This window comes from Streptomyces sp. XD-27, from assembly GCF_030553055.1.
In the GTDB taxonomy this organism is placed as follows: domain Bacteria; phylum Actinomycetota; class Actinomycetes; order Streptomycetales; family Streptomycetaceae; genus Streptomyces.
Genome location: NZ_CP130713.1, coordinates 976,651 through 1,034,321, shown reverse-complemented (window position 1 = coordinate 1,034,321; position 57,671 = coordinate 976,651). Strand labels below are relative to the sequence as shown.

The 57,671-nt window shown below is 70.5% G+C and carries 33 protein-coding genes and 6 pseudogenes (2 of these 39 only partly in view); 15 read left to right on the top strand and 24 right to left on the bottom strand.

Annotation, left to right across the window (positions count from 1 at the left end):
• Nucleotides 1-310 carry the start of an AMP-binding protein gene (locus Q3Y56_RS04360; protein ID WP_304460656.1) on the bottom strand. It extends 1,250 nt beyond the left edge of the window, so 310 of the gene's 1,560 nt are visible here — the first part of the coding sequence; the start codon lies at nt 308-310; its stop codon lies off the left edge, out of view.
• Nucleotides 311-932: 622 nt separating this feature from the next.
• On the opposite strand from Q3Y56_RS04360, the gene Q3Y56_RS04355 reads away from it, so the two are divergent.
• Entirely contained in the window at nt 933-1,994 is a 1,062-nt protein-coding gene (locus tag Q3Y56_RS04355) for a LuxR C-terminal-related transcriptional regulator (RefSeq protein WP_304460655.1), read from the top strand.
• Here the strand turns inward: Q3Y56_RS04355 and Q3Y56_RS04350 are convergent.
• A complete protein-coding gene (locus tag Q3Y56_RS04350; protein WP_304460654.1) occupies nt 1,884-2,519 on the bottom strand; it encodes a LysE family translocator in 636 nt (211 codons plus the stop codon). The genes Q3Y56_RS04355 and Q3Y56_RS04350 overlap by 111 nt on opposite strands.
• Before the next feature lie 149 nt (nt 2,520-2,668).
• Here Q3Y56_RS04350 and Q3Y56_RS04345 point away from each other — a divergent pair.
• Nucleotides 2,669-4,069, top strand: a pseudogene (locus Q3Y56_RS04345) (PLP-dependent aminotransferase family protein); the annotation flags it as partial.
• 37 nt (nt 4,070-4,106) lie between these two features.
• Here the strand turns inward: Q3Y56_RS04345 and Q3Y56_RS04340 are convergent.
• The 4 genes from Q3Y56_RS04340 to Q3Y56_RS04325 form a co-directional block, all read right to left on the bottom strand.
• On the bottom strand, nt 4,107-4,943 hold the full coding sequence (locus Q3Y56_RS04340) for a RimK family alpha-L-glutamate ligase (protein WP_304460653.1): 837 nt from the start codon (nt 4,941-4,943) through the stop codon (nt 4,107-4,109).
• Nucleotides 4,940-5,878 (bottom strand): RimK family alpha-L-glutamate ligase, encoded by a 939-nt coding sequence (locus tag Q3Y56_RS04335; protein WP_304460652.1) that lies wholly within the window; start codon nt 5,876-5,878, stop codon nt 4,940-4,942. The genes Q3Y56_RS04340 and Q3Y56_RS04335 overlap by 4 nt, the downstream gene beginning before the upstream one ends.
• A 189-nt stretch (nt 5,879-6,067) precedes the next feature.
• A complete protein-coding gene (locus Q3Y56_RS04330; RefSeq protein WP_304460651.1) occupies nt 6,068-6,934 on the bottom strand; it encodes an RNA polymerase sigma-70 factor in 867 nt (288 codons plus the stop codon).
• A complete protein-coding gene (locus tag Q3Y56_RS04325; protein ID WP_304460650.1) occupies nt 6,931-7,509 on the bottom strand; it encodes a carboxymuconolactone decarboxylase family protein in 579 nt (192 codons plus the stop codon). The genes Q3Y56_RS04330 and Q3Y56_RS04325 overlap by 4 nt, the downstream gene beginning before the upstream one ends.
• A 168-nt stretch (nt 7,510-7,677) precedes the next feature.
• Between Q3Y56_RS04325 and Q3Y56_RS04320 the strand changes: the two genes are divergently transcribed.
• Nucleotides 7,678-8,106, top strand: a complete 429-nt coding sequence (locus Q3Y56_RS04320; RefSeq protein ID WP_304460649.1) for a luciferase family protein — start codon at nt 7,678-7,680, stop codon at nt 8,104-8,106.
• A gap of 79 nt (nt 8,107-8,185) precedes the next feature.
• On the opposite strand, the gene Q3Y56_RS04315 is transcribed toward Q3Y56_RS04320, so the two are convergent.
• Entirely contained in the window at nt 8,186-9,331 is a 1,146-nt protein-coding gene (locus Q3Y56_RS04315) for an ABC transporter substrate-binding protein (RefSeq protein WP_304460648.1), read from the bottom strand.
• A gap of 149 nt (nt 9,332-9,480) precedes the next feature.
• Nucleotides 9,481-12,245 (bottom strand): annotated as a pseudogene (locus Q3Y56_RS04310) (SpoIIE family protein phosphatase).
• A 250-nt stretch (nt 12,246-12,495) separates the two neighbouring features.
• Here Q3Y56_RS04310 and Q3Y56_RS04305 point away from each other — a divergent pair.
• Complete coding sequence (locus Q3Y56_RS04305; RefSeq protein WP_304460647.1) at nt 12,496-13,554, top strand: PP2C family protein-serine/threonine phosphatase; 1,059 nt, start codon at nt 12,496-12,498, stop codon at nt 13,552-13,554.
• 65 nt (nt 13,555-13,619) lie between these two features.
• Here Q3Y56_RS04305 and Q3Y56_RS04300 read toward each other — a convergent pair whose 3' ends face one another.
• Both Q3Y56_RS04300 and brxD read right to left on the bottom strand, forming a co-directional pair.
• Nucleotides 13,620-15,836, bottom strand: coding sequence for a DEAD/DEAH box helicase (locus Q3Y56_RS04300; RefSeq protein WP_304460646.1), 2,217 nt, complete (start codon nt 15,834-15,836; stop codon nt 13,620-13,622).
• A complete protein-coding gene (gene brxD, locus Q3Y56_RS04295; RefSeq protein ID WP_304460645.1) occupies nt 15,836-17,167 on the bottom strand; it encodes a BREX system ATP-binding protein BrxD in 1,332 nt (443 codons plus the stop codon). Before brxD ends, Q3Y56_RS04300 begins: the two co-directional genes overlap by 1 nt.
• A 109-nt stretch (nt 17,168-17,276) precedes the next feature.
• On the opposite strand from brxD, the gene Q3Y56_RS04290 reads away from it, so the two are divergent.
• Nucleotides 17,277-18,014 (top strand): DUF3800 domain-containing protein, encoded by a 738-nt coding sequence (locus Q3Y56_RS04290; RefSeq protein ID WP_304460644.1) that lies wholly within the window; start codon nt 17,277-17,279, stop codon nt 18,012-18,014.
• A 120-nt stretch (nt 18,015-18,134) separates the two neighbouring features.
• Here Q3Y56_RS04290 and pglZ read toward each other — a convergent pair whose 3' ends face one another.
• The 5 genes and pseudogenes from pglZ to Q3Y56_RS04265 all read right to left on the bottom strand — a co-directional run bounded on the left by pglZ (nt 18,135) and on the right by Q3Y56_RS04265 (nt 34,234).
• Nucleotides 18,135-21,035 (bottom strand): BREX-2 system phosphatase PglZ, encoded by a 2,901-nt coding sequence (gene pglZ / locus Q3Y56_RS04285; RefSeq protein ID WP_304460643.1) that lies wholly within the window; start codon nt 21,033-21,035, stop codon nt 18,135-18,137.
• Nucleotides 21,032-24,934, bottom strand: coding sequence for a phage resistance protein (locus Q3Y56_RS04280; RefSeq protein ID WP_304460642.1), 3,903 nt, complete (start codon nt 24,932-24,934; stop codon nt 21,032-21,034). Before Q3Y56_RS04280 ends, pglZ begins: the two co-directional genes overlap by 4 nt.
• A 268-nt stretch (nt 24,935-25,202) precedes the next feature.
• Nucleotides 25,203-28,842, bottom strand: a pseudogene (gene pglX / locus Q3Y56_RS04275) (BREX-2 system adenine-specific DNA-methyltransferase PglX).
• A 65-nt stretch (nt 28,843-28,907) separates the two neighbouring features.
• Nucleotides 28,908-33,565 (bottom strand): annotated as a pseudogene (gene pglW / locus Q3Y56_RS04270) (BREX system serine/threonine kinase PglW).
• 222 nt (nt 33,566-33,787) lie between these two features.
• The gene (locus tag Q3Y56_RS04265) at nt 33,788-34,234 is read right to left on the bottom strand and encodes a hypothetical protein (protein WP_304460641.1); all 447 of its coding nucleotides are present in this window, start codon (nt 34,232-34,234) and stop codon (nt 33,788-33,790) included.
• Nucleotides 34,235-34,486: 252 nt separating this feature from the next.
• Here Q3Y56_RS04265 and Q3Y56_RS04260 point away from each other — a divergent pair, with 252 nt between their 5' ends.
• Nucleotides 34,487-35,671, top strand: a complete 1,185-nt coding sequence (locus Q3Y56_RS04260; protein WP_304460640.1) for a sensor histidine kinase — start codon at nt 34,487-34,489, stop codon at nt 35,669-35,671.
• On the top strand, nt 35,668-36,420 hold the full coding sequence (locus Q3Y56_RS04255) for a response regulator transcription factor (RefSeq protein WP_304460639.1): 753 nt from the start codon (nt 35,668-35,670) through the stop codon (nt 36,418-36,420). The genes Q3Y56_RS04260 and Q3Y56_RS04255 overlap by 4 nt, the downstream gene beginning before the upstream one ends.
• A gap of 71 nt (nt 36,421-36,491) precedes the next feature.
• On the opposite strand, the gene Q3Y56_RS04250 is transcribed toward Q3Y56_RS04255, so the two are convergent.
• Nucleotides 36,492-37,388: a hypothetical protein gene (locus tag Q3Y56_RS04250; RefSeq protein WP_304460638.1), complete on the bottom strand. Its 897-nt coding sequence runs from the start codon at nt 37,386-37,388 to the stop codon at nt 36,492-36,494.
• 83 nt (nt 37,389-37,471) lie between these two features.
• On the opposite strand from Q3Y56_RS04250, the gene Q3Y56_RS04245 reads away from it, so the two are divergent.
• The gene (locus tag Q3Y56_RS04245) at nt 37,472-39,151 is read left to right on the top strand and encodes a bifunctional 3'-5' exonuclease/DNA polymerase (protein ID WP_304460637.1); all 1,680 of its coding nucleotides are present in this window, start codon (nt 37,472-37,474) and stop codon (nt 39,149-39,151) included.
• Nucleotides 39,152-39,199: 48 nt separating this feature from the next.
• On the opposite strand, the gene Q3Y56_RS04240 is transcribed toward Q3Y56_RS04245, so the two are convergent.
• The gene (locus Q3Y56_RS04240; RefSeq protein WP_304460636.1) at nt 39,200-39,952 is read right to left on the bottom strand and encodes a type 1 glutamine amidotransferase; all 753 of its coding nucleotides are present in this window, start codon (nt 39,950-39,952) and stop codon (nt 39,200-39,202) included.
• 244 nt (nt 39,953-40,196) lie between these two features.
• Between Q3Y56_RS04240 and Q3Y56_RS04235 the strand changes: the two genes are divergently transcribed.
• The 4 genes from Q3Y56_RS04235 (at nt 40,197) to Q3Y56_RS04220 (ending at nt 44,614) form a co-directional block, all read left to right on the top strand.
• Entirely contained in the window at nt 40,197-41,741 is a 1,545-nt protein-coding gene (locus Q3Y56_RS04235; RefSeq protein ID WP_304460635.1) for an ABC transporter substrate-binding protein, read from the top strand.
• A 384-nt stretch (nt 41,742-42,125) separates the two neighbouring features.
• Complete coding sequence (locus Q3Y56_RS04230) at nt 42,126-42,719, top strand: carbonic anhydrase (RefSeq protein WP_304460634.1); 594 nt, start codon at nt 42,126-42,128, stop codon at nt 42,717-42,719.
• Between the two features lie 67 nt (nt 42,720-42,786).
• A complete protein-coding gene (locus Q3Y56_RS04225; RefSeq protein ID WP_304460633.1) occupies nt 42,787-44,244 on the top strand; it encodes a SulP family inorganic anion transporter in 1,458 nt (485 codons plus the stop codon).
• Nucleotides 44,245-44,407: 163 nt separating this feature from the next.
• The gene (locus Q3Y56_RS04220; protein ID WP_304460632.1) at nt 44,408-44,614 is read left to right on the top strand and encodes a hypothetical protein; all 207 of its coding nucleotides are present in this window, start codon (nt 44,408-44,410) and stop codon (nt 44,612-44,614) included.
• A gap of 11 nt (nt 44,615-44,625) precedes the next feature.
• Here the strand turns inward: Q3Y56_RS04220 and Q3Y56_RS04215 are convergent, their stop codons facing one another.
• Complete coding sequence (locus tag Q3Y56_RS04215; RefSeq protein WP_304460631.1) at nt 44,626-45,036, bottom strand: Fur family transcriptional regulator; 411 nt, start codon at nt 45,034-45,036, stop codon at nt 44,626-44,628.
• 309 nt (nt 45,037-45,345) lie between these two features.
• On the opposite strand from Q3Y56_RS04215, the pseudogene katG reads away from it, so the two are divergent.
• A pseudogene (gene katG / locus Q3Y56_RS04210) lies at nt 45,346-47,576 on the top strand (catalase/peroxidase HPI).
• 123 nt (nt 47,577-47,699) lie between these two features.
• Here the strand turns inward: katG and Q3Y56_RS04205 are convergent.
• From Q3Y56_RS04205 to Q3Y56_RS04180, 6 genes are all read right to left on the bottom strand, one after another.
• On the bottom strand, nt 47,700-48,206 hold the full coding sequence (locus Q3Y56_RS04205; RefSeq protein ID WP_304460630.1) for an EF-hand domain-containing protein: 507 nt from the start codon (nt 48,204-48,206) through the stop codon (nt 47,700-47,702).
• A 157-nt stretch (nt 48,207-48,363) separates the two neighbouring features.
• Nucleotides 48,364-48,735 carry a 5-carboxymethyl-2-hydroxymuconate Delta-isomerase gene (locus tag Q3Y56_RS04200; protein WP_304460629.1) on the bottom strand — a complete coding sequence of 124 codons (372 nt, stop codon included), beginning with the start codon at nt 48,733-48,735 and terminating at the stop codon, nt 48,364-48,366.
• A 167-nt stretch (nt 48,736-48,902) separates the two neighbouring features.
• Nucleotides 48,903-50,117: a DUF2786 domain-containing protein gene (locus tag Q3Y56_RS04195; protein WP_304460628.1), complete on the bottom strand. Its 1,215-nt coding sequence runs from the start codon at nt 50,115-50,117 to the stop codon at nt 48,903-48,905.
• A gap of 124 nt (nt 50,118-50,241) precedes the next feature.
• On the bottom strand, nt 50,242-51,270 hold the full coding sequence (locus Q3Y56_RS04190; protein ID WP_304460627.1) for a hypothetical protein: 1,029 nt from the start codon (nt 51,268-51,270) through the stop codon (nt 50,242-50,244).
• 406 nt (nt 51,271-51,676) lie between these two features.
• The gene (locus tag Q3Y56_RS04185) at nt 51,677-52,738 is read right to left on the bottom strand and encodes a hypothetical protein (RefSeq protein ID WP_304460626.1); all 1,062 of its coding nucleotides are present in this window, start codon (nt 52,736-52,738) and stop codon (nt 51,677-51,679) included.
• Nucleotides 52,739-52,851: 113 nt separating this feature from the next.
• Nucleotides 52,852-54,744 carry a polysaccharide deacetylase family protein gene (locus Q3Y56_RS04180; protein WP_304460625.1) on the bottom strand — a complete coding sequence of 631 codons (1,893 nt, stop codon included), beginning with the start codon at nt 54,742-54,744 and terminating at the stop codon, nt 52,852-52,854.
• 566 nt (nt 54,745-55,310) lie between these two features.
• On the opposite strand from Q3Y56_RS04180, the gene Q3Y56_RS04175 reads away from it, so the two are divergent.
• Both Q3Y56_RS04175 and wecB read left to right on the top strand, forming a co-directional pair.
• On the top strand, nt 55,311-56,552 hold the full coding sequence (locus tag Q3Y56_RS04175) for a glycosyltransferase family 2 protein (protein WP_304460624.1): 1,242 nt from the start codon (nt 55,311-55,313) through the stop codon (nt 56,550-56,552).
• A gap of 50 nt (nt 56,553-56,602) precedes the next feature.
• Nucleotides 56,603-57,671, top strand: a pseudogene (wecB, locus tag Q3Y56_RS04170) (non-hydrolyzing UDP-N-acetylglucosamine 2-epimerase); its annotated part runs 52 nt beyond the window's last position; the annotation flags it as partial.

Genomic DNA, 57,671 nt, shown 5'->3' with positions numbered 1-57,671 from the left:
CCGGCAGCCGTTCGGCGCCGGCGGCGGCCAGCAGGACCGGCAACGCCTCCTCGCCCAGGTCGACCGGGGCGATGAGCACGGGCCGGCGCACCAGGAGGCAGGCGAGTACCACGGCCACGGATTCCGGTGACTTCTTGGCGACGAGGGCGACCGGGGAGCGAACGCCGTCCGTACGCAGCCTCTCGGCCGCCCGGCCGGCCATGGCGATGAGCCGCCCGTAGCCGATCTCACGGCCGTGCCAGAGCAGCGCCGGGGCGTCGGGGCGCCGTACTGCGTGCCGGATGATACGCGCCGGCAGATGACTCGACATCGGGCAGTCCTTCCTCGGCACAGAGCCGCACAAAAGGAAACGACGAAAGGCGACGGAGTGAAAAGGGAACGGCGCATCGGCGCGAGGTATGAAGGAATACCAAGATGTTGATGACCGAACCTTTATGGACGTGCGGGGTGGGGAAATCCGGCCCTGCACGGGAATGGCCGAGCAGTGCGTCACCGACTCAGCGGAGCGGTGCCCTCAGCCCCACTCGAAGTCGCCTTCGTCGTCCGCGCGCCCGCGGCAGGTGGTCCGCCGGCTCCCCAGCGCCACGGCGGTCGACAGTGATTTCTTGCCTCTTGCCGACGGCGCCGCCGAACCCACGACCGTCCCCCGAGCCGTGCGCCCCGCCGTACCGGCGGGCCCGCACGCAGTCCGTCCTGCCATGGTGTCGTGCACTCCCTCCAACTGACCGCCCGCCGAAGGAGTTCCCTCCTCGGAAGGCGCTGATGGAAGTAACTCTGCCGATGGAAAAAACGCCAGTAAAGTGACGAAGGCTGGCAGCCAAGGGACATGACGCCCACCGGCCAGCAAAATGATCCATTCCGTTTTCGCGCCGTGGGGGGTCTCGGTGGATATCGAAGAGGACCGGAAAGTGCTCGCGGATCTGTACAGAAGCATGCTGAAGGAACCCACGCTGGAAATCCGCGAGTTACGGGAGCGCACCCGACTTGACCAGCAGACCTTCAGTGAGGCGACCCGGCTGCTGCGGGAGGTCGGCCTGCTCGCCGACGCCGGGCCCGACCGGCTGGCCACCGTCTCCACCGAGAAGGCGCTGGCCCGGCTGGCGTGCATGGCCGAGGAGTCGGCCGACATGTGGCTGGCCGACTCGGTGCGCCTGCGCAAGGCGATCCGGCTGCTGTGCACGGAGCTGGCCGACCAGTACCACGACCAGACGAGCCTGGCACCGGCGGAGCTGATCGTCGGGATGGACAGGATCTCCGAATGCCTGGAGGACTCCGCCGAGATCGCGGTCAACGAGGTGCTGAGCATGCACCCCGGGCCCGTGATCGAGAGCCGGACCCCGGACCGCATCGCCCGGAACCAGCGCGTCCTCAAGCGCGGCGTCGCCATGCGCACCATCCATCTGGCCTCCACCAGCCGGGTCCCCAACGGCCTGCGCTATCTGCGGGAACTCCAGGGCATGGGCGCCGCGATCCGGCTGGCGCCCACCATCCCCTTCCGTCTCATCGTGATCGACGACGTCATGGCCTTCACCCCGGCCCCCGGAAACGAGGCGCAGGCCGCCGCGCTGGTCACGCGCGGCCCGATCATCACCCATCTGCTCCGCCGGGTCTTCGAGCACTGCTGGCACTCGGCGACGGCGCTGGACAGCGCGGCGCCCGACGGGCCCGGTGAGCACGCCCCGCCGCTGGACACCCAGCAGTTCACCGTGCTGCAGATGCTCAACGCCGGTCTCAAGGACGAGGCGATCGCCCGGGAACTGGGCGTCTCCATCCGGACCCTGCGCCGGATCACCGCGGACCTGATGGACAAGCTGGGTGCCACCAGCCGCTTCCAGGCGGGCGTGCGCGCCCAGGAACTCGGCTGGCTCGCTTCGGACGGCGGCTCAGGCAGCGGGTACCGCCGCGAACATCCCGAGGCAGATGTAGACGGCCCCGACCACGAGCGGTTGCCGGCGCAGGAACCGGGGGCTGCCGCGGAGCCAGGCGCCCAGTAGGCCGCCTGCCAGGGCGTACGCGACGTCGAGCGTCAGCGCGATGGCGAAGAACACCGCGCCCAGCACGAGCATGTGTCCCCGAGCCGCCGCCGTGCCCGCGTCGGCGCTGACGAACTGCGGCAGGAAGGCGAGGAAGAACAGTGCGACCTTCGGATTGAGCACGTTCACCAGGACGCCGGCCCGGAACACCCGCACCAGGGGCGTCGGGGCCGCCGTCCCGGACAGGTCGAGTGCGGACGGGCGCCTGATGGCCCGTACGCCGAGATGGACGAGATAGACGGCTCCGGCGTATTTCAGGACGGTGTAGGCGACGTCGGAGCGCGCGATCAGGGCGGAGAGGCCGAACGCGGCGGCCGCGATGTGGACCAGGGTGCCGGCCTCCACGCCGAGGGCCGAGCAGAGCCCGGCGCGGCGGCCCTGGCTGACGCTCCGGGTGAGGACGTAGACGAGGTTCGGTCCGGGGACCAGGATCAGCACGAGGGAGGCGGCGACGAAGGCGAGCAGCCGCGAGGTCTCCGGGATCACGCGCGCTCCGCCGCGATGCGGTGCCTGCGGCGGGGCAGGGGAGGGGACCCGGTTTCGCGGCGGAGCGGGGCAGCAGAAGGACTCATGTCCCCTAGCCTGACGGCGCGAGAAGAACTCCACCCGGGCCAACGAAGGGGAAAGTGGACCGGATGACGGATCCTTCGGAGCTGCTGCTCCTGCTCGGCGACTGGATGGCCGGCCCCGGCCCGCTGTACGGCAAGCTCGCGCACGCGCTCCACCGCGCCGTACTGGCCGGGGATCTCGGCTCCGGCGCACGGCTTCCCTCCGAGCGCGGCCTCGCGAAGGCCCTCGGCGTCAGCCGGGCCACCGTCGTCGCGGCCTACGACGAACTGCGGGCGCTCGGGGCGGTGGAGAGCCGGCGGGGGAGCGGCACCCGGGTCGCCGCGCGGCCGGTGCCCCGGTCGGCGGGCCGCGACGGCCGGGTCTCCGGCGGGCGCGCGACCGCGCTGCTGCAACGGCTGGTCGACCGGCGCGACGAGACCATCTCGCTGGCCATGGCGGCGGAGCCGGCGGCGGCCGAAGTCCGGGAAGCGCTCCACGAGGTGCTGAGCACGGACCTGACCGGGCTCATGGCCGACACCGGGTACCACCCGAGCGGCCTCCCCGGCCTGCGGCGCGCCGCCGCGGACCACTTCACCGCCGCCGGACTGCCCACGACACCCGAGCAGGTGCTGGTCACCACGGGGGCGACCCAGGCCCTGGGGCTCGTGGCGCAGCTGTATCTGCGCAGGGGCTCGGGCGTCGTGGTGGAGTGCCCGAGCTGGCCCGGCTGCCTGGACGTGTTCCGCGCCGCCGGAGCCCGGCCGTACGCCGTGCCCCTGGACCAGGACGGGATCCGCGTCGACGGACTCGCGGAAGCGCTCACCCGGCACCGTCCCGAACTGCTGTACGTCACGCCGACCTATCACAACCCGACCGGCGTGCTGATGTCGGAGGGGCGCCGGCGTCGGGTCGCCGAACTCTGCCGCCGCCATGCCGTACCCGTTCTGGAGGACATCGCCTACGACATCGGCGTCGGGGAGGCGGCGGGGGAGCCCGCGCCCATCGCGGCCTTCGCCGAACCGGGCGCCGGGCCGGGAACGGACACGCGTACCGGTACGCGTACGGACACGCACACGGCTGCCGAAGTGCTCACGGTGGGCTCGCTGGCCAAGGCCGTATGGGGAGGGCTGCGCATCGGCTGGGTCCGCGGACCGGCCGACGTGGTCGGGCGGCTCGCCCGGCTGAAGGCCCTGGCCGACCTCGGCAGCCCGGTTCTCGACCAGGCCCTCGCCGCGCGGCTGCTGCCCCGGCTCGACGAGCTGAAGGCCCGCCGGGCCGTGACGCTGCGCCGGCGCCTGGACCATCTCGAAGGACTGCTCGCGGCCCGGCTGCCCGCCTGGCGGTGGAGCAGGCCGGCCGGCGGGTCCGCGCTGTGGGTACGGCTGCCCGGCGACACCGACGCCCAGGTGTACGCCCAGGTGGCGCTCCGGCACCGGGTCGAGGTCGTCCCGGGAGCCGTGACCGACGCGAGCGGCGCGCACGACAGCCACATCAGGATCCCGTTCAGCCTCCCCGAGGACCGGCTCACCGACCTCGCGGACCGCCTCGCCGCGGCCTGGGCGGAGCTGGGGGCCGGTCGGCCCTGTCCAGAGCCAGTGCCGCCAGGGCCTCCGGAGCGCCGGACTGACCCCGGACTCCGGGGAAGGCGTTGATGTCCACGATCAGCGGGGTGCCGCCGCCCGTGTCGATGATGTCCACGCCGTAGACGTCCAGCTCGAAGACCTCGCCGACCCGGCGCACCAGGGCGGGCCAGCCGGGTGGCAGGTGGTCGGGGTCGAGAGGCAGAGTGGGACCCCGCCCCTCAGGGGAGAGTTCGGAGCGGCGCAGGGCGGCGAAGAGCCGCTCCCCGACGGCCCACAGTTTGTGGTCCCAGCCGCTGTTCGGCGCGAACTCCTGGACCACGACCGGCTCCCGCGGCCATGCGGCGGCGAGCTCCCGCAGGTCCAGGTCGTCATCGAGGCGGGCAACCAGGTCGTGCCGTCGGCTGTGGCGGCTCTTGACCACCACCGGGCCGGGCAGCGGGGGGCCGGACGCCAGGTGGGCGAGTGTGGTGGCGCTGCGGGTGGCTGCGAACGGGAGGCCGGCCCGCCCGGCCTGTTCCGCCATCGCCGTGCGGTCCTGGCACAGCGCGGTCGCCGCGGCCGAGTTCACCACGGGGGCGCCGCGCCGCTCGAGGTCGCGGGCGAGGGCCAGCGCCGGTGGCGTACGCGACTTCAGCAGGTACACGTCGGCGAGCGGTCCGGGGACTTCATCCACTGCTGCCGGATCCAGTCTCTCCACCCGGTGTTCGGGGGTGAGAAGGGCGGCAGTGGCGGCCAGCAGCGGATGTCCGGGGTCTGCCGTGATCAGGCCGATCCTCATACGCTCTCCCGCGCTGCCGCGGCGACCTGCACCGGGCGTGCCCCGGGCGTCATCGGCATCCCGCCGACCGCGCCGCGCTGGTCCGGCCGACAGGCGGAGGACAGCGCGGTCGCGCCGGACACACCGCCTGTGCGTGCCAGCCCGAGTACCGCTCGGGCCACCCGCGCCGCCGCGTCCGGGACCTGACGGAAGCTCGGGAAGTCGTTCACGTCGACGACCACCGGCCCCTCCGGACCCAGCAGCACGTCCACTCCGTACAGGTCGAGGCCGTAGACCGCCCCGACCTCGGAGACGATCGCGGCCACCTCGGTCGACAGCGGTACGCGGCGTTCTGGGACCGAACGGTCCGGGTGGAGCGGGGAGCGGCGCTCGGTCGCGTACAGCTCGCCGCCCACGCAGTACACCTTGACGTCGATGCCCGAGTTGGCCACGTAGGGCTGGGCGATGAGCATGCCCTCCCCGGCCAGTTCGGGGGCCATCTCGGCGAGTCGATCCGGCGACGGCACCAGATGGACGGCCCGCCCCGAGCTGCCGTCAGCGGGCTTGACCACCAGGGGGAATTCCGACGCCGGTATCTCCGCCAGCAACTCGGGCCGTGCCGCGGCGTAGGTCGGCGGCAGCGGAAGCCCGCGGCTGCGACCGATGGCCGCGGCCAGTGCCTTGTCGCGTACATTTCGTATCGACCGGGCGTCGTTGACCGTCGTCATTCCGGCCGACGCGGCGGCTTCGAGCAGGGTGAGCCCTGGGCCGCCTGAGACCGTCTTGAGCACCCACGCGTCATGGGCACCCGCCCGCACCGCCTCGGTCATGCGCAGGAGGGAACCGCCCGGCCGCACCACGTCCACCTGATGCCCCCAGGCGGTCAGCTGACGGATCACCTCGATCGGCATGCCGTCGTGACGGTAGTGCTCCTCCACCAGGAAGCAGAGCCTCATCGACCTTCCTCGTAACCGCCGGATGTCCGCCGACCCTCATCCGGCGAGCTGTGCCGTCACAGGATGTCATGCGCTGCCCTGCGGTGATCTTCCCGGTCAGCCGGTCGCGACCGCAGGCGTGGGTGCTCCGGGCGGTCGTCACCGTCCGGAGCACCCACGCACGGCGGAGTCACTCCTGGCCTACCCGGCCTACCTGGCGAGTTCGGCCGGTTCGTCCAGCCGCCTCAGCTTCTGCGGATTTCGCACCACGTAGATCCGGGTGACCCGCCCGTCCTCCACCACGAGGCTCACCGCGGACGGCTCGCCGTCGATCTCGATCCGGCCCGCCGGCGCACCGTTGAGCCACACGGCCGTCGTCTCGAGCGCCGCCACCACCCGGTGCGCTCGCGCGAGCAACGGCGCCACCAGTCCGGCGCCGTGGATCGGAGCCAGAGCGGCGGCCACCAGTCCGCCGCCATCGGCGACCATGACCACGTCCGGCGCCAGGACCTCCATCAGCTCCTGCAACTGCCCGGTTCGCAGCGCGGCCAGGAACCGCTCCACCACGGCCCGCTGCTCCGACCGGCTCACCCGCGCCCGAGGCCGCCGGGCCGCCACATGCTCGCGTGCCCGCCGCGCGATCTGGCGCACCGCGGCCGCGGACTTCCCGATGGCCTCGGCGATCTCGCCGTAGGGCAGCTCGAAGACCTCGCGCAGCACGAACACGGCCCGCTCGGTCGGCCCGAGCGTTTCCAGGACCGTCAGCATCGCGATCGAGACGCTCTCCGCGAGTTCGACGTCCTCGGCTACGTCAGGGCTGGTCAGCAGCGGTTCCGGCAGCCACTCGCCGACGTAGTCCTCGCGGCTGCGCGACAACGTCCGCAGGCGGTTGAGCGCCTGCCGCGTGACGACCCGGACGAGGTACGCCCGCGGATCGTACACCTGCGCGTGGTCGACGTCGGCCCACCGCAGCCAGGACTCCTGCAGCACGTCCTCCGCGTCGGCCGCCGAGCCGAGCATCTCGTAGGCGACCGTGAACAGCAGGCTGCGATGGGCGACGAACGGGTCGTGGGTCATGCCGTCGATGCCACGCCGGACGTCTCCGGGCGCTCTGCCAGCGGAATCTCGCAGGCGTCGGAGTAGCCCTGCGACGTGACCCCGTTCGCGTTGTTGTTCCTGGTCGCCATGTTGACGAACGCGACGTATGCGGTGAGCTCGACCATCGCCGCCGGGCCGAGCCGGTCCAGCAGACCCGCGTACAGCTCGTCGGTGACGGTCGGCGGCGTGTTCGTCATGGCCTCGGCGTACTCGAGGACGTCCCGCTCCAGCGGGGTGAACACCTCCGACTCCCGCCAGCGCGGCACCTGGCTTGCCTTGGTCAGGTCCAGGTTCTCGTTCTGCGCCTGGAAGTAGCCGATGTCGAGGCACCAGCTGCAGCCGACCTGTGCCGCGACGGCCATGTGCGCGAACGACTTGAGGCTCGCGTCGGCCGCATCCCACTCGCTCAGCTTGGCCGAGAACTCCAGGTTGGAGGTGGCGACCTTGGGGCTGTGCCACACCACCTCGACGGGCTCGGGCACGGCACCGAGCTGCTTGATCATGGCCTCGCTCATCTCGGTGGGAAGCTCCGCCTTGGGAATGCGCAGTGTCATGGTGGTCCTTGTCAGTTGGGCCTGTTTGACATGAAGACACCGCCACCCCCTCGAATGTGACAACGGGTTGGGCGATGGCCCGGTCCCCACGCAGTCGGCCCCTGCCGGCTCCGTGATCCTTGCGTCCTGGCCCTATCCCCTCGGGGCAAGGTCGGGCAGGCTGACCATATGAACTTGGCCGAATATGCGAACGCGCATCTCGCCGGCTGGCCCGCGCTCTCGCGGGGGAGTGCGGGGTGTGGAGCACGGCATTGCCTGTGTGCCGGCGGCCGGGAGATCGTGCACTTCCATGACGGCAACGAGGTCGACGTTCACCTGACCCATGACATGATCCACAGGCTGCGTCCGGCTCTGCGCACGTCCAGCGCTCTCCAACTGCCCGCGGCATCGGGGTGGATCACGGTCCGGCTCGAGACAGGCTCCGACATCGACCTGCTCGCCACGCTCGTCAGTGCCGCGCTGCTGGCGACGGGAGGCGAGCCGGGGGCGGCCGAATCGGCTCGAACCGACCCCTGCACCCGGGAATCAACGCCGGTCTCCCGCGGCTGTCCGGACCAGCGATTGCGACGAGCCTTCAGATGGCGTCGTAAGCGGTAGGGGCAGCAGTCTCCGGTTGAGGCGGGCGATGGTGTGCCGATTGCGGCAGGCTCCGACCGTCTGGGCCTGGGGTGGGCCGTCAGCCCGATACGGCCTTGGCCCAGCCCCGGGCGATCTTCTCCTGCGCCTTCGCCGACTGGGCCTCGGTCGGGAATTCCGGCGTCCCCTCGACCGTCGGCAGCCGTGCGGCGGCGGCTTCGTCAAGGGTGCCGTCCTCCTCCATGACGTCCTTCAGCACCGGGCGGGCGTAGCCCCCGAGCCGGAGGTTCTGGCCCTCCGGGCTGAAGAGGTACTCCTGCCACAGGCGCGCGGCGGCGGGGTGCGGGGCGTCCTTGTTGATCGCCATCGCGTAGTACTGGCCGAAGCTGCCGTCGAAGGGGATGGAGACCTTCCAGTCCACGCCCTCGCTGCGGAACTCGTCGGCGTACCCGAGGTTGACGAAGTCCCAGTCGATGCTGATGGGGGTGTCGCCCTTCACGATGGCGGCCGGGGTGGACTCGGCGGGGTTGAAGTTGCCGATCCTCTTGAGGCCGGCGAAGAAGTCGATGCCGGGCTGGATGTCGTCGAAAGACCCCTTGTTCGCCAGGGCGGCCGCATACACGCCGGCGAAAGCGGCGCCGGCCTTGGTGGGGTCGCCGTTGAGCGCGACCTTGCCCTGGTATTCGGGCTTCTCCAGATCGGCGAAGGCCTGCGGACAGGTCGTGATGCGCGTGGCGTCGCAGCCGATGGAGATGTAGCCGCCGTAGCCGTTGTACCAGCGGGCCTGGGAGTCCTTCTGATTCCTCGGGATCGAGCCGTATGCGGCGACCTTGTAGGGAGCGAGCAGATTCTGCCGGGCCGCGTCCTGCGCGAAGGTGTCACCGACGTCGATCACGTCGGGAGCGTCTGCCCGACCCCGGTTCCTCTTGATGGCGTCGATCTCGCTTTGGCTGGAGCCCTGCGGATTCTCGACCCGGACGTCGATCCCGTACTTTCGTTCGAAGCCGTCCAGCAGGGCGCCGTAGCCGGCCCAGTTGCGCGGGAGCGCGATCGCGTTGAGCGTCCCCTCTTCCTTCGCCGCGGCGACCAATGCGTCCATGCCACCCACGCGCTCGGCGGAGGTGGCCACCGACGGCTTCTCGGGCGCCGCGGCGGGCGTGCCGTTGTCGCTGCAGGAGCTCAGGACCAGTGCAGTGAGGGCGAGGCAACCGAAGACGACCCCTGCTCGGGCACGAGGGGCGGTCACGATGGTTCCTGGAAGCGTCACAGCGTGTCTCCGTGGTCTACCGCGTCGGCGAAGCGGTCACCGAGGCCAGAGTACCCAGTACGACGACCACGGGCCGGGAACCGTATCCGTGCCGGTGAGGTGCCCGGACGCGAACGCGAGGCCGCTCCTCACCACGCGGTGTCGTCCCAGAGGCCGGGGGCGATCTCGCCGAGGCCCTCTGCGGCCGAGGCGGCGCCGTCGAGGAGGGTCTGCTCGGCCCAGATGATCTTGCCGGTCGAGGTGTAGCGGGTGCCCCAGCGCTGGGCGAACTGGGCGACCAGGAACAGTCCGCGACCGCCCTCGTCGGTGCTCTTGGCCCGGCGCAGCCGGGGGAGGTGCTGCTGCCGTCGGAGACCTCGCAGATGAGGGTGCCCGCGGCGGAGCCGCTGATGGGCGCTGTGTGCAGCAGCCGCACGGTGACGGGCTCGGTGCCGTAGCGGATGGCGTTGGTGATCAGCTCGCTGAGGATGAGCTCGGTGGCGAAGGCGATCTGCTCCAGGCCCCAGTCCGTCAGCCGGGATACGCAGGCGGAGCGGACCGAAGCCACCGCCGCCGGGTCGTAGGGCACGTCCCACTCGGCGACCTGCGCGGGGCCCAGCCGACGGGTCCGGGCCACCAGCAGCGCGATGTCGTCGCGGGGCCGGGCGGGAAGCATCGCCTCGATCACCGCGGCGCAGGTTGCCTCCGGGGTGCGGTCAGGCCCTGCGAGGGCACCGCGCAGGGCCTCCAGGCCGACGTCCAGGTCGCGGTCGCGGTCCTCGACGAGCCCGTCGGTGTAGAGCACCAGCCGGGAGCCCTCGGGCAGGGTCAGCTCGGTGCTTTCGAAGGGCAGGCCGGCGCCCACGCCCAGCGGCGGGGAGACCGGCAACCGGGGGAAGGCCACGGTTCCATCGGGATGGACCACAGCGGGCCCCAGATGGCCGGCGGTGGCGGCGGCCACCTGCCCGGAGACGGGGTCGTAGATCGCGTACAGGCACGTGGCCCCGGTGATCCCCTGCCAGTCCTCCTCCTCGGCGGCGGTCTCTTCGGTGTCGATGTGGGCCACCAGCTCATCCACATAGCTCAGCAGCTCGTCAGGAGGCAGGTCCAGGGTGGAGAAGTTGTGCACGGCGGTGCGCAGCCGGCCCATGGTGGCCGCGGCGCGCAAGCCGTGGCCGACGACGTCGCCGACCACCAGGGCGACCCGGGCCCCGGACAGCGGGATGAGGTCGAACCAGTCGCCGCCCACCCCGGCCTTCGCCGGCAGGTAGCGGTGAGCCACATCGAGCGCGGTCTGCTCGGGCAGCTCGCGGGGCAGCAGGCTGCGCTGGAGCGTGACAGCCATGGCGTGCTCGCGGGTGTAGCGGCGGGCATTGTCGATGCACACCGCCGCCCGGGCGGCCAGCTCCTCGGCGAAGGACACATCCTCCTCATCGAACGGTGGAGAGGCGTCCGCCCGCCAGAAGTTCGCCATTCCCAGCACCATCCCCCGGGCCCGTAGCGGCACCGCGATCAGGGAGTGGATGCCCTGGTCCAGCGCTCGCCGGGCCCCTTCCGGGTCCTGGGCCCGCCAGTCGTCGGAGCTGCTCAGGTCGGCCTCGAGGACCGCGCGGCCGCCGGTCGCTCCGGCGGCGACGGGGTGGGTGGGAGCAAACCGGATCAGTTCACCGACCGGGTCGAGGGAATGGCCGCCATCCAGGCCGGCAACCGCGGTGCGGCGGAGCTCGGTGCTCGCGCCGGGCGGCTCCTCACCGCGCAGAACCGGGTCCGGCAGCTCGACGGTGACGACGTCGGCGAACTGGGGGACCGCTACCTCCGCCAGTTCCTCGCACGTGCGCGTCACATCCAGTGTGGTCCCGACCCGCACCCCGGCGTCGTAGAGCAGCTTCAAGCGCTCACGGGCTGTCTCGGCCCTGCCGGAGAGCGCCCGCAGCTCGGTGGTGTCACGCAGCGTCACCACGCTGCTGGGCGGCCCGTGCGGAGCGGTGAGCCGCTTGTTGACCGCCAGCAGCCGGTCACCCGCCAGGAGTACTTCGTCGGTGGCCGTGCGCTCGGAGGCCAGCAGCTCGGCGACCGCCGCCTCCAGGCCCAGGTCGGTGACGAGGCGCCGCTCCGCGTCCGCCGGGAGGTCCAGCAGCCGCCGGGCCTCGTCATTGGCCAGCAGTAGCCGGCCGTCGCCCCCGATGATCAGCACCCCCTCCCGGACCGCGTGCAGAACCGCGTCGTGGTGCTCGTACATCCGTGTCATCTCGGCCGGGCCCAGGCCATGCGTCTGCCGCCGCAGCCGTCGGCTCACCAGCCCCGCCCCGCCCGCGGCGAGCACGAGAGCTCCGCCCGCGCTCCCGAACAGCACCGGCAACTGCTGGTTCACCCTGTCCTGGACCTTCTCGACCGTGACCGGGACCGCGACGAGGGCGACGACCGAACCGTCGGCATTCTTGACCGGGACCACCGAGACCACGGAAAGACCCAGCGTCCCCTCGAAGGTCCTCGTGAACGCCGTGCCGGCCGCCGCCTCCGCGAAGGGGCCGATGACGCGTTTCCCGATCTGCTGCGGGTCACTGTGGGTGAGCGTGATCCCGTCGCGCCTGTACACGATGATCGCGTCGACGCCGGAGCCTTTCCGGGCCGCCTCGGCGCGCGGCTGCAGGACCGCGGTCGGGTCGGAGCTGTCCAGTGCCGTCAGCATTCCCGGAGAGTTCGCGAACGTCTGGGCGGCGGCAAGCGTCCGGTGCCGGGCCTCGGCCTTGCTCTGGCTCCGCGCCTGCAGGACCAGAGCCGTCAGAGTGGCGGCGACGATCAGCACCACGACCACCAGATGCAGGAGGAACACCTCGCCGGCGAGGCTGCGCACGCTCAGCAGGGAGCGCAGGTGCCGCAGCACCCGCGATGTCTTCCCCGAAAGGCTGCGCATAACCTATTTCTATCGCTTTCGGGCGCTTCGTCACGGTGTGATCAGCCAGAAGGCGCGTGGCGGCCACCACGGGACGGACTGTCGACCACTGGGCCGGGGGCGCGCCGTGTCGGCCGAGGAGTACCCGCTCCCCGGCGCCGTCGAGGCGCCATGTCAGCTATGCGTGGATATCCTGCGAAGTGTGATCACGCCTGGACGGCTGCGCCTCCGTCGCCGCGACGGCCGGGGGCCACTTACTCTGCTGTCCCCGGTGATCCTGACCGTTGTCATCGCCAGCCTGGCGTACGCCACTCCCCCAGAGGTGGCCTTCAGCCGGCTCCTGCCCGCGGCGCCGGCCCTCGCGGCCGCCATGTGGCCCGTGCTCCCCACCGTCCTGCTGGGGACGGTCTGCCTTCTTCTCATGATCGGCCTCGGCATCGTGTTCCCCGGCCTCGGGACGTGGTGGACGGCGGGGGGGATCGTCGCCGTCACCGTGGCGGCCGCGTACGGAAGCCATGTCCGGCTCCAGCGGGAGCAGACCCTGTTCCAGGTCCGGCTCGTCGCCGACGCGGCGCAGCAGGTGGTCCTGAGCCCGATGCCGCGCCGCTTCGGGGACGTCGAGATCGAGGCGCTGTATCTCGCGGCCGCCGCGGAGGCCAGTATCGGCGGCGACTTCTACGAGGTGGTCGACACGAAGTACGGGGTCCGGCTGCTCATCGGCGATGTGCGGGGCAAGGGACTGCCGGCGGTGGGCTCGGCCGCGGCGATGGTCAACTCCTTCCGGGAGGCGGCCTACGACGAGGCCGACCTGGTCAACGTCGCGCGTCGCCTCGAGGCCAGCAGTACCCGTTACAACGCCGCCTTTCCCCCCGAGGGCATGATGGAGCGCTTCGCCACCGCCCTTCTCGTCGAGATCCCCCACGGGGGCGGCAGTATCGGAGTCCTCAACTGCGGACATCCCCCGCCGCTGGTCCTGAACCGCGGAGAACTCCGCGCCCTGGAGCCCACCACCCCCTCGCCGCTGCTCAACCTCGCGGAGCTGATCGGTGATCACTACAGCGTCGACACCTTCGGCTTCGCACCTGGCGACCTGCTGCTCCTCTATACCGACGGTGTCGCCGAGGCCCGCGACCGCGACGGCGAGTTCTTCCCCGTGGCGGCCTGGCTGCGCCGCCAGCCCCCGGGGTGCCCCCGCGAACTGCTCAACGCTCTTCACCATGACCTCCTCCACTACAGCAGAGGACGCCTCGACGACGACATCGCCGCCCTCGCCGTGCGCTTGTGCGCCTCTCCGGAGCCGCTCGACGGTCAGAGGGATCAGCCCGCCTAGCCCGTTGGGGTCGATTCGGAGGGCATACCGCGCAGGCCCAGCGCTGGGCCGACCGGAGGTGCCACTCAAAGAGAAGAGCCCCCGTGAAAGAAGCGTACGGGTTCGGTCAGCGCGGCGCGGGCCCCGTCGAAGTCGGCGAGCCGGGCAGCGACCGTGGCCACCGCGAGCCGCTGAGGCAGGGCGGCGGAGAACTTCAGCCCGTGCACCGCACGGTGGTCGACATCAGGGAGTACCAGCGCAGTACTTCCGTCGTCGGCTTCACGGGCCGCTCGCCACATGTCAGGCGTAAGGTCCTCGCGCAGCCGCAGCCAGTAGTCCGTAGGCCGCTGGACGGGATCGGCGATCGACTGCAACGTCGCCGCGAGTGTGGCGTTCGCGCGGTAACCCGCCCACGTCCACCAGCGAACATCGCCCTTCGACCTCGTTACCAGCGTCCCGCCTGGGTGTACAAGATCAGGAGCGTCCTCCTTCCGCCACTCGCTCAGGCACACCTGGGCCCGCCGGGTGAGCGAAACCAAGGGATCGCTCCCCAGGAGCACTTCCCGCATCGCGCGGGTGAGGGCATACGAAAGCCCGGCCAGCGCCCCGGTGGTCCATTTGGCGACGCCGCCTCCGTCGACGGGCTCGACGAAGACCCGTTTGCGCCCCCAATCGATGAAGGTCACCTGCCAGCTGCGTCCGCCGAGCAGAAGCCGACGAGGGCCTGGACGTTCCTCGGTCAGGATGGAAGGGTCCGTCTGCCCGATCTCGGTACGCCCGGAAAGGACGGTGAACTGCGGGGGCGCGGTGAACGAGGCGGTGAGTTCCAGGAAGTGCCGTCGGCCGAAGCGCCGTTCGGCCTCAGGCCCGATGCACAACAGCCCGCCGTCCTCATCGAGGAAGCCTTCGTCCACCAGATGCCGCAGGATGGGCCGTGCCGAGCGGTCGAAGGGAGCCAAGCCGTTCCACTGCTCGGGCCACGTCTGGTCGCCGATTCTGTGCTGTTGGAGAGTGACGGCGAGGAGCTGTTGCGCCACCAGATGGCGCGGCTCGGGCGGTGGGCTCACCGGCTCGACCCACCCTCGCCCCCAGAGCAGGAGCAGCGCCGCGGCCTGAAGCAGGCTGTCCTTGCGGGTCGCGAGGAACAGGCAGTTGCGCGTGCTCCCCGGGCGTCGCCCGGTTCGCCCGATGCGCTGCAGGAACGAGGCGACCGTGCCGGGCGAGTCGATCTGTATGACACGATCCAGATCGCCGACGTCGATGCCCAGCTCCAGGGTCGAGGTGGAGATGATGACGCAGTCCCGAGCCTCGGCGAACGCCTGCTCGGACCTGGCTCTTTCCTCGGCCGACAGGGATGCGTGCGACAGGAACACCGTCACGTCGCGCTCTCGCAGTGCCGCCCCCAGCTGTTCCACCTGCCGCCGCGCGTCGCAGAACACCAGCCGCTTCTCACCTCGGTGCAGAGCGGCGATGAGCTTGGCGGCGTTGTCGAGGGAACCTACGTAGTCCAGCTCCACCTCGCCTGCTGGGCGCGGGCGGCCCGTGGGCGTCCCGGCCGCCCGTGTCGCGCCCGGTGCGGCGGCGAGGTCCGGGGCGATGACCCGCGCGGGTCGTGTCCCGGCTCCCGCACCCTGGAGCCAGGTGAGCAGCTGCTGCGGATTGCCGACGGTCGCCGAGAGGCCGATCCGCTGGAGGGGGCGTCCGGTGACCCTTTCCAGCCGCTCCAGCACGGCGAGCAGGTGCCAGCCGCGATCGTCACCCGCGAAGGCGTGCACCTCGTCCACGACGACGGCCCGCACCTGCCCCAGGAGGTGGGCGTGGTCGGTCTTCACGCCGATGAGCATGGCCTCCAGCGACTCGGGTGTGGTGAGCAGGATGTCCGGTGGCCCGGTGCGGATGCGTCGTCGCTGTGACTCCTTGGTGTCCCCGTGCCACAGGGCCGCGTGGCGCCCGAGCCACTGGGCGTACGAGTCGATACGTGCCACGAGGTTGTTGAGAAGTGCCTTGAGGGGGCACAGGTAGAGCACGGAGGCGCCGGACCAGCGCTGCTCGGACATGGCCGACAGCAGCGGCAGGCATGCCGCCTCGGTCTTCCCGCCCGCAGTGGGGGCGAGCAGTACCGCGTCCTCGCCGTCCATCAGCGGGTGGATCGCGGCGCGCTGCAGTGGGCGCAGGTCGGGCCAGCCGAGGGTGTTCACCACGTGGTGAAGGACGACCGGGTCGAGCCGGTCGACGGGGTCTTCCCACCCCGCGCGAGGCGCGGCGACGGGGTGAGCGGCGCCCGCGTCCCCGGTGCCGGTCATCACACGTCCAGCTCGATGTGGTCGGCGGATGCTGCGGCGGCATTCCGTTCCACGTCGGTGAGTTCGCTGCCCGACACCGTCAGCTGGTAGTGCTGCCGGGGGTCGAAGTCCTCGAACTGGTCGATACGGTCGAGGACGTCACTCACCAGTTTCTTCAGGAACAGCCGGGGCGCCACTCCGACCTTGCCGCCGAGTGCCCCGCCGACCGCTCCGGCGAGGTCGGCGACGTATGCGTCCTCCGCGAGAGCCTTGACCCGGTCGGGGGCCTCGGCTCCTGCCGCGTAGAGATCGCGGATGGTCACACCGAGACGCACCAGTGACTCCTGGGTGAAGCCGGGCAGTCGCAACTGCACCGCGCGGGGATTGTCGAAGCGCGGGTCGGTGGTGAAGTCGGTGGCCAGGCGCTGCGCGAGCGGCGCCAGGCGCTGCACGCCCTGCCGGCCGTCGTAGAAGGCCGGGGTTCCGGTGATCACCAGGTACAGGCCGGGGAAGCGACCCGAATGCACCTCGTCGATGAGCTGGCGCAGCGCGTTGAGCGCCTTGTCACGGGCGTCCGACCGCACCCGCTGGAGCGTCTCGACCTCGTCCAGCACGACGAACAGACCCCGATGCCCCGAGTCACGCAGCACGGTCAGCAGCCCCTGCAGAAAGCCGAGAGCCCCGAAGTGGTCGAGGTCGCCACGGACCCCGGCGGAGCGGCGCGCGGCCGCGGCCACATGCGGCTGGCCACCCAGCCAGCCCAGCACCGCCGCCGCGGTCGCCTCGTCGCCCTCGGCTGACGCCCCCCGGTAACCGCGCAGCGCCGTAGCGAAGGACGGGGCGTGCCGGGACACCTCCGCGAGCCGCGCGGTCAGCAGCTTCTCCACTTCACGGGCCAGGTCGTCCTCGCTTGCTCCGGCCGCGAGCGCGTCTTCCTCCAGGGCGTAGAACCAGGAGTCGGCGATCGGCCGGAGCGCGCTCGGCGGGAAACTCGCCGTGGTCAGCCGCTCGGTGAGGCGTCGGTACACCGTTTCCAGCTTGTGCAGAGGCGTTTCGGTCTCCGAGATCTGGACCTCGGCCACGGCGAAGCCCACGCGCTTGGCACGCTCGCCCAGCCACCGCGTGAAGAACGTCTTGCCCGAGCCGTACTCACCCCGTACGGCCTTGAACACCGACCCGCCTGAGGCGACCGCGTCCAGCTCGGCGTCGAGCGCGGACTCGAACCGGTCCAGGCCGGTGGCCAGCAGATCGAGCCCGCTCTCGGGGACGGCACCCCGTCGAAGCGCGTCGATGACCGTGCGCCTGCGGGCGGCGGAGGCGGGGGAGACGGAATTCGGCTTGGCTGAGCTCACCGGCCCAGTGTCTCACCCGGGGTGATCGGGCGTCGGAATCACCGGGGTACCGGGTGCGTGACCAACTCCTGCTCTGCTGCGGGTCATTACGGTGTGACACACTCACGCCGTGTTGCTGACCTACGTCGATGAGTCATACGACAACGACCGCTACTGGATGGTCGCTCTCCTGGTGGCCGAAAGGCATCTGCGACCGCTGCACCATGCCCTTGACTCCGTCGTGGCCAAGGCAGCGGACAGCTACCCGGTCGACCGCCATGCCGAGCTGCACGGGCATGCCCTGGTGCAGGCCAAGGACGACTGGCAGCGGATGGGCAACAAGGGCGGCAACATGATCCGCGCCCGAATCGGCGTCTACGGCGACGCCATGAAGGCGATCGGCTCACACGACGTGCAGGTCATCGTCCGGGGAATCGATGTGAGGGCTTACCGGTCGCAGCAAGCCGATGCCGGGTCCTGCCCGCCTCCGCACCAGGTTGTGCTGCGGCAGTTGCTGGAGCAGATCTGCGATCACGTGCAGGTGCGGGACGAGCTGGCCCTCGTCATAGCGGACGAGATCGACGGAGCGGACGACCACCGTCGGCACTTCCGCGACTACCAGACCGCCGGTACGGGCGGCAGTATCAGCAGCACCCTCCCGCGCCTCGTCGACACCATCCACTTCGCGCCGTCGAAGGCGAGCCGGCTGTTGCAGGCCGCGGACCTGATCGCCTATCTGCACCGGCGGCTGGTCAGCGGCCAGGACGGCGACCCCCGGGCGCGCAGGGCCAACGAGACGCTGTGGTCCTTCGTGGCTCCGCGCGTTATCCATCAGCACTGCTGGGTCCCGGCGCCACCGAGGGCCTGACCAGCACAAAGGCCCCGCTTCCGCGGGGCCTGAGGCGAACCGGGCGTCAGTTTCCTGGCGACGTCCCTGCGGCCGAGGCTAGCACGATGGGCCGCGGGGTGACTGCCCCGCGGCCCGGGTTCAGCCCAGTCCGAACTGCTCCCGCAGCAGTCCCTGGTGCAGGCGCAGCGTTCGCCCGTCCGGCAGGGTCTCCAGGACCTGGACTCCGTCGAAGTTGAGGAGCTGGCGCAGCACTGCGGCGAAGCCGTCCGCCCGGGTAGCCGGGTAGCCGACGCGCTGAGCCACGGCGGTCACGGGCAGGGTCCCTCCCGCATCGAGGAGGGCCAGGATCGCCTTCTCCACCTTCTCCATCGGCGGCTTGCGAGCCAGCAGGCCGACCTGGTCCTGGAAGGCGCCCGAAGCCGGCAGCGCGGTGACCAGGGCTTCGGCGGGACCCACCAGAGCCGTGGTGACCAGCTTGTCGGCGCCCAAGGGCGCCGGAACCACGGTGACATCGAACAGGGAGTCGTGTGTCTCGGCCAGTTCGGCCTCGGCCTTCGACGGCTTCTGACGGGTCGGCTTCCTGGATACGGGTGCCGGGTCAGGTCGGGCCGGAGCGGGCCGGGGTGCCCGCTCGTCCAGGAACCACCACGTCGGCCGTTGATCACCCAGCTCCCGCCACTCCCGGGGCGGTGTTGCGCCGAAGGGAAGGAAGGCGAGGACCGGGATGGTGAACTCGGCCAGGGATGCCCCGCCGTGATAGCCCGCCTTGAGAGCGGTGTAGCGCGAGTCGGCGTCCCACAGGGCGACGATCGACGTACCGGGATCGGGCCAGACCACACGCGGGCCGCAGAGCGCGACCTCGGTCTTTCCCAGAGTTCCGCCGGGTGTGCGGTGGCGGGCGGATTCCGGGTTGCCGGCGTCGACCCTCGAGCCGTGCCGGTCCACCACATGCCCGTGGTCGCTGGTGATGAGCACGGCCATGCCCTGGACCGCGGCCACCCGCAGAAGTTCGACAAGCCCCGGAACGTGGTGGACCTGCCAGGACCCGTCGCCGAGCTTCTGTTCCTTGCCGAGCTTGTCGTCGATGGCGTTCAGGACGACCGCCACATGCGTGCGTCCATCGGCGAGCGCCTCGCTGAGATCAGGGCCGAAGGTCTCCCCGGCGCTCTCAGCACGCAGATCGTCCTTGTGGAACACGGCGGCCGGCGCCCCGGCCCACAGCTTCTGGGCGGGGAAGAGGCGCTTCTCGTCCGCCTGCGTCCCCTTCATCAGCCTGCCCGCGAACAGCGACGTACGAGAGACGGCGGTCAGGGTCGGCAACGCGGCGGCCATGGCCCGCCGCCGCGGCGCACCCTCCTTCACCGGGTCGAACTCGGCCCAGGAAGAGCGGAGTTCCTCCGCCAGTTCACCGGCGACGGCCGCGCTCATCCCGTCCAGCACGAGCAGCATGATCCGCCGGCCGTCCCCGCCGCGGACGATCGGCTTGACGACCCGGTCGAGGAAGGACTCCACCGCCAGCATGGATCCCGGCGGCGTCCCCGCGGCAGTCCAGGTGGCCAGTGTGCGTGCGAAGTTCCGGTCGATCTCGTGCCGCCGTTCCCGCACGCAAGCGGCGAGTCTGTCATAGGCGGACTTCAGTGCGGGGTCGGGGTCGCCGCCGGCCTCGATGTACTCAAGTGCCTGATCGACCCACCCGGTCTCGGAGATGTGCCGCTCTATGCAGGCCGCCGCGGTGCCGGACTCGACAGCCGGGTCGCCGGCCAGCCATTGGACCAGGCGCTGACCCATGCGGACCCGCTCGATACGTACCCGAATCTGAGGCCCCTCGGCGCGCTTGTGCGCGCTCAGGGCGCCGACAGCCTCCGCGACGGGGCCTGGCCTGCCTGCCGACAAGGCCCGCCCCGCGGCCGCGAACCGGGCTTCCAGCCCGGTCGGCAGCAACGGGCTCGCCTGGGCAGCGGTCTCCGCCCCGAACCGGCGGACCAGAGCGGATGCCCGGTCCAGGACGGTGTCGCTGATCCGACGCGCCTCACGGGCTTCGTCCGCGTCGCCGACGCCGGCACGTGCCGCGGCGGTGAGCAGCGTGCCGACGTACTCCTCGGTGGCCCGCCCGAACGCGGACGCGAGGGCGTCGAGCTCTTCGCCGACAGCCGGCGGCTGTTCGCCGAACCAGCGCTCGGCGCGGCCCCGCGCCCGGTAGGTGTCGGCGTCCGGCGCGGCGTGCAGCCACAGCGCTCCGCACACGAGTCCGAACGCGACCGCCTCCTCGCCGTGTTCGGCCTCGACCAGGGCCAATAGCGCCTTTCCGGCCGGACCGGCCTGGTCCTGCTCGCCGAGGAATTCCCTGAGCCCCACGCGCTCGGGGCCCCGCAGCTCCAGCAGCCGCTCGGGACCACCAGGGCTCAGGGACCAGCCGAGCAGGGTGTGCGTGTCCAGGACGTCGCCCGCCCGGGAGCGCCGGGACTCGCTCGACTCGGTGTCGTACCTCCCGAGCCGTAACCGTCGCAGCGCCAGAGCGGACAGCGCCGTGCTCCGGGCCAGCATGCCGCCCGCGAGCGGTGGCCAGCCGCCTGGCGGGGTCGCGTCCAACAGGGCCTCCGAGGCCCAGCTCGCCTCCTTGAGCCGGGGGTCGACCTGCTCGGCGCCGAAGGCTTCGCGTACCACGTCCCAGCTGTCGACGGTGTCGATGCGCTTCTTGTGGGTGCGAGCCAGGATCGCCGGGTCGAGTTCACTCTGTTCTCGATCGGTCAGGATGACGAGCACGGCAGGCCCGTCCGATCCCTCCGCCCGCTCCACGAGGTGACTCAGGACCAACTCGTGGACGGCGAGCGGGGAGGGCGCCGCGGAGATACGGGCTGTGTGCCCGTCGCCCCACACCGGCTCGGCCGGTCCGTCCCAATGGGGCACGGAGCGCAGCAGGACCGCCCGCCGCTTGTCGCCGCCGGTGAGGGAGGCGGCAAGCGAAGTCTGGGACGAGAGGTACTGGGTGATGGTCGCGACGTTCAGGCGTGTCGCCACGGAGGTGATGGGTGCGCTCATGACCCGACGACCCGCCAGGAGATCTCGACGGTGGCGCCGGGCTCCTCGGCCGCCAGCTCGGCCAGCTCGGCCTGGAGTCTCGCCGCGGCGCTCGCCGCGGTGGCGCGGCTGACACCGGAACGCCGCACGCCGCCCTTGGCGGATCCGTTCGCCGCGGGCGTGTCCTCGGGGACACGCGGGTGGCTGGTGACCGTGTTCAGCGGCACGTCTTCCGCGCTCGGGCGAACGTCCGTGGGCGGAGGCGGCGGTGGGGTGGTGCTCCGGTTGCTCTTGACCAGCGCGAGCACCTCACGCTGGGTGCGTGACAGGGCGCCACACAGGTCGCTCGTCCGCTGGTCGTCGCGGGCCGCCTTGCGCAGCGATTCCAGCAGGCCCTGGCCCTGCGGGCCCTCGTTCGACGCCAGGTCGAGGGTCGTCCAGGACGCCGAGTCCAGCGCTTGGGCGACAGCCCTCGCCTGCGTGATCGAGGTGCCGAAGCGGTCGGCGCTGACCCGCCCGAGGTCGAAGGTGGCCAGCGCCTCCACCGTCTTCTTCGCCCCGGCCGCCCCCTGGCCCGCCGCCTGCGTGACGGCCTTGAGCAACTCGACGGACCGCCGGGCGAGAGCCAGCCGCCCCTTCTCCTCGGTCTCGTCGAGCCGGAGGAACCCAGCGTGTTCCTCCAACCGCCGTACAAGATCGACCGTGTGCTCCTGGTGGGAGCGGGCCTCCTCCGTGATCTGGCGGGCGAACTGGTTGACCATCCGGCCGCGCCGCAGCGCCGGCGCGGGCTTCCCGAAGATCGTCGCGAAACGCTGCCGAGCGCTTTCCCAGTCCTCCTCGGTGGGAAGCGGCTGGCTGCGCAGCGCGTCGTGATCCTTGATCTGCGACAGCTCGGGGGCGGGGTCGAGCGGCATCCCGCCGCGCACCCACACCCGGTCGTCCATCTCGGCGAACGAGGCGACGACCAGCTTGGCGAGGTGGTCGGGCAGCCCGCGCGGCTGCGGTTCGTCGGTCCAGTCGGTGAGCGTGATCAGAGTGAGGTCGCCAGTGATGCCGCGTTCCCGCGCGAGCCGCCGGAAGTGATCGGCCCAGTACAGGGACAGCTCGAAGTACGCCTCCTTCTGCTGCCCGAGCCGCAGCGGCCCGGCGATGCGCTGCACCAGCTTCCGGTCACCGGCGGGGACCTCGGTGCGGCCGTCGCGTGCCTCCGCGGCGGCCCGGATGTGGGTGAACACCTTGCGGGCGTCAGCGGCCTTCACCGTCGTGCCGGTGTGCTCGGGATCCAGCTGGGGGTGGTCCGGGTACTGGCTCGCCAGCAGCTTGCCCGCGATGTGCCGCAGGCCGTCGCGGAGGGACTGGCCGAAGGAGAGGGTGAGCCCGTCGACCTCCCGCAGCGACTGGAGATGGTCGCTGAAGCCCAGCTCCACATCGGTGGCCTTCTTCTCGGCCAGTCCGTATGCCTGCTTGAAGGCGGCCTTGACGTTCTTGAGCAGGGACTCCCGCTGGGTCTCCAGCAGCCCCTTGGCGCGGGCGCGGTTGTCGGCGTTGAGGTGGCCGGCGTACTGGCTGTCGAAGCGCTGCTCATCGGCGAGCGCCTTGTCGATGACGACGAGGCGGCAGAAGTCCGCGTACCGCTGGGCGGAGAGATGGGTGGGCAGCCAGGCGACCGTGCGGGACCGCTCACCCTGCTGCCTCTCGCGCAGCCGCTGCATCCGGTTGACGTCCTCGACGGGCCCGTATTCGCTCTCGTCGTACGGGAAGTCGACGGCGATCCGCCACAGGCCGTACTCCTGCGGCATCAGGTCGTGGTCGGGCAGCTCGTCCTCGTCGGCGACGTTCCCGAAGACCACTTCCGCGCTGCGGCTCGTGCCGCGCCACACGAAGTCCACCCGGCTCGTCAACTGCCCGTGCTCGACGCCGAGCTCTTCGGACAGGAGCCGCTTGGCGAGCGCCTGGCGGTTGCCCGGGTTGTCGTTGACCTTGGCGTTGGCGATGACGGAGTCGACGTCGACACCGGAGAGTTCGAGGCGGACGCCCGGATTGGCGTCAGTGCCGGTCTCCTTGATCTCCGGGAACCGGCCCGCCCACTCGGCGACCTTGTTCTTCAGGATGCCGTACTCGCGTCCCGGGATCGGGGCGACGACGGAGCCGTAGTTGAGAGCGGAGAGCCGGCGGATGGTCAGGTCGGCGAGCGCGGGCACGCTGGGCGCGAGGGCGGACAGCAGCAGGGTGCCGATGATCCTGTTGTCGCCCACGAACGTCTTCACCCGTCCGCGCAGCTCCGGGTCGGTGATGCTGCCGGGGCCGCGGTGCGTGTACTGCTCGATGTCCTCCTCGGACACGTTGTACGTGGCGAGGAGGTACGGGCGCAGCTTGGTGCGGTACAGCTTGTCGGCCGCCTCGAAGACGACCTTCAGGCTGTCGGTGAAGGGCTTGTCGCCACCGGCGGTGATCAGCGGGTACAGATCGCCGACGGGGATCAGATCGCCGAGTCGCAGCTCGTCGCGGTGATCGGCGAGCAACTGCCCCATCAGCTTCATACCGGTCCGGTTGCGCTGGAGCGCGGACGAGACGTGGACCAGGGTGTCCATGAAGGCGGGAGAGAAGGGGTACGTGAGCCGGAAGCTCTCCTCGTCCGCCCCGACACCGTCGGCGCCGCGATCGGAGCCGAGCAGGGTGTCCCACACCTCCTGGCGCACCTTGCGGGTCTTCTCGAATTCGGCGTCGATGAGCGTCGCGGCCTCGGCGGACTTCGGCTGGAGGAGGCGGGCGTGCGCCACCTGGGGCAGGTTCCGGTCCTCCAGTGTGATCTTGTCGAAGCGCCCGGACGCCAGGTTGAGGGTGTCCTGGATGGACGACTCGGCCGCGCCCGACACCTCCTCGCCCACGAGCTCGCGCAGGTCGCGCTGGCGGGCGATGAAGGACACCACCGGGATGGCGCGGCGTGCGTCGCCGCCCTCCACGAAGTTCGTGATCTTGCTGGCCTCGCGGGCCACGAACTTCTGGTCGTGGATCAGGGTGGCGAGCCACAGGATCAGCTCGTCCATGAAGAGGATCAGCCCGTCGTAGCCGAGCGACTTGGCGTGCTCGGCGATCACCGACAGCCCGGCGTCCAGGGAGACGAACCCGTGCTCGTCCTCCGCGGCGTTCCTCGCGAAGCCGGGCAGCAGGTTGGTGCTCGCGTCCTGGACGAGACGGGCCCGCAGCTCGGCGGGTGTGGAGGGGCTGACCAGGTTGAGCGCCTGGCCGGACTCGTGGACCTCCTCGGCGGCGAGCGCGGTGTCCAGGAGCGCCGGCTGCCAGGCGAAGGACTCGCCCCACTCGTCGTCCTCGTCCCCGCCGGACGTGTCTGACGCCATGAGTCCGCTGATGACGGCGCCATCCCCCATGCGCGCCCGCATGGCCCGGATGTCGTCGAAGAGCGCGTCCGTCCGGTACACCTGCGGCGTCGACGCCTGCGGGTGCAGCCTTTTGACATGGCTGACGTAGCCGCCAAGGACCCGCTGCTCCAGGGCCTTCGCCCCGAGCATGTGATACGGCACGAGCAGGAACTTCTTCCCGTCCGTGCCGAGCCACTCGTGCTTGGTCAGTACCGGGTCTAAGTCGGCGCGGCCGCGGGCCGCCGGGCTACCGCTGAGCAGGGCGTGCAGCACCGCCATGAAGTGTGACTTACCCGAACCGAACGATCCGTGCAGATAGGCGGCCTTCGATGTGTGCCCGTCCAGCGCGGCCTTGATGAGCCCCAACGCTTCGTCGAAGTTCTCCAGCAGCCGCTCTGTGACCACATAGTCGCGCAGGGCGTGTTCGGCGCCCTCCGGGGTGGTCGCCTCGGAGAGCTGGAGGACGAAGTCGGAGGTGGATATCGACTCCTTGATGTCGATGACATCGCGGAGCAGGGGCGGCTGCTGGGCCTGGGCCATCGCGGGTCTCGCTCTCCTTCTGACGGCACGGGGCGCGCCGTCGCTGTCCGAGTGGCTACGGGGGTCTCGTCAAGATCTCTTCGGTAGCTCAGGGCATTGTCTGACAATCGGGCGGCTCCCAAGGGTGTGGGGGAGGGGGAGCATTCGGCCGGCTGGGCGCCTGAACTGCGGGCGATCGAAGCTCCGATGGCGCGGCTCTCCGGACCGGTTCACGAGCCGGAGAGCCATCGGTGTCTTCGCCGTCGGGGCTACTCCTTCACCGTCGGGGCTACTTCTTGGCCGTACGGCGGCCACGCGGCGCGGCGACCGGGCGCCAGGCACGCAGATCGTCGTCGGTGAATCCGTGTTCGCCCTGGACCATCTGCCGGTCGCCTCGGAAGAAGGCGGCCGGGGAGGCGCCGAAGGTGGCGTCGAACTCGTCGTGCCACTGGTCCAGCCAGGGCTGGAGTTCCAGCAGCCCCGCGAGGAACGGCGTCAATTCCTCGGAAGTCAGCGCTTCGTGGGAGGCGATGTAGGCATCGAGGGCGTATGCCTGCTCGCGGTGGTCCCATCCGGCCCAGCCGTACAGGCCGGGCGTGGCGACGTTGCTCTGCCCGTACGAGATGAAGCGCTCCTTGGGCACGTCAAGCTTGCCGCGTGCACGCCAGTAGGAGGGGCGCAGGAAGTCGGCGGAGCTGTATTTCGGCGGCACGGGAATGGAGTCCCGGATCTTCCGCTTGGTCGGCTCGTCCGGCGCGGCGTCCTCCTGCCGCTGGAGGTCCCATACGTGCTCCCAGTCCTCGCGCTTCTTCAGGCCGGAGGGCTTGTAGCGGAGGGCGGCGAGGAACGGTACGTGCTCGTCGGTCATCAACTCGGTGACGACGGCTGGGAGTTCCTTGCGTGGGGCGTAGATCTTGGCGACGGAGACGAAGTCGTCGTCGCGGGAGAGGGCGTCGGATAACTGGGAGAGGGTGACGAGGGCGGGCATCCCGTTCTCGTCGAACCAGTGGCCCCGGGTCTCTATTCGATCGAGCAGCCAGGACCGAAGGGCCTTTTCCTGTAAGGCGTCCCAGCCTTCGGTGGCCCAACGGCGCTTGTACTCGGGCCGTTCGACCATGCCGATGGCTCGGCTCGATTCGATGGCGTCGATCCGCTTCTGGACGACCTCGCGGTAGGCGGCGGGCCAGTGGGCGGGGATCTCGGTGATGGGGGTGGAGTTGTGGCGCTTGAACCACTCACCGCTGGCCTCGCCTGCGGCGACGCGACGGGCGAGAACGATCTCGAAGGCTCGCTCGCCGAGGGCGAGTTCGGCGATGTCGGGGGAGTCGGGGTCCTCGGAGACGCGGAGGTCTTCGGGGTGCAGGTTGTAGAGGGAGTAGACCTGCCAGTCGAGCTCTTCTTGGAGGGCGATCATGCGGGCGCGGGTGCCGTGCCAGGTGGTGCGGGCTTCGCGGAGGGTGGCGGCGATCGGAGTGGTTTGGCTGGCGAGGGTGGAAGGGCTGGTTGCAGTGAGCCGTTGGGCGAGGCCGTCCAGAGCGGTGGCGAGGGGGCGGGGTAGGTCGCAGGTAGAGGGAAGTCTTCGAGCTTGGTGCCGGTGAACTCATAGCGATCCGACCAAGGGTGGACACTGACGCGCGCGCCGTCGTCTCCGACCGGGTCGCCCCCTTGGGGTAACTGACCATCCTGAGCCAGAACCCGGCTGTCGAGCTGTTGAGCACCCCGAGCAGCCGCAGGTGCTCCTCCTTGCTTGCGCTCTCCCGTAGTTTGATCACGGGTGCGGACTGCTTGAAAACCTTCCCGCCCCGGTCCAGTACGAAGTGGTTGTGCGTCGCGACGAAGGCGAACGTGATGGACCAAGTGTGTGCTTTCGAGTCCTTGGGAAGCTGATGCCATTCCCACCAAGGACGCTTGTCACTGAAGTAGGTTCCTCTCGAGAATGTAGCTCGATTGCCTAATTCCGTGCGACTGGGCCACAGCCAGCGGCCTAATCGAGGGAAGGCCACAGGCTGCATCACGTTACGCGTTTCGTCGTAAGGGTGAAAGGCGTTGTCGCCGTCCAAGAACTCGAAATCGCGAACCTCATCGCCAACGACGAGGCGACTGACATAGTGATCTTCGGCTTTGAACCTGCGAAAGACTCGAATAGCCGCAGTCATGGCTTCGTCCGAGCCCATGACACCGTAGAAGCCGATACGCGAAATATCGCGCTTGAGGGTGCCACGTTTGGCATCGTTGATCTTCTCAAGCATCTCCAGGCCGCCGTCTGCCAGTACCCACGGCTGTTTGCCGAAGTAGTGATCCCTCCCCAGGTCATCGACAGAGACCCACCGGCTGACAGAGCCGGGCTTGTCGATCTGCTCCACGATCGCGTTCCAGACCAGCCCGTCCTCGCCCGTTTTTGGTGCGGCAGGCTCGCCTTGAATGCCGCGCACCGTGCGAATCGTCACGGAGCGGCCTTCTCCGCGTCGCCGCTTACCCACGAGAATGACTGTCGGTGTCCCATGCCCAGGAATGTAGGCACCCGAGGTGTCGATGACCTCAGTCAGTTCCACCTCATGCCCAAAGTACGTTGCGATCAATCGCGCGCCGAACTCCCGCTTCATGAACGAGTTCGCCGTGATCTGACCAACCATGCCGTACCCGACCCCGCTGTCGGCATCCCCGACCTTCGCCAGCTCGAAAAACCGCTGAGCAAACGGCACCGACAGTGCGTACTTCCGCGCGCAAGCGTCATATAGGTCCCGGTACAGCTGATTGAGCTTCCTGTCCTTCACCGTGATGTACGGAGGGTTACCGACCACCACGTGATATCGCCCCTCTTGTAGAATTTCCGGGTGCGCGTGCACGTCCTCCGTCACGTACTTGAACTCCGATAGCTCATCCGTGTCTTCGACCTCCGAGCCCTCGAACAGATCGCCCTGTCGGTGGCGGTGCTTAATCAGCGAGTCCCCCACAGCCAAATGCAGCGGCCACTCATACCGACCCGCCTCCGCCATGGTCCGCACCCCACTCGCCGCCATAGCCGCAACCAGTAACCGGAACCGCGCAATGGCCACCGCGAACGGATTCAGGTCCACCCCATGCACCGAATCCAGCGCGGCCCGCACCCGCTCATGCAGATCACGCCCCGGCTGCCCATCCCCCCACAGCCGCACCAACCTCCGAAAAGCACCCAGCACGAAGTGCCCCGACCCGCACGTCGGGTCGATCACCTTCAGCTCCTCGTACCCGAACTCCCGGACCGCCGGGTCCATCGTCCGGTCGAGGATGAACTCCTCCACGAACTCCGGGGTCTGGAGCAGTGCATACGTCTTCCGCGCCGCCTCGCTCAGGTCCTGGTACAGGTCGCCCAGGAAACGTGTGTCCCAGCCCCGCGTGCCGTCGCCGTCCTCCTCCAGCGGGTCGGTGAAGTCATGGACGAGCACCCCCGCCTCGTCTCGCCCGCGCCAGAACTCCACCAGCTCCCGCGCCCCGTCGTGCGACAGCGGAACCTGGAACAGCGGATTGTGCCTGCGGTCGAACAGCAACCGGCCCGCCTGCCCGGCGCCCAATTCCTCAAATGCGCGCTCCAGCCAACCCCGGTACGTCGGGTCGTCCGCCGTCGCCACGTACTCCTCGTACCGGGCGAGCGCTAAGTCGCGGCGGTCGTCCTCCGGGGCCGTCAGGTATGGCTCGGGGATCAGCCGGTTGTCCTCGCAGAAACGGACGAAGACCGTACCCAGCACCCACGCCACCGCGACCTGCGTGACCCGCTCGTCCAGCCACGCGTTCCACGTCGCCGCCGTACGGCCCAGCTTGCGGGCCTGGTCGTACTCGGTGCGTAGCCGCGTGCCGACGTCTCCGACGAACCTCACCTGCTTCGCCAGATCGGTCTCGACCGCTTTGACCTGCCGCTTCAGGTCATCTAACAGGGCCTTACGGTCGATCACGTAGCGTCTCCCTCAGTCAAAAAGTGTCACTGGCCATGCTCGGTCGCCCGCCGCGCGTCAGCGCGCTACGCGCGCGTTACGGCCCGGTGTGCGTTCTGCACCCACGAGTCCGGAAGCTCGATCCATTCGCCCAGGCCCGCCTGGTACGCCACCGCGACCTGCCCAAGCTTCGGTTCCCGCGCCGGGTCGCTCTGCGGGACCAGGAGCCACAGACCACGTCCGCCCCGCCGTGCCGCGTCCGCGAGCCGGTCCAGGATGCCCATCGCGTCGTACCGGGCGAAGGCCGTCGCGTCCGTCAGCAGCACGGGAGCTGCCGAACCGGCGCACCCGGTGCCGCCGTGCCCCAGCAGCTCACGCACTCGCGGCTCGACCGCCCCCCACGCCGTCCGCGCGTACTCCGCGAACTTCATCGCGCCCCGGGATCCGGCCTCCGCCACGTCCGCTTTCAGCAGCGTCTCCCATGTCGGCTTGGTCCCCTCCGGGACAAGGCCATGCAGGGCTTCCAGGAAAAGCCCGGTCACCGACACCACCTGCGCGCCGATCCGGCCGTCAGCCGCCCCCAGCTCCCTCACGGCGTCCTGCGAGAGGCCCTGGCGAACCGTCAGCACCCGGTAACCGTCCCGCCGGGCCGATGCCGCGATCCGCTCCTCGGTGCGCACCGCCCGGCCAGCAGCGGATCGTCCGAGTAGCGCGTCACCGCGCCGACATCCGTGGCGTGGCGCCAGGCGCCGGTGGTGAGGTAGCTGGAGGCGTGGTCCATCCGCGTCGGCAGATAGCGGAGCGTCCTGGTGTCCTCGCGGGTCGAGAGGGTGAGGTCGAAGCCCGCGTCCCGCAGCGCCTTCGTCAGTGGGCCGGCCGTCGGCAGGTCATGCGTGGTTCCGCCACGCCCGTCCGGTACGACCAGCTCCGGGAACCGCGCCCGTACCCGCTCGTGCACGTCCTCACCGGTCAGCCCGGGCTGCCGCTCCTCCGGCACGCCGGGGATCAGGCGGACCAGACCGGCCTGGGTCAGCCGCAGCGCGCGGACCAGATCCAGGTTCCGCGGGTAGAGCTCCAGCCGTGGCGTCGCCGCCGCGTTCACCGAGGCCGCGCCCGCCAGTTCGACCAGGCGCCGTTCGTCCCATTCCACCGCACCCGGAGGCGGGGTCAGCGCGCCCAGCTCGCCGAGCACCGTCGCCGCTGTGGGCAGGGTGTCCAGCTTGGCGAGCCGGTCGGCCGTGCGGCCCAGGCGCACCGCGTAGTCGAGGAGGCCGGGCGCCGTCGGCGTGTCCGGCGGGTCGCCGTCCGTCCCCTCGTCCTCGTCGGCCTCGCGCACGTCCAGGGCGAGCAGGCCCGCGCCGAGTGCTTCTTCGGTGGCCTTGCGGTTGGGCTGGTGCCGGAACTGCGCGTTCTCCGGGTCGAGTTGCTCCATCTCCACCACGGCTCGTACGGCCGCGAGGGCCAGCGCGCGCCGCTGTTCGCGCTCGGGGAGCTGCGTTCCGCGGCGTACGGCGAGCGCGTCGGCGAGCTCGGCGGCGGAGGCGACGCGACCCAGGCCCGCGAGCAGATCCATGATCTCCTCGCGCAACGCCCGCACGGCCGGGTGCTTCTTCCAGCGCTGTCTTTCCTCCTTGAGCATCTGCGGGATGCGGCCCGCGGACAGCCCCAGAGCATCGGCGACATCCTTCTGCTTCGGCCAGACACCGATGTCCGGAAGGACGCCGCGCTCGTCCGGTAGCCGCAGCAGCAGCCGGACCATCTCGACCTTGTTGCGGTTGGAGCGGTTGTTGTTGAGCTCCGGGACCAGGAGGGTGGCGAGCGTGTCCAGGCTGACCGAGCGCAGAGCGGCCCCCGACAGGCTGCCGGCCCCCTCGCTCGTAGCGAGGACGCCGAGCACAGCCGACTCGGTGGCGGTCAGCTGCGCGAGTTCCTCCTTGGCCTCCGCCCGGCCGCGCGGCGTCAACGGCGACACGGGTGCCTCGCGCAGCAGCTCGCCCCACTCGCGCTGGCGGCGCTGCACCTCGCTGCGCGTCTTGGCGCCCAGCCCCGGCGCGTTGACGAGCTTGCGGCGGCTGTAGTCGAGGAGACCGCCGACCGTGGTGATGCCGAGGCCGTAGAGGAACGACTCTGCCGCGGGGGTGAGGCCCGCGGCCGACAGGTGCGTGTCGCGGCTGACCTCCTTGGCCAGCTGATCGCGCCGCTGCTCCGCGGTGAGCGGTTCGGCGTCCGCGATGGCGGGCTGACCGGAGGGCGCGGTCTTCGCCGCCGCCTCGGGGTGGCGAGAGCGGTGGCTGGACGGCACGGTCTGCGAGGCGTCCAGGAAGATCTTCTTCCAGGCATCCCGCATCGGCTTCAGCTCAGGGAAGCGCCGACCGGCGTCCCGGTGCAGGGCCTTCTGGAAGAACGCCACCAAGCCGTCCCGCACCGCGGGCTCGAACGCGTCGGCGGCGATGGTCGGGGTGGGGAACTTCTTCGAGTCCGTCTGACGGGGCAGGACCGAACCGTCTCCCCACTTGGGCAGCTCACCCGAGGCCATCTGGTGCAGGGTGACCGCGACCGCGTACCGCTCGGCGTGCGAGTCGTAGGCAGTGCGGGTCAAGGTGCCTATGAACGGGTCGAGATAGCCGTCCGTGCCCGCCTCGTGGTCCCGCGCCGGGTATCCGGCGAGGGAGAAGTCGATGAGGACCAGCTCGCGGGTGCGGTTCGGGCGAATGCGGATGGCGATGTTGTCCGGCTTGATGTCGCGGTGCCAGACGCTCTCGCCCTCCAGGAAGTCCACCGCGCCGAACAGGTAGTCGCCGTACGCCTCCAGTTGGTCGATCTGGAGTCGGCCACCCTCGCGCAGTTGGCGGGCGACGGTCTCCTCGCGACGGCGGGTGCGTCCGCCGCCGGACTCCGGGCCCTCGCCCGTCTCCTCGCGCTCGTCGCCCACGTATTCCAGGGCGAGGACGGTGCGGTCCGCGATGCTCAGCGGCTGGGGCTCGACGAGACGGATGACGCGCGAGTCGGGGCGCAGCCGTCCCATCACCTCCGCTTCCCGGGCGAGGATCTCGCTCCGGCTGTCGGACAGCGCCACCTTGAGCACAGCCAGGGGGCGCGTCCTGCGTGCCTCCGCCTCAAGGTCGCGTACCAGAAAGGCTCGGCTGGTCGATCCGGTGCCGAGGCGGCGGCGGACCTCCCAGCGCCCTCCGAGGACGTCTCCGGCGACGGCTTCGAGCGGGTCCTTCTCCGGGGCCTCGGGGGCGGGCGCGGCGGTCGGCGTGGTGAGGACGTCCTCGACCAGTTCCAGCATCTCCATGAACTCGTCGACGGTGGAGAGCCGCTGCTCGGGGCGGTAGGCGGTGGCCGCCTGCACCAGGTCGTCGATGTCCTCCGACAGGCCGTCCACCAGGGAGCTGGGGCGCAGTCCCTCACCGGCCTCCAGGCGGGCGAGCAACTCGGCCTGACTCGCGGCCGGTGCCTTGCCGGTGACCAGAAGATAGGTGAGCACGCCGAGGCCGTACACGTCCAGATACACCGGGTCGGCGTTGAGGGCCCTCAGCTCGGGTGCGAGGTAGGGGTCGGAGCCCTCGGCCAGATGCTTTGTGGACAACGCCGTCGGCGCGAGCCGTGCCGCTCCCGGCGCGGAGCCGCCCGTGCCGCCGCGCTGCGTGGCGATCTGCCAGTCCGATATCTGGAGGTGAGGGGTCAGCCAGGCGGCCTCCTCACCCAACGACTGGTCCCGACGACCGCGGTTGCGGGGAACGACGTGCACGGAGCGCGCGGCCAGCGCGCGGTGGTAGATGCGGCTGGAATGGGCGGACCGCATCGTCTCGGCCAGTTGGCGGACGAGTGCCATGCGGCCGAGGATGTCGAGTTTCGTTCCGTACTGGAGCAGATACTCGTCCAGGCGCAGGGTCTGGGGATGGTAGTCGAAGATCAGGGCGGGCCCCGCCGAATGCCCCGACGGGTTGTACTGCTTGAGCTGCACCACACCCAGGTGTTTGAAGCGCTGCAGGACAGCGGCCTCGCGGCGGGCGGCGTTCTCCACCGACTGGCGGAGAGTGACGTCCGAGCCGCGCTCGCGCAGATAGACACGGACGCGAGCCGACTCGGGAAGCTCGCTGTGCTGGGCCAGGTAGTCGGCCCATGTCGGCCCGGAGTCAAAGGACTTCCGCTCCAGCTGGTACGGGCCGACCTTGTACTCGGCGTCGCTGCGGCGGATGCCCACGCGCTCCAGAGCGGTCTTGATCGCGCGGGAGTCGACCGCGGTGATGCGGTGCCGCTCGTCACGCGGCGGCTGCTGCAGCATCGCGACCAACTCGTCGACGGTGTACACCCCGTGCTGGTCATGGGCGGGAAGCCGGACGCGTAACGAGCCCTCGGTGAAGCAGACGGCCTCGCCGACCCACACCCGCTTGCCGTTCTGCCCGAGCAGTCCGGCCAGCTCCTTGGCCTTCTTGTTGACCAGGTGCAGCGGATTGCCGTGCGGGCGGCGATGGCCGCTGGGCGTGGTCTGGACCCAGGTGCCGTTCTCGCTGGTCAGAGAGCCGTGCCAGTTCTTCAGCTCGATCATGAACACACCGTCGGGGGCGATGACGAGGAGGTCGACCTCGCGCACGTGCCCGGAGTTCGCGGTGAAGGTGAAGTTCGACCAGGCCCGCCACGGGTCGGCGTCAGGCAACCTCCGCCGGATGGACTCCAGTCCGCGGCGCTCGTGGTCGAACTCGGACTCGGTGACCGTGGTCCACCGGCCTTCCCGCATACGTTGCCCCCGCCTCGTGATCCCGGTACTGAAACGGCCACCCGCCCGACAGCCTGCGTCTGAACTGGATGGCGAATGGCCCCGGGGAAATCCTAGCGGCGGGGGTGGACAGGGGAGTTGACCTTGACGAAGGAGACACGCAGCAGTCGGCGCGAGGGGCACGTGCACAGCGGCGGCCCGTGCTCTCCCCGAAGAGTGCGGGCCGCCGCTGTGCCGTGTGGGTTACTTCCAGGCGCTGCAGTTCACCAAGCCGCCGCTGTTCGCGGTGCAGGCGCGCACCACCAGGTCCTTGACCTTGACCAGCGAGTGCACCTTGTGGCCGTTGTGGTCGCCCTGGCCGCCGGACGCCTTCGCCAGGTTCCGGGTCGTCCACTTCCAGCTACTGCCGTTCCAGTAGCGGTAGCCGACCTGGGCGACGGCGCCGAGGCCGTCGGCCTTCGTGTCGCCGACGTAGCCGTCCACGCCGACCCGGTAGCCGTTCCAGTACACATCGCTGGTGACGAGCGCGCCGGAGACCTCGGCGTCCGCCTGCCTGGAGTTGCTGTATCCCGTGCCGAGCCCCTCTCCCCAGTGGTTGGCCGCGGCCGACGCGGGGCTCGCCGCGAGGCCCAGGGTGCCGCCGACGGCGGCGGTGACGGCGAGCGCGGAGAGTTTCGTACGCAGTGCCATGTCCGTTGTCCCTTCCGGTCGCGGGCCGGGTCCCCCCGTTGGGTCCCCCGTCGGCCCGTGATCCGTACGGCGCCTGTGGTCGGTCGGCGCCGTGGTGCTGGTCCAAGACGTTAGGCACGCGCCGCAGGGGCGTCGTCCCACGCCGGGTTGAGGTTCGGCGTGACCCTGGCGGTAGGTCCGCGGTTCCTGCAACTTCCGCGGTACCGCGGGAGTGTGATGTCCTGGCGCCCGCCCCGGGGCTACGCTGCGGCGATGCGGATCCGGCCCACCCGTCCCCTCGTCGCCGACGCACTGATCGCCCTTGCCCACACCGGCGTGGCCGTGATGCTCGGGCAGGAGTCCGTGCGCCAGGGGTGGCCCGCACTCGATCTGTTCGGCTACGTCCTGGTGGCCCTGGTCAATCTGTCGGGCGTGCTGCGCTCCAAGGCCCCGGTCGCCCTCTGCCTCTTCGTGCACGCGGTGTGGATCGTGTACGTCACCGCCGGTCACTGGCCCGTGGTGAACTCCTTCGGACCCATGATCGCCGTCTATACGGTGGCGTCCCTGAAGCCGATACGCGTCGCGGTGCCCTGCGGGGCCCTCATGTCCGCCGTCTGGATCTACGGGGCGGTGGTCAGCGGCAGCACGTCGACCGACCAGATGCTTTCCGTCCTCGCCCAGGCCCTGGCCTTCCCGGCCGTACTGTTGCGCTTCGGATACGTCGCACGTCGCACCGCCCGACTCGCCCGCCAACTGCGCGAGGAGCAGGCCGAGCGGGCCCGCCGCGAGGTCGCCAAGGAGCGTGGGCGCATCGCCCGTGAGCTGCACGACGTGGTCGCCCACCACATGTCGGTGATATCGGTGCAGGCGGGCCTCGCGAGCTTTGTCTTCGAGTCCGACCGGGACACCGCCCGCGCCGCCCTCGGCACCATCTCCGGCACCAGCGCGGAGGCCCTCGAAGAGCTCCGGCGCATGCTGCGGGTGCTGCGGGCGGAAGAGGGCGACGACGGCGCTCCGGACGCGCCCATGCCGGGGCTCTCCCGGCTCGGGGAGATGGTCGAACGGGTACGGGCCGGCGGCGTCCCCGTCGAGCTGCGCGTCGAAGGGACACCGCGCCCCCTCGCTCCCGGCGTCGAACTCTGTGCGTACCGCGTGGTGCAGGAGGCGCTCACCAACGTACTCAAACACGCGCGTCACGCGAGCTTCACGACGGTCGAACTCGCCTACCGCAAGCACCACGTGACGGTTTCGGTCACCGACGACGGAGAGGGGGTGATTCCGGACATAGTCCCGAAAAGCAGCGGCCATGGCTTGATGGGGATGCGGGAGCGGGCCAAGCTCTACGGCGGGACGATCAGCATCGGCCCGCGCGAGGACGGGGGTTTCGCCGTACGGCTGACGCTGCCCACCTCCGCGGCCGCGGGAAGCGCACGGCAGGGGGACGACGCCTCGGGATGACCGGAACCACCAAAGTGCTGGTCGTCGACGACCAGTTCCTCATCCGCGCGGGACTGGTGGGGCTGCTGCGCGCGGCGCCCGGGGTGGACGTCGTCGGGGAGGCGGGCGACGGCGAGGAGGCCGTCGCGCTTGCGGCGCGGACCAGGCCCGACGTGATCCTTATGGACATCCGGATGCCCGGGATGAGCGGCATCGTGGCCACCGAGAGGATCCTCGCCGAGGCGGCCGAACCGGCCCCGCGCATCCTGGTGCTGACCACCTTCGACCTTGACGAGTACGTCTACGGAGCGCTGCGCGCCGGTGCCTCCGGCTTTCTGCTCAAGGACTCCGGGCCCGAGCGGCTACTCGCCGCGGTGGCGGCAGTCGGCTCGGGTGACTCGCTCTTCGCGCCGAGCGTCACGCGCCGGCTCGTCGAGGCCTTCGCGCGGCAGGCGGGGGGTGGGGCAGGTGCGGGGGCCCGGCCAGCCCCGACCGGTGGCCGGGGAGCCGGATCCGCGGTGGGGGCACGATCGGGGCGGCGGGCCGAACGTCCCGTGGAGCTCGACGCGTTGACCGGCCGCGAGGTCGAGGTGCTCCGACTGACCGGGGGCGGGCTCTCCAACGCGGAGATCGCCGAGCAGCTGTTCATCAGCGAGGCAACCGTGAAGACCCACCTCAACCGCACCATGACCAAGCTGGACCTGGACAGCAGGGCGCAGGCGGTCGTGGTGGCGTACGAGTCGGGTCTGGTGACACCGGGCGGGTCCTGACGAGCTCGTGCGCGGTAGGCCGTGGCCTCATAGCGCGCGTGAACCACCTGCTCCGCCTCGCGCACCGTACGTCAGTACGCCCCGAACGACCAGAAGACGCCCACCTCGTCCTCAGCCACCGCGATCACGCCCAGGTCCTCGAACAAGTCGAGGCCGTTGAGGTACTCGGAGGTGAGGAAGCTGTGGGAGGCACCGCCCGCCAGGCCCGCCGCGACGAAGTCCCGGGCCGGGTCCGAGGCGGCGGCCTTCGCGTTGGTCCAGTAGCGCGCGGTGGGGCCGTACCTGTCGAGCAGGGTCCGGGCGTCCGCCAGCACGGCGTCCCGGTCCGGGCGGGACCGCACGGGGGCGTATTCCGCCTGCCATTCCTCGGCCATGACGGCGAGCGCGGTGACCGCCGCCTCCGGCTCCAGGGGGTACAGGCGGTCGGGGATCTCCGAGGGGTCCGGGGGGTCGAAGGGGTACGCGGGCACCGTGAGGCGGGCGTCGTTGGTGCGGTCGCCGTCCAGTCGGACCCAGCCCCGGGGGTCGGGGACCGACCGGTGCAGCACGGCGTGGACGTCGTGCGCCCAGTCCACGTGCCGACGGGGGCCGGTGGCCGCGAAGGTGTACGTGTCGTCGAGCAGCCGTAGCGCCGCCGCGTTCCAGGGACAGCGACGGCTGCGGAACTCCATCAGCAGGCCGCCGACTTGGCGGGGGAAGGCGTCCTCCGGCTCGCGGGAGATGCGCTGGAGCTCGTCAAGGGGGATACGCCGGAGCTGGTCGAAGGACATGCGCCGGAGCTGGCCGAAGGGGATGGGCCGGGGCGGGATGCGCCGGAGCTGGTCGAGGGCCCAGCGGACCAGCTCGCCCCCTCCCTCTACTGGAAGGCCCTCCGGCACCTGCGGGAGCGAGAGGTCCGTTCCGTCCCATAGGGCCTCCAGATGCGCATCGATCAGGTCCAGGGCAGGCCGGTCGTCGGGCAGAAGCATTTCGCCACCCTAGGCCGTCCCTGGAGACCAGGGCGTTTGTGCTGGTCAGGGCCGTTGTCAGACCCGGGTGCAAGACTCGGGGCATGAGGTGGGCGGTGGTGGAGACGAGCGACGGGGGTGCTCGTCTCTGCCCGCTCACCCAGGAGGGCCGGCCCGCGGGGCCGGTGGTTCAGGAGCGCTCGCTCGCCGAGGCCGTGCGCTCGCGTCCGGAGGTCGAGCGGTGGGTGTGGCGGTCCACGGCGGAGAGCTACCGGCGGCTGCTGGCGGCGGGGGTGCGGGTCGAGCGGTGCTATGACGTGGAGGCGGCGGAGGCGCTGCTGATCGGGCATGAGGAGGGCCAGTCCGGGCAGCCGCGTTCGCTGGCCGCCGCCTGGGCGCGGCTGCACCATCTGCCCGTCCCGCCGGACGCCCCGGTGCGTAACGCCGAGACCCAGCCGTCCCTCTTCGAGCCGGGCCCGGTACCGCTGCCGCCGGGGACGGACGAGCTGGCGGCGCTGACCGAGGTCTATGCCGGCCAGGTGGCGCGTACGGAGAAGACCGAGCATCCGGAGCGGATGCGGCTGCTGCTCGCGTCGGAGTCCGCAGGCATGCTCGTCGCCATGGAGATGGGCCGGGCCGGGGTGCCGTGGCGGGCGGACGTGCATCGCAGGCTGCTCGACGGACTGTTGGGGGAACGGTATCCGGGCGGGCTGGAGACCCGTCGGCTGGCGGAGCTGGCGGACGAGGTGTCCCGGGCCTTCGGGCCGGGCGTGCGTGTGCGCCCCGATCTGCCGCACGACATCATCAGGGCCTTCGCCGACGCCGGGATCTCGCTCACCTCGACCCGCAAGTGGGAGCTGCAGCAGATCGATCACCCCGCGGTGGCACCCTTGTTGGAGTACAAGAAGCTCTACCGTCTGCACACCGCCCATGGGTGGTCGTGGCTGCAGCAGTGGGTGTACGACGGCCGTTTCCACCCGGAGTATCTGCCCGGCGGTACGGTCTCCGGGCGCTGGACCACCAACGGGGGCGGCGCGCTGCAGATCCCCAAGGTGATCCGGCAGGCGGTGCGGGCCGACCCGGGGTGGCGCCTGGTGGTCGCCGACGCGGACCAGATGGAGCCGCGGGTGCTGGCCGCCGTCTCCCGCGACCGCGGTCTGATGGAGGTGGCCGGCAGCGGCGAGGATCTGTACGCGGGCCTGGCGGCCCGCGCGTTCGGCGGCGACCGCGCCCAGGCCAAGCTCGCTCTGCTGGGCGCCATTTACGGCCAGACGTCCGGTGACGCCCTCAAGCACATGGCCGATCTCCGCCGCCGCTATCCGGCCGCGGTGGCCTACGTGGACGAGGCGGCCCGCGCGGGCGAGGAGGGTCGGCTGGTACGCACCTGGATGGGCCGCACCTGCCCGCCCGCGTCCATCGCACCGCCCGACGAGGCGGGCCTGCCACAAGAAGAACAGCCCCAGGGGTACGGCCGGAGCTCGGCGGCGGCTCGCGCCCGCGGCCGGTTCACCCGTAACTTCGTCGTCCAGGGCAGCGCCGCCGACTGGGCGTTGCTGGTGCTGGCCGCTCTGCGCCGCGCGCTGTGGGACGCCGGGCTCCGTGCCGAGCTGGTCTTCTTCCAGCATGACGAGGTGATCGTGCACTGCCCGGCCCAGGAGGCGCAGGCGGTGTCCGAGGCGATCGCGGCGGCGGCCGCGACGGCGGGCCGCATCGCGTTCGGGGAGACGCCGGTGCGTTTTCCGTTCACCACGGCGGTGGTGGAGTGCTACGCGGAGGCAAAGTGAGGGCGCCGTAGTCCGCCTCTCGGGTGTCGGGCAGGCCGGGCGTCGGGGTCAGCCCGTCCCCGGCGAGCCGCGCGTGATGGCCTTGGCGAAATGGTGGGTGAATGCCTTCCAGGCGGCTGCCGATGCCGGTTCGTCGGCCGTCGCCTGTGCGTACAACCGGTCCGGGTCGAAGCCCTGCTCGCGCAGCCGTTCCTGGTCCCAGCAGCGGATCTGCGCGGCTGCCGCTTCCGGATGGAACTGCACGCCCCAGGCGGAATCTCCCACACGGAAACCCTGGTACGGGCACCGCTCACTCTCCGCAAGCCATACCGCTCCAGGCGGGAGTTCGGCGATGGCGTCCACATGGTGCTCGATGGCGGGTGCCACTGCGGGCAGGCCGCCGAAGAGCGGGTCATCGTGGGCGCCGGCGCGCAGCCGGATCGGTGTGCTCCCGTACTCCGGTGCGCCGTGCCGGCCCCGCACCGTGCCGCCCGCGACATGAGCGAGCAGCTGAGCGCCCAGACAGATGCCCAGCATCGGATTGCCGTCCTGGAGTGCCTGGCCGGTGAGATGGCGGACGGCGGGGAGCCAGGGAGCGCGCTCGTCCTCGCAGGGAAGGAAGCCGCCGCCGAGGACGACCAAAGCCCGATGTCCCAGCGTCGCGGGCGGTGGTTCGCCGGTGTGGGCGTGCACCACCTCCAGGAGCAGTCCGGCTTCCCGTAGCCAGCCGCCCATGCGTTCGAGGCCGCCGGACGGCGTGTTCTGGATGACGAGCACGGCCTGCCCTCGGCTCCCTTCTTTCCGGTTCAGGCCGGAGACCATGGTCAAACCTCCAACGCAACACCCGGTCTTGGCAGTGGATCGCGCCTTCAGCGTATGCGTGGAGCGAGGACAAACAGGCCGTTCCCTCGCGGACCGTGCCGGGCGGCACCACAGAGAGGGTGCGATGCGGACTTTTCGTGACGTAGTTGCGCCGCAAGCGATTCCCGCCCTTGCCCCGTTCGAGTTCTTAGGGTAGGCACACCTAAGCACATAGGAATGATTTTCATACCTAGATGAGGTCGATGTGGATCTGAACAGACGGCAACTGCTCTGGGCAGGCGGCGGCATAGGCACGGCCGCACTGCTCGCCGCATGCGGAGGCGAGAAGTCCGGCGCCTCAGCGGACTCCGACGCCAAGCCGAAGCCGGGTGGCACGCTCCGCGTGGGCGCTCTCGGCCGCGCTTCCGCCGTCACCCGTGACCCGCACGGCACCCAGGCCAACGAGAGCGACTACCTCATCCTCGCGCTCGTCTACGACACCCTCACCGTTCCCGGAACCAAGCCCAACACCATGCCGCGCCTCGCCTCCCGTTGGCAGGCGTCAGACGACCTGAGGACCTGGCGATTCACCCTCGCCAAGGGCGCCACGTTCCATGACGGCAGTCCCGTCACCGCCGAGGACGTCGTCTTCTCGCTGCGCCGGCTCCGCGGTACACCCTCCGGAGCCTCCCGCCTGCCCGGCATCAAGGCCGAGAACATCAAGGCCGAGGGCGCCGGCACGGTCGTCATGGTCTCCGACTACCCCAACGCCGAACTGCCGCTCCTCACACGTCTGACGACCTTCGTGGTGAAGAAGGGCACGAAGGACAAGGAGATCGCGAAGGCGCCGGGCACCGGGCCGTTCAAGCTCGACTGGTTCCGCGGCGGCAACGCCCGACTCGTACGCAACGACGACTGGTACGGCGGCAAGGTCCTCCTCGACGCCATCGAAGTCAAGATCTTCGACAGCCCGCAGGCCATGGCCAACGCCCTGCTCTCCGGCCAGATCGACCTCGCCTCCAACGTCGGCGCCATCGCGGCCCGAACGGCCGAGAAGCGCAAGGACATCCAGGTCCTGCGCCGCCCCAACGACATGGCGATGCCCATCGTCATGCGCGCCGCCGACGGCCCCTTCGCGAACGAGAAGGTCCGTGAGGCGCTGCGCCTGGCCGTGGACCGGGAGGCGATGGTCAAGCAGGTCCTGTCCGGGTACGGCACGGTCGCCAACGACATCCTCGGCACCGGCGACCCCGCGTACGCCAAGGACATCCCGCGGCGCACCCGCGACCTCGCCAAGGCCACGTCACTGCTTGAGGAGGCGGGCTTCGACCTGTCGAAGACATACGAGTTGAAGACGACCGAGGACGTCCCCGGGCTCGCCGAGTCGGCCACCCTGTTCGCCGGCCAGGTCCGTGAGGCGGGCGTCAAGATCAAGGTCGTCAAGGAGGAATCGGTCGGCTTCTGGGACGAGACCTGGCTCAAAGGTGACCTGTACACCACCTACTGGGGCACCAACGACTCCGTGGTCTTCTTCGCCAGCAAGACCATGGTCTCGGACTCGGCCAACAACGAAGCGGGCTGGAAGAACTCCACGTTCGACGCCGCATACCGCAAGGCCATGGCCACCGAGGACGCGGCCGCACGCGCCAAGCTGCTGCACGATGTCCAGCGGATCCAGCACGACGCCTCCGGCTACCTGCTGTGGGGCATGGCCGACGGTATCGACCTGGCCGCCACCCCGGTCCGCGGGTTGCCCACCCTGCCCGGCTACGGACGCGTACAGCTTGAGCGGACCTGGCTGAACCGCTGACCCGCACCACCGAGCGCCGCCGGGCCGGCCGGGAGGAACCGCCGCCTCCCGGCCGGCCCGCCTGGGCCGTCCCCCGGTGCCCCCCGTAGAGCCCGCTGAACGCAGGGGCGTACGCCTGCGTAGATCACGGTGAACAGTGCGCCAATGACCTGCGCGGGAACAGAATTTGACTGTGACTTGACCCCCGGCCGTAGGGTAATGTCAAGGCAAAGAGGTGCAGGCGAGCTGACGCCGTCCCGTCGCGGATCACCTCTTCGCGTCGACGACGACGCGACAGTACCGGTTGTCCTGCTCTGGGCAGGTACGCCGAACACGACCCATCGACTGATGACCTGAACACACCGCGCCCGCAAGCACCCTCGTGGGCGCAGGAGAAAGGCCACCATGAAGTCCCTGGTTGACAACGCTCGTTCCTTCACGACGCACGTTGCGGAGCGTGCCGAGGAGTTCCGCGCCCTGGAGGCGGGGCAGCGCCCGGAGGTGCTGTTCATCACCTGTTCCGACTCGCGCGTGGTGCCGTCCCTGATCACCGGTGCACGGCCGGGCGAGCTGTTCGAGCTGCGGACGGCGGGCAACATCGTGCCCGAGTACCGCAGCGACCACCCCACCGGCGAGACGGCCACCATCGAGTACGCGGTGCGGGTGCTGGGCGTCCGCGACGTCATCGTGTGCGGGCACTCCCACTGCGGCGCGGTCAGCGCTCTCGTACGGGACGACGACCTCTCCGGCGTGCCCGCCGTACAAGGCTGGCTGGAGCGCGCGGCATCCCAGCCCGAGACGACCACGCCCGATGCCCCGGATCTCGCGGAGGCGGTACAGCGCCACGCGGTCGCTCAGCTGGAGCGACTGCACACCCACCCTTGCATAGCGGAACGGATAGCGGAGGGGACCCTGTCGGTGCACGCCTGGTACTACGAGGTGCACACGGGAGCAGTGAAGGAGTACGGGCCGGGCGACGCGTGGTTCCGGCCGCTGTGAACCGCATCGGCCCGCCCCACGGGCCACCAGGACCCTCTCTCGTTCCGCCGTGCAAGGAAGTCCGCTGATGTTCTTCACCTTCAAGAATCCCGCCGACCTGCGGCGTGACGTCCTGGCCTCCCTCGTCGTCTTCCTGGTCGCCCTGCCCCTGTGCGTGGGAGTGGCCGTGGCCTCCGGAGTGCCCGCCGAACTCGGCCTGATCACCGGCATCGTCGGCGGAATCGTCGTCGGCGCCCTGCCGGGCAGCACTCTCCAGGTCAGCGGCCCGGCCGCCGGTCTGACCGTCCTGGTCTTCGAGGCCGTCCAGGAATTCGGCCTCGGCGCTCTGGGCGCCCTGGTCCTGCTCGCGGGCCTTCTCCAACTCATCCTGGGTGCCCTGGGCTTCGGCCGCTTCTTCCGCGCGATCACCGTGGCCGTCGTCCAGGGCATGCTCGCCGGCATCGGACTCGTCCTGATCTTCGGCCAGCTCTACACCATGGCCGGCGTCAAGCAGCCCCGCTCCGGACTCGACAAGATCACCGGCGTGCCGGACCTGGCCGTCGAAATCGCCACCTCCAGCGAGGCCCTGACCGCCTTCGCCATCGGGGCCGCCACCATCGCCGTCCTGGTCCTGTGGAAGAAACTCCCGGCCCGCGCCCAGATGGTGCCCGCACCGCTCGCCGGAGTCGCCCTGGCCACAGCCGCGACCGCCGCGGCTGACTGGTCCGTCCCCCGCGTCGAGGTACAAGGTCTCGTGTCAGCCGTGCAGCCGCCGGGAATGGACGACTTCACCTCGCTGACCAGCCTCGCCGCCCTCGGTACGGTCCTGGCGTTCGCCCTGATCGCCTCCGCCGAGAGCCTGTTCAGCGCCGCAGCCGTCGACCGCATGCACGACGGGCCGCGCACCGACTACGACAAGGAGCTCATGGCCCAGGGCGTGGGCAACACCATCTGCGGCGCCCTCGGCGCCCTGCCCATGACCGCCGTCATCGTCCGCAGCGCCGCCAACGTCCAGGCCGGGGCGAAGACCAAGCTCTCCCGCATCCTGCACGGACTGTGGCTGGTGCTCTTCGCCGCGCTTCTCCCGGCCGCCATCGGCATCATCCCCCTGGCCGCCCTCGCGGGCGTCCTCATCCACGCCGGGTGCAAGCTCATCCCCGTCAAGGACCTCCTGCCCCTGTGGCGCGAGCACCGCGGCGAGGCCATCGTCCTGGCTGTCACCGCGATCGCCATCATCACCACCAACATGTTCGAAGGCGTCCTCCTCGGCCTCCTCCTCGCCGTGGTCAAATGCGCCTGGGAAACCTCTCACATCCACGTCGACGTCCACGAGACGACCGACGGCCGGCTCATCGTCTCCCTCACCGGTTCCGCCACGTTCCTCCGCCTTCCCCGCATGCTCGAAACCCTCGAAGAACTCCCTGACGACCGGCCCGTCGAACTCGACCTCACCGAGCTGCGCCACCTCGACCACGCCTGCCGCATGACGCTGGAGAACTGGGCACAACGGCGGGGAACCACGATCGGGGCGCCCGCGAACGCCTGATCCGCGACTCGTTCGGACGCCTCGACCCGCGGACAGCTCGCCCTCGAAGCAGACACGCGACACTCATCCGCTATCGCCCCTCGCCCGCCGTCATCGGGCGAGGGGCAGCACATGCCGCACCCCCGCATCGGCCGCGGCACGGTGAAGCTCGAAGGAGGCAACGGTGTTCGACCTCAGGACAGAGGCAGAAATGCGGCTGTACTCGGAAAAGCTGGCCAGGGAACTCGCCCTGAAACGGCACCGGGAGAAGGGCGGCGAGGGCGACGCCGACACCGAGACGGCTCCTCCGCCCGATGAAGAGCACACGGTCGGTCAAGAGCACACGGGAAGTGAAGAGACAGCCATCACCGACGACCCCCAAGAGGCTTGAAGTGCTGTTCGTCAGGCGCAGGCCGGGCACAGCCCGCGGTAGGTGACCGCGGCCTCGGACACCGTGAAGCCGAATCGCTGCTCCGCCGGGAGGCCGGCCAGCGGATCCCCGGTCGGGTGGACATCGCGGATGGTGCCGCAGCCGGAGCACACCAGGTGCTGGTGCGGGCGGTGTCCGTTGGGGTCGTAGCGCTTGGCGCGGCCGTCGGTGGACACCTCCGTGACCTCACCGAGGGAGACCAGCTCGCCCAGGGTGTTGTAGACGGTCGCCCGGGAGATCTCGGGAAGCAGCCGCGCCGCTCGGGCGTGCACCTCGTCGGCCGTGAGATGGACGTGATCGCCGTCGAGGACCTCCGCGACGACGCGCCGCTGGGAGGTCATCCGCCAGCCGCGGCCTCGCAGTCGCTCCAGCAGGTCACTCATATCGGTTCACCTGTTCAGGTTCGGCGGGGCCGAGGTCGCTTGTGGATGTCCGGGTTCCGATTGGCTATGGGCTTGGTTCGCTTCTTGACTTGGACTCTGTCCATCGTAGGATCGGTTCCGGCGATGGCAAGGGACAGGAAGACTCCAGTACGGCAGGAGACACGGACGTGACGGGACCGCCGCCGAGGAGCCGCGCTGTGCCGGTCGGCGGGTGAGGCCCAGGTCATCCGCTGGGGCCTGCGGCCCCGACCTGTTCCACCGCCCGCAGTTCCCTGAGCACCGTGATCCGCCCAGTCCGGAAGGATTCCCATGTCCGAGAACCATGAAGCGATCGTCACAGACGCGAAGACGGAGGGCGGAGGTGGCTGTCCGGTCGCGCACGGGCGCGCCCCGCACCCGACCCAGGGCGGCGGAAACCGCCAGTGGTGGCCGGAGCGGCTCAACCTGAAGGTCCTCGCCAAGAACCCCGCCGTGGCCAACCCCCTCGGCGAGGAGTTCGACTACGCCGAGGCGTTCACGTCCCTCGACCTTCCGGCGGTGAAGCGGGACATCGCGGAGGTGCTGACGACCTCGCAGGACTGGTGGCCCGCCGACTTCGGCCACTACGGCCCGTTCATCATACGGATGGCGTGGCACAGCGCGGGCACCTACCGGATCAGCGACGGCCGGGGCGGCGCCGGGGCCGGCCAGCAGCGGTTCGCGCCCCTCAACAGCTGGCCGGACAACGCGAACCTCGACAAGGCCCGCCGCCTGCTGTGGCCGGTCAAGAAGAAGTACGGCCAGAGCCTGTCGTGGGCCGACCTCATGATCCTCGCCGGCAACGTCGCCCTGGAGTCGATGGGATTCACGACCTTCGGCTTCGCCGGCGGCCGCGCGGACGTCTGGGAGCCCGACGAGGACGTCTACTGGGGGCCCGAGTCCACCTGGCTCGGCGACGAGCGCTACACCGGCGACCGGGAGCTCGAGAACCCTCTCGCCGCGGTCCAGATGGGCCTCATCTACGTCAACCCGGAGGGCCCGAACGGCAACCCGGACCCGCTCGCCGCGGCCCGCGACATCCGTGAGACGTTCCGCCGCATGGCGATGAACGACGAGGAGACGGCCGCCCTGATCGCGGGCGGCCACACCTTCGGCAAGACCCACGGCGCGGGCCCCGCGGACCACGTCGGCCCCGACCCCGAGGCCGCCTCGCTCGAGGAGCAGGGCCTCGGCTGGAAGAACACCTACGGGACCGGCAAGGGCGGCGACACGATCACCAGCGGTCTCGAGGGCACGTGGACGAACACCCCGGTGACCTGGGACAACAGCTTCCTGGAGATCCTGTACGGCTACGAGTGGGAGCTGTTCAAGAGCCCCGCCGGTGCGCACCAGTGGAGGCCGAAGGGCGGCGCCGGGGCGGGCACCGTCCCCGACGCCCACGACCCGTCGAAGAGCCACGCCCCGACCATGCTGACGACCGACCTGGCGCTTCGGTTCGACCCGGTCTACGAACAGATCACGCGGCGCTGGCTCGAGAACCCCGAGGAGTTCGCGGACGCCTTCGCCCGGGCGTGGTTCAAGCTGACCCACCGCGACATGGGCCCGGTCGTGCGCTACCTCGGCCCGGAGGTCCCGGCCGAGACGCAGCTGTGGCAGGACCCCCTGCCCGCGGTGACGCACGAGCTCATCGACGCCGAGGACGTCGCCTCCCTCAAGGGCCGGATCATCGCCTCGGGCCTGACGGTGTCCCAGCTCGTGTCCACCGCGTGGGCGTCGGCCTCGTCCTTCCGCGGCAGCGACAAGCGCGGCGGGGCCAACGGCGCGCGCATCCGCCTGGAGCCGCAGATCGGGTGGGAGGTCAACGCCCCCGACCAGCTGGCGACGGTGCTGCGCACCCTGGAGGGGATCCAGGAGGCCTTCAACACCGCCCAGACCGGCGGCAAGCGGGTCTCGCTCGCCGACCTGATCGTGCTCGCCGGCGGTGCGGCCGTCGAGCAGGCTGCCAGGAACGCCGGCTTCGACGTCCAGGTCCCCTTCACGCCGGGCCGCGTGGACGCGTCGCAGGAGCAGACCGACGTCGAGTCGTTCGCCGCGCTCGAGCCGACCGCCGACGGGTTCCGCAACCACCTCGGGAAGAGCAACCGGCTGCCGGCCGAGTACCTGCTGGTCGACCGGGCGAACCTGCTGAACCTGAGCGCCCCCGAGATGACGGTCCTCGTCGGCGGCCTCCGCGTCCTGGGCGCGAACCACCAGCAGTCGCCGCTCGGCGTCTTCACCGCGGCCCCCGGGGCCCTGACCAACGACTTCTTCGTCAACCTGCTCGACCTGGGCACGACGTGGCAGGCGACGTCCGAGGACGCGAACACGTTCGAGGGCCGCGACGCCGCCACGGGGAGGTCAAGTGGACCGGCAGCCGGGCCGACCTCGTCTTCGGGTCGAACTCCGAGCTGCGCGCGCTCGCGGAGGTCTACGCGAGCGATGACGCGAAGGAGAAGTTCGTGAACGACTTCGTCGCGGCGTGGGACAAGGTCATGAACCTCGACCGGTTCGACCTCGTCTGATCCTTCACGGACACGACGTCCAGGCAGCCGGCCCCGCCGGCACACAGGGTGGAGGCCTCCCGGCGACGGGTGGCCTCCACCGACTGCTGTACGCCCTGGTCAGCGCGTCAGCTGGTCAGCTCGTCAGCTCGTGTAGAAGCGCTTGACCGCCTTCAGGAACTCCGCGGCGCTCAGCCGTCCGTCGCCGTCGCCGTCGAGCGTCGCGAAGTAGGACGACGCCTTGGCCGGCGGCATGCACAGGAAATCGGCCGCGCGGAGGAACTCGTCCTGGCTGATGGTGCCGTCGTCGTCGCTGTCGAGGACGGCGAAGAGGGTCTGGCAGACCTCGCCCTTGCCCGGACGGTCGGGGGAATGGAACTCGGGTGAGGTGCGGGTGGCCACGTACTCGTCGGAGGTGAGGACCCCGTCGCCGTCGGCGTCGCCCAGAGAGAGGAAGGAGGCCCACTGGGTCTCGTTGGCCCGCAGCAGGGCCTGGGCCTTGGGGGCGTCCTCCGGGATGTTCAGCGCGGCGAGGAGTTTGCGGGGCGCGCGCAGGAAGTCGGAGAGGTCGACGGCTTCGTCGCCGTCGGCGTCCATGCGCTGGAATTCCTCGACGATCGCGGCGCGTGTGGTGTTGCTGACAGTGGTCATGCCACCACAGCGTGCCAGTCGCGGGCCCAAGGGAGTGGCCGCGCCGAGCCCGGCTCCTCCTCACGGGTGAACGGAGAGCGGGCGACCCCTGGTCGACCGGTGCCGCGTTCACCGGCCCCGGAGGAGCGGGCCCGGCTGCAGGGCGCCGCCCGTCGGATCAGGACAGCGAGGTGACCACCTGCTTGCTGTAGCACTCCCTGTCCAGTTCGGTCACATCGACCGTGAGGGTGAGGGTGGCACCGGCGGGGACGGGGACGTGATTGCGGGCGAGGTCCAGCACGGCACGGGACAGCTCGCGCTTGGCCTCCGGGGTCCGGCCGGAGAGTATCGCCAGCTCGATGTGGACCATTGCCTGATCCGGGGAGCCATCGGCGATGAACGCCTCCTCGATCCTTCGAAAGCGCGTCTTGCAGGTGTCGATGGGAGCCTCGAGGAGGTCGGCGACGAGCGGGTGCAGCGCGAGGCCGAAGGCGCGGCGGTCGAACGCCGCGGAGAGCGGGTCGGAGTAGTCGACGACGATGTGCGGCATGGATGCTCCCGGGTCGAGAGGTGCGCGGTGGCGCGATGAAGTAGATCTTGAGTCATCCGCAGCCTAGAGCAGAGGCCGCCGGTCGCGAGGGTGTTCGCATGGCGGAACTCCGAGCGACTCGAGGGCCGGCGGCCGCCGGCCCTCCCGGGCCCACGGCGCGGATACCGCTACGGCAGTTCCGTGCGGTCCGCGGCGGCCGTGCCGTGGGCCCAGCCCTCCGCGTCGCGGCACTTGAGGCGGTGTGCCGTGGTGTCCGGGAACATCCGCTCGGTCGCCGCGCCCACGGCCACCTCCCGCGCCGCGAGCACGGGCAGGACGTGGTCGGTGCCCATGGCCTGCTCGGTGACCTGCCGTGTCGCCGCGGCGAGGCGGTCGCGGATGCGGCCCGCGTAGGCGATCAGGAAGGACTCGCGGAAGTTCCGGGTACGGCGGGCACGGCCGCGCGCGTGGTGGTCGTCGGCGGCCTGGCGCATTGCGGTCGTGGCCTGGAGCAGGAGCGAGGTGTAGAGAAGCTCGACGTGCTCCAGGTCGGCGTCGAAGCCGACGACCGTCGAGAAACCCAGCTCACTCGCCCAGACCGCCTGGCAGCGGTTGGCCTCCGCCACGGCGTCGAGCAGCAGGGCCTTGGCCGATTCGTACGGGGCGTCGACGCCGATCCGACAGGTCCCGGGCCCGCCGTGCGCGTCGGCCTCGACCAGCGCCTCGTCGATGCTGTACCGGGCCATGAGCTCCTGCGCCTTGGCGGACAGCGCCTCCGCCTCCTCGGGATAGGACGTGGACTCGGCCTTGGCGAGCAGCGCGCGGACCCGGCCCAGCATGCGCGGCTCGTCACCCTGCCGCCGCTGCGCCGGTCGCCCGACCGGAGTGATCCGGGGCAGCCGCCCGATCAGCCGCAGAACGTCGAGCACACACGACGCCGTCTCGAACCGGCTCGTCGGCCGCTCCCGCCGGGCGAACCCGTCCAGGTACGCGCCGTCGCCGTCCCACCACACCCGCGCGTCCAGCTCACGCAGCTGCCCCGCCCAGCGCGCGTCCACCTTCCGTGCGTCCGTCCCCCGCGCGGGCTGCCGCCGCGCCTCGGCGGCGATCATGTCGGTGATGAACCGGACCGGGGCGGCGCCCCGCTCCCGCCGGACGATCCGCACCAGGTCAGCGGGTTGCCAGCCGCCGTCCCAGCACCGCCGTACGCCCCGCTCGGCGGCCGCGACCACCATCCGACTCACCGCCTCCCAGCCCCCGGGGGCGGCGGTGAGGGCGGAGGCGGCGGCGTCGAGCGCGTCCTCGAGACGGTCGTCCGGCGCGGACCGCAGCGCGGACAGCGCGGCTTCCACAGGGTCGGGCTCCCGCTGCCCCTGTTCCCGCCGTGCGCTGCGCTGTCCCATGTGACTCTCTTCTCCGTGCCGATGCCAGAGCGATTCTCCCTTGTCGCTCTGCGGAACGGAGTCCGGCCTCGCGCTCCCGGCCGTGGCCGGAAGCGCGAGGCCGGGACAGGGGCCTACGCCGCGCTCACCGTGCGAACGACACGTCGTAGTACGTGTCGGCCGGTGCCCCCGAGGCGGTGTAGCACCGCACCTGGATGCCGGTGCTCGGCGTCCAGTAGTCCACCTTGCAGTGCCTGGAGTCGGAGCCGTAGGCCGTGACCTGGACATCGCCGTAGCCCAGGGGCATCCCGGGGGTCCAGACGCGGTAGACGCCGACGCCGTGGCGCGTGATCCGGTTGGTGTATCCGGCGGAGTTGTACTGGTACGCCGTCGCCGGCGTGTACGAGCCCGAGGTGGGCTGGTTCGCCCAGGCGTACGCGGCGGGCGCCGTACGGAGGATGCTCGTGCCACGGGTGTAGGTCAGCGTGAACCGGGTGTCGCGCAGGGCGCCGCTGAGGGTGAAGCAGCGGACGTTGACGAGCTGGGCGGATCCGGAGGGATACCAGTTGGCGACCTTGCAGCGCGCTTGCACATCCCCGTACGCGGTGGCCTGCACATGCCCCGCCGCGGAGCCGATGTTCGGGAACCGCACCGTGTACTGGCCCACACCGCCGCGCGTGATGGTGTTGGCGGCGCCGGACGAGTTGAACTGGTACGTCGACGCCGACGTGTACGAGCCCGCGGTCGGCCGGTCCGCCCACACGTAGCCGAAGCGGCCGCCGAGGGAGGAGGTGTTGACGAAGCTCGCGGTGAACCGGGTGTCGGCCCGGTAGCCGGACGGGGTGAAGCACCGCACGTGCACGTCGAGCCGGTCACCGACGGGGTACCAGGAGGCGACGTTGCAGGAGTGGGACGTCGCTCCGTAGGCCGTGACGTGCACGGTGCCGCCCAGCAGCCCGAGTCTGGGCATGCGCACGGTGTACTGGCCGGTGCCGGTGCGGACGACGGAGTTCGCCGCGCCTGTCGAATTCCTGCTGTAGTAGCCGGATGGCGTGTAGGGCGTGTTGAGTGGCGCGGACGGCTGGTTCGCCCACACGTAGGCGTGGCCGCGGCTCGGGGCCGCGTGGGCGGTGAGCGGCGCGAGAGCGATCATGCCGATGGCGAGCGCGACCACCGTCAGGGCACGGAGTATGCGGGTCGGCCATCCCCTGGGATTTTCATGGTTTTTCGCGTGCATCTCTTACCTTCTCTCTGCTGGGATCGGCAACAGGAATGGTGCTGGGATGCGGGAACGGCCGCCTTTGCGCAACCAACGCGGCGGTACGTTTCGGAAGTATTCCGCAGCTTCGACTGGTGGCAGCGCGGCACGGTTTCGGAATTCCCCCCAAGCCCTTTCGCGCGGACGGCGCGATCGGGAACGCCCGGTGGACACTGGTGACATCAGGCCACCGGAGCAATCAGAGAATTACACAGCGCCGGTCGGTTGACCACTCTTTACAACGATGGAGGAGAGGTGAAGGAGCGTAGAGGGAGTGCAACGGCGCTGCACCCCTCTCGATCACGCGCCCCCTCGCCGCCGGCTACCGCCACCAGCGGCGCAGCACGTCCTCCGCGGGCTTGCCGTGCGGGGTGTAGGCCAGGCGCCGTTCGGTCTCCCCGCTGTCGGGCCAGTCGTCCCACATCCACCAGCACACCCCGGCCCACCAGGTCCGGCCGTCGAAGGCGGTCAGCAGCGCGTCGTACGCCGCGGCCTGCTCCTTCGCGGCGGCCCGTTCGCTGACGGTCCAGGAGTACGGCGCGGTGGTCGAGCCGCGCTGACTGACGTAGCCGGCCTCGGTGAACAGGATCTTCCGGTCCTGCCGGCGGGCGAAGGCGGCGAGTTCCGCGACGATCGGCCGCCAACCCTCGGCCAGCCGCTCGGGGTCGGCCGTGGCGGTCTCCGTCAGCGGCCAGTAGGCGTCGATACCGATCGTGTCGAGGGAGGACCAGAACCGGACGCGGCGGTATTCGTCGAAGTTGGCGGCGTAGGTCAACGGGCCGCGGTAGGTGTCGCGTACGGAGGCGATCACCTCGGTCCAGCGCCGGTGGTCGCGGCTGGTGCCGGCCAGTTCGGTTCCGACGGCGAACCGCTCCACGCCGAGCTCCTCGGCCAGCTCGGCGTAGTGGGTGATGAAGCGCTCGTACGCGGAGAACCAGGCGTCCCGGTCGGCGGGCCGGATGTCGGCGCGGTCGCCCCCGTCCACCAGGTCCACATGCGGCTTGAGCAGCACCTTCAGCCCGGTGGCATGGGCGAGTTCGACGACGCGGCGCACGCTGCGGTCGCTCGCGGTCTCCTCGGTGGTGTGCATCGCGGACCGGCGGGGGCCGTCCTGGTACCAGGTGGGGGTGAAGACCACCCAGCGGGCGCCGGTGTCCGCGATCTGCCGCAGATAGCGCCGGGCTTCGGGCCGGTCGTAGTCGTCGGTGCTCCAGGCGGGCAGGGTGATGCCCCGCACCTGTTCGCCCCGGCCGCCGCCGGTGGCGGGGGAGTGGGTGGGACTGCCGGTGCGGGGTGCGGCCGAGCCGTCGCCGCCTCCCGAGCAGCCGGTCAGAAAGGCGAGAGCGGCGGTCACCGCGGCGGTCGCCCGCCTCAGTGCTTTCATCGGCAGGGCCTCACTATGGCGTGACTGTGGCGTTGTACGGATGCCCGTGCCGTCCCCGCCGCACGGCGCGGGGACGGCACGGGTGGTGCTCAGGCGGGACCGGGCGCGTCAGCTCACCCGATCAGGCTCTCCGGGCTGACGAAGGTGTAGCCGAGCTGCTGGAGACCCTCCACGGTCTCCTTCAGCGGCTCCACCGGGTGGTACGGGTGGTAGTAGAAGCTGGCGAATCCGTCGCGCACCGCCAGGTTGGCCTTGGCCGCCTTGACCAGGTCGGCCGGCAGCCGCGGCGGATGGTTGTTGGCCGCGTCGGGCTCATAGCTGCCCAGGTTCTCCGGGAGCACCTTCGACCCGTACACGTCGGTGACGGGGTACGGGAAGAACTGCCCCAGGTAGCGGGTCGGGTCGGCCGCGGCACCGCGCAGCGTGCCCGCGAAGTACAGCGGCCGCTCCAGCCGGGCGGAGAAGTTCTGCGCGAACACCCGGTAGTCGGTGGCCGAGGCGGCGTAGTGCGGGGTGGTCCACAGCTTCGGCCGGGGCAGCCCCACGCGGGCGAACTCGGCGAGGGCCGCGTTGACCCGGCCCTGCGCCCACTCGGCGGAGTCCTCGGCCACCGGACCGTCGTAGACCACCGAGTTGTCGGGGCCCACATGGGCGCGGAAGAACTCGAAGTCGTCGCCGCTCACGCCGTTGTACGGGTTGTCCACGTTGCCGTACTGGTGGGTGTAGCCGTGGTCCATCAGCACCGCGCCGTTGGCGAGCATGTACTTGAGGGTGCTCACCAGACCCGGCCGCTGGGAGAGCTTGACGGTGCGCGGGACGCCGTTGTTCTGCGCCCCCTTGGGGTCGGTGTAGACCGGGATGACGTTGATGCCGTAGGAGATGTTCTGCGACTTCAGATAGTCGGCGAGCGCCCGCAGGCTGGTGGTGTTGGACAGCGGCGTGATGTCCTCCAGCCGCATCATGGCCCGGTGCTGCTCGGCCGTCTGCGGCGCCAGCGCGTCGAACAGCAGGTCCTGGAAGGCGATGACCCGGTCGGTCTCGTTGACGTAGGTGAAGGGGATCTCACCGACGTAGGTCAGGTTGCCGGAGCGGATCGCCCACGGGAAGGCCGTCTCCGTACCGCCGGCCGTGTCCACCGCCTGCGCCACCTCGGTCACCGGCGCGTAGCCCGGCCCCGTCTTGACGTCGGGGTGCAGCACGCCGCCGTCCTGGCCCGCGGGGATCGTGCGGGTGAGCTGCTGGCCCTTGTAGGTGACCTTGCTGACCTGGCCCACGCTGCCGCCGGACCCGTAGAAGGAGGTCGTCGGGTCCCAGCCGTACTTGAACCCGAACTCCTGGCGGCTGATGGAGTTGGCCATGTTCCAGATGTTCGCGCCGACCCAGATGACCGGCCGCTCGGACAGCAGCGTGTCGAGGTAGAAGTCCTCCGGTACGGCGTCCGGGACCTCACCGCCGTAGTAGGTCGAGCCGATGTAGACGGTGGCGTCGTAGCTCTCCAGCATGCCGGAGGTGTACTCCTGGACCGGCTTGGCGGTCACCGTGCCGAAGTGGCCACCGAGGTTGGCCGCGCCCATCGCGTACAGCTCGCCCAGGTGCCCGTACGGGCCCGCAGTGTCGTACAGCACCAGCGTCTTGGCCTGACCGGGCTCGGCGGCGGCCGCGCGCGGCGCGACCCGGAGCCGCAGCCCGGCGGTCGCCGCCGACCGCAGCTTCTTCACCTTCTTCACAAGCCGGTTCGACCGCGGATCCTTCGCCGACCGGTTCCCGGCGGTGCGCTTTTCGGCCATCTCGGCGCGCCGCTGCGCGTCCGCGGACCGCTGCGTCGCCGCCCACCCCTTGATGTCCTTCGCGCGCACCCCGGCGGCGGGTCCGTGTGTCGACGACCGGTCCGCGCTGCCGCCGACGGCGGCCGTGGGCGTCAGGAAACCACCCCCCAGCAGGGCGGCGATGGCCAGAGCGATCACGGCCAGCCACGCCGGCCGGGATCTCCTACGGGGTTCTCGCATCTGTGTACCCCCCTCGATTCGGTCCCGCGTGCTGTGGAACGCAGCCACTCAGAAGGCATCGGATCATGGCTGGATGTGGAGCGAGGAGCATGTTCGAGCCGTCACCGAATTTCCACGCGCGGGATCACGGAGCTCAACAATCCGGAGATTGTGGTGATCGCCCCTCCCCGCTGTCAATGGGACCGTACCGGGAAAAAATCTCCCCTTGAAAAAAGAACAACCGCCCCCGTACGGGCGGATGTGTCTGGTACCTTCCATAAGCGCGCAGCAGTGGGCCTGTTGGGGACGGGTCCGCCACTTCTGCGCCGCGTCACATTGGGGGGACCGATGTACGGTAGGTCTGCTCTGGGATCAGTGCTGCCCTTGGTGGGACTCGCGGCGGCACCGGAAATGATCCCAGGGATTTCGGTTGCCAGGGTTCTCCAGGCAGCCGCCGGTGCGGGATTCCTGCTCTACTGCCTGATTGTTTTCGGATTGATTATCGCGCGTTTTCGAATACGCGCGAACTCTGCTCTGCCGCCTCCGGACGGCGCCGCGCGTGACGGCCGGCCGGCGGTGGACCGGCCGTGACGCTCGAGCCGTTGACATGGGCCGCCGTCGCGCTCATCGCGATGGCCGGGACATACAACTTCAGTCTTTTCCTGCTCTCCCGGCGCCGGGTGCCGCACGCCCCCGGCTCCGGCCGAAGCCGCCGCTACGTCTTCCTGCTCGCCTGCCTCAACGAGGAGAAGGTGCTGGCCGAGAGCCTGGCGCGGATCACCAGCCTGCCCGCCGACGACTGCGTCGCCCTCGTCATCGACGACGCATCCGACGACCGGACGGCCGAGATCGCGCGCGCCGCGGACCCCGAGCGGGTCCGGCTCCACCAGCGCCGGTTGCCCGACGCCCGGCGCGGCAAGGGCGCCGCGCTCAACGACGGCGTCCGCCGGCTGCGGGCGTCCGGGCTGCTCGGCGACCGGGACCCGGACGATGTGATCGTCTGTGTCGTGGACGCCGACGGCCGGCTGGACCGCCATGTGATCGAGGCGGTCGACCCGTTCTTCAACGACCCCCGGACCGGGGCCACCCAGCTCTGCGTCCGGATGTACAACCGGGAGGCGGGGCTGCTGGCCCGGCTCCAGGACATGGAGTTCGTCGTCTACGGCGACGTCTTCCAAACCGCCCGCCGGTCCATCGGCAGCGTGGGGATGGGCGGCAACGGCCAGTTCATGCGGCTGTCCGCGCTGGACTCGCTGGGTGAGAAGCCGTGGAGCGACAGCCTCACCGAGGACCTGGACCTGGGCGTGCGGCTGATCGCACGCGGCTGGACCAACCAGCACTGCACCACGGCCGCCGTCTCCCAGCAGGCCGTGCTGGACCTGCGGCGGCTGGTGCGCCAGCGCTCCCGCTGGTTCCAGGGGCACCTGCAGTCCGCCAACCTGGTGCCGCTGATCCTGCGTGATGTCCGGGGCAGGGCCGCGACGGACCTGCTCTACCACCTGTCCAGCCCGCTGCTGATCCTGCTCACCTCGCTGCTTCCGCTGTCCTTCCTGATCGCCGTGTTCGGCACGGCCGCCGCCTCGTTCCAGGCCGGACGCCCGCTGATCTCCCCGATGTGGCTGCTCGGCCCGTACCTGCTCTCCTTCACCTCCGCCTGGATCTACGGCTTCGTCTACCGCCGGCGCGAGCGGTCGCTCGGAGTGCTCCGGGCGGCGCTGCTGGGACACGTCTTCGTGCTCTACGGCTACATCTGGTTCGCGGCGGGCTGGTGGGGGCTGTGGCGGGCCGCCACCGGCAAGCGGACCTGGCTCAAGACCGCACGTACCTGACGCTCTTTCCCCATTTCCCTTTCCGTCCGCTCACCCGCCTAGGGAGACCCATGTCCTCATCAGGCAGACCGATGTCCTCATCAGGAAGTCCTCTGTCCCCATCGGGAAGTCCTCTGTCTCCATCGGGAAGTCCTCTGTCTCCATCGGGAAGGCTCGTGTCCGTCCGCACCATGCTGCTGCTCGGCACCCGCCCCGAGGCGATCAAACTGGCGCCGGTGGCCCGGGCGATGGCCGTCTCCTCGCTGTTCGAGCCGATGGTGGTGACCACCGGCCAGCACCGCGAGATGCTGGACCAGATGCTGGGCCTGCTCGGGGTCGGGGTGAAGACCGACCTGGCGGTGATGCGGGATCGCCAGGGGCTGCCGGAGCTGACGGCCCGGCTCGTGGCGGGGCTGGGCGCGGCGATCCGGACCGAACGACCCGACCTGGTGGTGGTCCAGGGCGACACCACCACCGCGCTGTGCGGCGCGCTGGCCGCCTTCTACGAACGCGTCCCGGTGGCCCACGTCGAGGCCGGGCTGCGCACCGGCGTCCTCGACAACCCGTTCCCCGAGGAGCTCAACCGCCGGCTCATCGGCCGCATGGCGTTCTGGCACTTCGCCCCCACCGCCCGGTCCGCCGCGTATCTGCGCGCCGAGGGCGTACCGGCCGAGCAGGTGATCACCACGGGCAACACCGTCGTCGACAACCTGCTGTGGGTCCTGAGGGAGGGCGCCGGACGCAGCGCCTTTCGCACAGGCGCCCGGCGGGTGCTGCTGACGCTGCACCGCCGGGAGAACCAGGGGCACCGGATGCGGGCGATGGGGGCGGCGCTCAGACGGCTGGCCGACCGGGGGACGTGGAGATCGTGCTGCCGCTGCACCGCAGCCCCGCGGTGCGCGACGCCCTGCTCCCGGAACTGGCCGGGCACCCGGCGGTGACGGTGGTGGAACCGCTCGACTACCTGGACTTCGCCGCGACCCTGGCCGCCTGCGATCTGGTGTTGACCGACTCCGGAGGCATACAGGAGGAGGCCCCCAGCCTGGGCAAGCCCACCCTCGTGCTGCGGACCACCACCGAGCGCCCGGAGGCGGTGGAGGCGGGAGCGGCCCGGCTGGTGGGCACCGATCCCGAGGCCAT

Coding starts and splice junctions, on each gene's coding strand:
- Q3Y56_RS04195 (WP_304460628.1), bottom strand. CDS start 50,117: ATGGGACAGCGCAGCGCACGGCGGGAACAGGGGCAGCGGGAGCCCGAC.
- Q3Y56_RS04200 (WP_304460629.1), bottom strand. CDS start 48,735: ATGCCGCACATCGTCGTCGACTACTCCGACCCGCTCTCCGCGGCGTTC.
- pglZ (WP_304460643.1), bottom strand. CDS start 21,035: ATGAGCGCACCCATCACCTCCGTGGCGACACGCCTGAACGTCGCGACC.
- Q3Y56_RS04205 (WP_304460630.1), bottom strand. CDS start 48,206: ATGACCACTGTCAGCAACACCACACGCGCCGCGATCGTCGAGGAATTC.
- Q3Y56_RS04215 (WP_304460631.1), bottom strand. CDS start 45,036: ATGAGTGACCTGCTGGAGCGACTGCGAGGCCGCGGCTGGCGGATGACC.
- Q3Y56_RS04300 (WP_304460646.1), bottom strand. CDS start 15,836: ATGACCGGCACCGGGGACGCGGGCGCCGCTCACCCCGTCGCCGCGCCT.
- Q3Y56_RS04185 (WP_304460626.1), bottom strand. CDS start 52,738: ATGAAAGCACTGAGGCGGGCGACCGCCGCGGTGACCGCCGCTCTCGCC.
- Q3Y56_RS04225 (WP_304460633.1), top strand. CDS start 42,787: ATGTTCTTCACCTTCAAGAATCCCGCCGACCTGCGGCGTGACGTCCTG.
- Q3Y56_RS04180 (WP_304460625.1), bottom strand. CDS start 54,744: ATGCGAGAACCCCGTAGGAGATCCCGGCCGGCGTGGCTGGCCGTGATC.
- Q3Y56_RS04260 (WP_304460640.1), top strand. CDS start 34,487: ATGCGGATCCGGCCCACCCGTCCCCTCGTCGCCGACGCACTGATCGCC.
- Q3Y56_RS04320 (WP_304460649.1), top strand. CDS start 7,678: ATGAACTTGGCCGAATATGCGAACGCGCATCTCGCCGGCTGGCCCGCG.
- Q3Y56_RS04280 (WP_304460642.1), bottom strand. CDS start 24,934: ATGGCCCAGGCCCAGCAGCCGCCCCTGCTCCGCGATGTCATCGACATC.
- Q3Y56_RS04340 (WP_304460653.1), bottom strand. CDS start 4,943: ATGAGGATCGGCCTGATCACGGCAGACCCCGGACATCCGCTGCTGGCC.
- Q3Y56_RS04240 (WP_304460636.1), bottom strand. CDS start 39,952: ATGGTCTCCGGCCTGAACCGGAAAGAAGGGAGCCGAGGGCAGGCCGTG.
- Q3Y56_RS04245 (WP_304460637.1), top strand. CDS start 37,472: ATGAGGTGGGCGGTGGTGGAGACGAGCGACGGGGGTGCTCGTCTCTGC.
- Q3Y56_RS04230 (WP_304460634.1), top strand. CDS start 42,126: ATGAAGTCCCTGGTTGACAACGCTCGTTCCTTCACGACGCACGTTGCG.
- Q3Y56_RS04325 (WP_304460650.1), bottom strand. CDS start 7,509: ATGACACTGCGCATTCCCAAGGCGGAGCTTCCCACCGAGATGAGCGAG.
- Q3Y56_RS04255 (WP_304460639.1), top strand. CDS start 35,668: ATGACCGGAACCACCAAAGTGCTGGTCGTCGACGACCAGTTCCTCATC.
- Q3Y56_RS04330 (WP_304460651.1), bottom strand. CDS start 6,934: ATGACCCACGACCCGTTCGTCGCCCATCGCAGCCTGCTGTTCACGGTC.
- Q3Y56_RS04335 (WP_304460652.1), bottom strand. CDS start 5,878: ATGAGGCTCTGCTTCCTGGTGGAGGAGCACTACCGTCACGACGGCATG.
- Q3Y56_RS04355 (WP_304460655.1), top strand. CDS start 933: ATGCTGAAGGAACCCACGCTGGAAATCCGCGAGTTACGGGAGCGCACC.
- Q3Y56_RS04265 (WP_304460641.1), bottom strand. CDS start 34,234: ATGGCACTGCGTACGAAACTCTCCGCGCTCGCCGTCACCGCCGCCGTC.
- Q3Y56_RS04250 (WP_304460638.1), bottom strand. CDS start 37,388: ATGCTTCTGCCCGACGACCGGCCTGCCCTGGACCTGATCGATGCGCAT.